Source organism: Streptomyces venezuelae, assembly GCF_008642275.1.
In the GTDB taxonomy this organism is placed as follows: Bacteria; Actinomycetota; Actinomycetes; order Streptomycetales; family Streptomycetaceae; genus Streptomyces; species Streptomyces venezuelae_E.
Window position 1 is genome coordinate 225,331 of sequence record NZ_CP029189.1, and the last position, 55,293, is coordinate 280,623.

A 55,293-nucleotide genomic window follows, 5' to 3' on the forward strand; every position below is an offset into this window, starting at 1 on the left:
GGTGGGTGGCGTCGCCGACCTCCTCCAGGTCCGTGGTGCGCAGACAGCGCTGGACGTTGACCAGCCGCCTGCCCAGCGGATGGGGTCGGCCCTCCAGGTAGGGGGTGAGCGGGTGCATGCCGGAGGTGGTGAAGAGCACGGGGTCGCCGGGCGGTGGCAGCAGTGTCGAGCCGACGATGCGGCGGTGGCCGCGCTCCTCGAAGTACTCGACGAACGTTCTGACCAGGTTCTCGGTCTGCATGGGGTGACTCCTTCGCTGACAGCGGGAGAGGCACCGGAGAACGGAACCGTTCGGTCTCCGACCGGGGCAGGAACGCCACGCCACGGCACAACCGACGGACCGTTGTCCGGTCGCCGGGGAGAGGGGGAAGGTCAGGCGGCGGCAACCGGCGAGCTGGTCGCTCGCGCGGTCGCGGTGGTGCTGGGGCCGGTGACGTTCATGTCGTCCACCCTAACGCGGGCCTGCCGCCGGTGCTCGGGGATTTCCGCGCCGGCGGCAGCGACCGGCGGCTACTGCGTCGAGGTCTCCTTCACCACCCATGCCAGGTACTCCTCCGAGGATCCGCCGGCCGGGAGCACGATCCACTGCGGTACCTCGTACGGGTGCCGCTCGTGCACCCACGCCTCCAGCTCGGCGGCCTTCTCCACGGTCGTCTTGAAGGAGAGCCGGTACTCCCGCTCGTGCTGCACGGCGTCCTTCCACCAGTAGAAGGAGGTCATCCGCGCGTCGATCTGCACACCGGCCGCCAGCCGGGCCTCCACGGCGGCCCGCGCCAGGTCGTACGCCTTCTGCTCGTCGTCCACGGTCGTCTGCGCGATCACGATGCCGGCCATCTCGGTCCTCCTGGGTTCGGGTCCAGCCACCCTACGGTCGTCACGGGCGGGCCTTGACCGGGTGCCGGAGATGGAGGCGGCGGCAACGGGAGGAGCTCGCGTGGACGATCCGTGACGCGGGCGAGCCCAAGTCCACAGATCCCTGCCGATTCATCCGAACTCAGCGCTACCGTTGCGTCCCTGAGAGGCCGTCATTCAAGGGGGGCGGCCGCGGGAACGGGGGAGCGCGATGGCGCGGCTCAATCATCTGGTCGTCGTGGTGCCCGGAATCGGCGGCAGTGTGCTGCAGACACCCAAGGGCGCGGCACGCTGGGACGAGCATCGGCGACGGTTCGTCGCCGCAGCCACCCGGCCGGGCCGGCTGCGGCTGGACAAGCACCCGGACCTCGTCCCGGTCGGGCTGTTACCGGACATCACGCTGATCGGCCCGTTCGTCGTGCCCGGCTACGACCGCCTGGTACGCCAGATCTGCAACCACTTCGACGACGTGCGGGTGGATGTCTCCCGACCCGGACGCGCACCTGACACACGGGCCGACCTGGTCCTCTTCCCCTACGACTTCCGGCAGAGCATCCAGCACGCGGCCGAACGCCTGGCCGCCGACGTCGCAGCACGCCTGGACGGTGAGCACACCGGCGCACGCCGGCGGCGGGTGATCGTCGTCGCGCACTCGATGGGTGGTCTGGTCGCCCGCTACTGGATGGGGCCCCTCGGCGGCGCCGCCGACTGCGAGGCGCTGGTCACCCTGGGCACGCCGCACCGGGGCGCCCCCAAGGCGCTGGAGGTCCTGGGCAACGGGCTGGTGGTGGGCCGCAAGCGGCTGGTCGGCCTCACCAGAGTCCTGCGCCAGTGGCCGTCCGCGTACGAGCTCCTGCCGCGTTACCCGGTGGTGGGTCGGCCCGCCGGTGACGCACCGCTCAAGCCGTCCGAGCTGCACGCCGGAGCTACGGGCGGCGCGTCCTTCGCCAAGCAGGCGAAGCTGGCGTTCGGCGTTCACGAGGACATCGAGGAGACCTGGACGAGGCTGCACCAACGCCCCGACGGCCCCGAGGTGACAGCCGTGTTCGGCCGCGGGCACTCCACCCTCCAGCACGCCCTGCTCTCGCCTTCCGGCCTGAAGGTGACGAAGGACTCCGCGGACTGGCTTCCCAATCCGGACTGGCACGGTGACGGTACGGTTCCGGCGATCTCGGCCATCCCCATCGAGCAGAACGACAGACGCGCTCGCAGGGCCGTACCGGTGCGGCACATGGCACTCGCCTCCTCGTCGGTGGTGGTCGACATCCTGGCCGAGTACACCGGTGAGCCTCTCGACTCCGTGCGGGGGGACACGCTCGACGAGCCGTGGCTCGGGCTCGACCTGGAGGAGACCGTGCTGTCCGACGACCCGGTGCCGGTCGGTGTGACCCTGCACGGGGCGTATGCCGACGAGTGGACCCAGGTACGGGTGCGGGCCCGCCCCCACGACGGCCCCAGGGAAGCCGGCGCTGGCACAGGCTGGCTTCCCTGTGCGGAAGCGAGTGACGGCCGGTGGCTGGGGCACCTCCCGCCCCTGGACGCCGGCAGCTACACCGTCGAGGTCTCGGCCACCGGCTTGCCGGTGGTGAGCCGGCTCTCGGCCGGGGACGTACTGGGCGTGCTCGACCCCGAGACCACCGACGCGGACACGGACGATGACCAGGACGGGGACGGGGACGGGGACGGGGACGCATGAGCACGGCCTGGCGCCGGTGGGCGAGCAACGATCCCAGGGCTCTGATCGAGTACGTCCAGCGCCGGCGCCAGGGCGAAAGCACGCGCGGGACGCCGGCCGACCTCCTCGGCACCAGCATGCCCGCCCCCGGAGTCGACCCGCCCCTGACGCGTGCCCGCTCTCTCTACCAGGCCTTCGCCGCCTGCGGTATCCAGTACGCCGACGAGCCGACCACCAGCGATCCCGGCCGCCAGACCATCCGGCCGCCGGACCAGGTACTCAGCCGCCCACGGCACGGCACCTGCCTGGATCTCGCGGTCGTCTTCGCCGGAGCCTGTCTGGATGCCGGACTCCACCCGTTGCTCATCGTCCTGGCCGGCGCCCGGCCCGGCGACCCGGCGCACGCGCTGGTCGCCGTCTGGCTCGACGGCAACTGGTCCAACCGCGCCCACCGCGACTACCGGTCGGACGAGGACGGACCCGACTGGACCACGCTGCCGCGCGATTTCATCGACCAGCTCATGGACGACGAGGACTCTCCCGGCGCGTTCCTCGCCCTGGACGTCACGGGTGTCGCCTCCCGTGCCGGTGCGGGCGACCCGCGGCGAAGGGAACAGCAGTCCTGGGCCCAGTCGGTCGCGTACGGCGCCGAGATCCTGAGGGAGGCCGCCGGGGACCGCTGGAAGGTGACGATCGACGTCGGGCTGGGTTACGAACACATCGAGCCCCACCCCCTGCCCTACCGGCCCGGCACCGACGTCCTCGCACCTCCCTACCTGCCGGTGCCGTCGGACAGCAACGACAGCGGGCCGCTCAAACTCCTGTGGGCCCGCCACGACTCCATCCAGTTCCACCCCCGGGACGAACTCGACTTCCTCCGGGGCTGGTTCCAGGCACCCGACCCGATCGGGCCGCGCACCCGGATCGCCCTGCTGCACGGCGTCGGGGGCGCCGGGAAGACACGTCTGGCGGCGGAACTCGCCCATCAGCTGTCCGGCGCCAACTGGTACGCCGGATTCCTCGTCCGTGATCCCGATCCCCGGGACCGGGCCTGGCTGAGCGAGGTCGCCTCCCCCCTGCTGGTGGTCGTCGACTACGTGGAGGACCGCAAGTCCGCGGACGTCATCAACGTGCTGCGCACACTGCGCGAGCGTGAGGCGCCCACCTGCCTGCTGCTGACCGCTCGAACCGTCAGCGGCTGGTGGGAGGAGGAGATCGCCGTGGCACTCAAGGAGGACGGACACCCGTACGTCCTGCACGACAGTGCGCTGGCCGCTCGCCACCCGCGCCAGACGGGCGTCTACCGGGCGGCCCTGCGCTCCTTCGGCGGTTCGCCGAGCGCGGCCATGGGCCACCAGCTTCCTTCCGACCCCCACTCGGGCAGGTGGACCACCCTGGACCTGGTGATGCTCGCCTGGCTCGCTGTCCGGTCGGGCGACACCGGCGGTGTCCCCGAGTCGGAGGAGAAGCTGTACGAGAAGATCCTCGACCACGAGCTGGGCTACTGGGTACGGACGTACAGGTCCCAGATCGGCAGGCCTTCGAACCGGACGAGGGGAATCCTGCGCGAAGCGGGCGCCTGCCTCAGTCTTCTGGCCCCACGGGAAGAGCGGCTCGACCACAGCCTCAAAGCCATCGCCGAACTGGCCGCCGACGCGGGGCGGCGCGACGAGATCGCCGCTCTGTTCGCCGACCTGCTTCCTTCCGCTCCCGAGGACGGCACGCTGGCCGTAAGGCCGGACCCGCTCGGGTCCCATCTGGCGTCCGGCGTGTTCGGCACGAACCGGGCCCTGCTCCGCGACTGCTTGACGGCAGCGGACGAGGAGGAGCAGCTGAACGCGTGCGTGAGCGTCTCCAGGTTCTCCCGAGCAGACGACGGATCCGCAGCTGCGGACATCGCGCAGACCGCCTTGAACACGGTCCCCGACCTATGGCGGCCGGCGCTCTCGGTGGCCGCCGCACAGGGGGGCGTCTTCGTACGCGCCCTGGAACAGCTCGCTGCGGCCGAGGGAACACCGCTGCCTTTGGCCGAACTGGCCGCCACCGTGCCGACAGGCCACAGCACCCTGCGCGGCCTCGCACTCATCGCCACGGAGCGCTCCGAGCCGGACAATGGTGTCGACGGGTCTGAAGAAGCACGGGCGGCCCGAGCCGTATGGCTCAACAATCTGTCCGTCCGGCAAGGCGAAACCGGGGACCACAACGCCGCCCTGGCCTCAGTCACCGAAGCCACCGATCTCTACCGCACCCTCGCCGAAGCGGACCGTGCGGCCTTCCTCTCCGACCTCGCCATGTCCCTGAACAACCTCTCCATCCAGCAGGGCAGCACGGGGGACCACAACGCCGCACTGGCTTCCATCACTGAAGCCACCGGTCTCTACCGCACCCTCGCCCAGGCCGACTCCGCCGCCTTCCTGCCTTACCTCGCCGCCTCCCTCAACAACCTTTCCATCCAGCAGAGCGAAACCGGAGACCGCAACACCGCACTGGCCTCCATCACGGAAGCCGTCCGCATCCGCCGCACGCTTGCTCAGGCCGACCCCGCAGCTTTCCTCCCCGACCTCGCCGGCTCCCTCAACAACCTCTCCAACCAACAGAGCAACACCGGCGACCGCAACGCCGCACTGGCATCAGTCACCGAAGCCACCGGTCTTCACCGCACCCTCGCCCAGGCCAACCCCGCGGCCTTCCTCCCCGACCTCGCCGGCTCCCTCAACAACCTCTCCATCCAGCAGGGTGCGGCCGGGGACCGCACCGCCGCACTGGCTTCCATCACCGAAGCCACCGGTCTTCACCGCACCCTTGCCCAGGCCAACCCCGCAGCCTTCCTCCCCGACCTCGCCGCCTCCCTCAACAACCTCTCCGTCCGGCAGAGCGAGACCGGGGACCGCACCGCCGCACTGGCTTCCGCCATCGAAGCCACCGGTCTTCACCGCACCCTCGCCCAGGCCAACCCCGCAGCCTTCCTCCCCGAACTCGCCGGCTCCCTCAGCAACCTCTCCAACCGGCAGAGCGAGAGCGGGGACCGCCACGCCGCGCTGGCTTCCATCACCGAAGCCACCGGTCTTCACCGCACCCTCGCCCAGACCAACCCCGCGGCCTTCCTCCCCGACCTCGCCGGCTCCCTCAACAACCTCTCCATCCAGCAGAGCGACACAGGAGACCGCCACGCCGCACTGGCCTCGATCATCGAAGCCACCGACCTCTACCGCACGCTCGCCCAGGCCAACCCCGGAGCCTTCCTCCCCGACCTCGCCAGGTCCCTCAACAACCTCTCCAACCGGCAGAGCGAGACCGGAGACCGCAACGCCGCACTGGCTTCGATCACCGAAGCCACCGGTCTTCACCGCACCCTTGCCCAGGCCAACCCCGCAGCCTTCCTCCCCGAACTCGCCGCCTCCCTCAACAACCTCTCCAACCAGCAGAGCGACAGCGGAGACCGCCACGCCGCACTGGCCTCCGTCACCGAAGCCACCGGCCTCTACCGCACCCTCGCCGACGCGGACCCTGCGGCCTTCCTGCCCGACCTCGCCGCCGCCCTCAACAACCTCTCCATCCAGCAGAGCGACACCGGGGACCGCAACGCCGCACTGACCTCCATCACCGAGGCCGTCCGCATCCGCCGCACCCTCGCCCAGGCCAACCCCGCAGCCTTCCTCCCCCACCTCGCCAGGTCCCTCAACAACCTCTCCAACCGGCAGAGCGACACCGGGGACCGCAACGCCGCACTGACCTCCATCACCGAAGCCACCGACCTCTACCGCACCCTCGCCGAAGCCAACCCCGGAGCCTTCCTCCCCGACCTCGCCGGCTCCCTCAACAACCTCTCCATCCAGCAGGGTGACACCGGGGACCGCAACGCCGCACTGGCCTCGATCACCGAAGCCGTCCGCATCCGCCGCACCCTCGCCCAAGCCAACCCCGCAGCCTTCCTCCCTCACCTCGCCGGCTCCCTCAACAACCTCTCCAACCAGCAGAGCGAGACCGGGCACCCCAACGCCGCACTGACCTCCATCACCGAAGCCACCGGTCTGTACCGCACCCTCGCTCAGGCCAACCCCGCAGCCTTCCTCCCCGACCTCTCCATGTCCCTCAACAACCTCTCCATCCAGCAGAGCAGCACGGGGGACCACAACGCCGCACTGGCCTCGATCACCGAAGCCGTCCGCATCCGCCGCACCCTCGCCCAGGCCAACCCCGGAGCCTTCCTCCCCCACCTCGCCGGCTCCCTCAACTTCCTGTCCATCCAGCAGAGCGAGACCGGAGACCGCAGCGCCGCACTGGCCTCGATCACCGAAGCCGTCCGCATCCGCCGCACCCTCGCCCAAGCCAACCCAGCAGCCTTCCTCCCCCACCTCGCCGCCTCGCTCAACAGTCTCCTCAACCAACAGCACGAGGAGTCGCTTGACGAAGCACTGCGCATCTCCGACCTGGCGATCTCGGAACTCCCCTCCGGTCCCCAGGCGGAACTCCTCGTCTCTCGCGCGCAGTGGCGCCACGCCCACGACGACCACGCCGGGGCGGCCGCAGATCTGCTCTCCGCCGCTCGACGTGCGGATGAAACCACCGACGCGGCCTGGGCCGGACGTTGTCGCCGGGCCGTCCGGAGTCTCGTCGAAGCACTGGGCCGGGACTCGTTCTGGGGGCTCGCGCCGGACCAAGCCCATCCCGACCTCCCTGCCTGGGCACAGGATGAACTTCCGTCGGAGACCACCGATCGGCTCAGTGGTTGGCTTTCCGCTCGAAGTTGGACCGAGCAGAGCACCTTCCTCCGGCAGAACTACCTTTCCCTCTCGGCTTCCGAAGGCCGCGATACCCTCGCCCTCGTCCGCGAGCTGTTCCCGGAAGTCACTGTCCTCCGCGATCTCTCAGAGGTGCTCGCCGCCGCGGGCGAACGCGGTCTTGACCAGGTGCTGGAGGAGCTTGGCAGCCTCCATGCCAGGGCCGACCTGGTGAGCGAGTGGCTCGCCACGCCCACCTGGCCGGAGGACTTGGAGTTTCTGATCCGCCATCCCCAGCTGACCGACGACCCGCTCGTACGCGAGCTGCTCGCCTCGCAATCGCATGACCCCGCCTCACACCAGCACCTGGCGATTCTCCAGCTCACGGACCACCTCGACGCTCCGGATGTCTACGACGTCGTCATCGACCCCTCGACAGCGAACGACACGGCGATGAAGTTCATCGGAGAGGGCCAACCGGAGTTGTTGTACCCCCTGTTAGTCGCGACCCCGGCGCTCTTGCGGATGCCCTTCGTCGCTCCGTACCTGCTCGCCGTGCATGCCCTGTTCGACACCACTGCAACGGGAGCACCACTCCCCGCGGCGGAACCCAGCACCCCCTCCCCCGTCGGCCTCATCGCGGAAGCCGCGGCGCAGGCCTCCGAAGTGCAACGAGGCGCCGGCGCCGCACGACTGCGCCGCCTGGCCGAGCGTCGGCCGGAGCACGCCCCCGCACTCCACGAGCTCGCCGCCCTGCTCACCTCGCCCGCCCCGGAGCCGGGCTCCGGTGACGACTGACGAGCCGGCCTCGCCCCTCGACCCGAGGGCACGCGTCAGGCGCGGTCCAGCATCCGCTGGCGCAGCCTGTCGTAGATGGGTTCGCTCCCCAGCCGGTCCGCGGTCACGGTCGCGGCGAAGCACGCGGTCAGCAGGGGCAGCAGGAGCGCGCCGGTACCGGTCATCTCCACGACCAGGACGGCTCCGGTGAGCGGTGCTCGTACGACGCCGGTGAACAGTGCGGCCATCCCCACCACCGCGAACGCGGCCGGGCCCGCCGAGCCGGCCGGGAGTACGGGGGCGGCGAGCGTGTGGGTGAGGGTTCCCCAGAGGGCTCCCAGAGCCAGCAGTGGTGCGAACAGGCCGCCGGGGGTCGCGGCCGCGTAGCTCAGTGGCCCGGCCACGAAGCGGACGGCCAGGCAGAGCAGCAGCGCCGCCGCGGTCAGGCTTGTGCCCGTCAGCAGGCGCTCGCTCAGCTGGTCGCCGCCGCCGGTGAGCAGCGGGTCGAAGGCCATCAGCGCGCCGACCCCGGCTCCGATGACGGCGGCGCGGGCGACGAGGGGCACCCGGGTCAGCCGGTCGCACACCTCCAGAGTCCGTACGACCAGGGCGCTGTACGCGGCGCCCAGCGCGCCGGCCGTCATTCCGGACAGCAGGAAGACCGGCAGCATCCACAGCGGCGGCGCGGGGACGGCGGACAGCGGGAGGACGAGCGCGTCACCCACGACGGTCCGGGAGCAGGCCACCGCCGTGACGGTGCCGACGAGGGTCAGGAGCACCAGGCGCGGCCGGACCGTGCGGGTCACCTCCTCGCAGACGAACAACAGCCCGCCCAGCGGAGCGGTGAACGCCACCGCCAGGCCCGCCCCGCCGAGCGCGGTGTGCAGCATGCGGGTGTCCTCGGTGTCCAGGCGGCCGTGCCGACCGGCCGTGGACCCGATCGCGGCGCCCATGTGGACGATGGGGCCCTCCCTTCCCAGGACCAGGCCCGAGCCGATCGCGATGAGACCGCCCAGGAACTTCGCCGGCAGCAGCCAGGCCGTACGGGGCTCGGCCTCCTGTCGCCATACGGCTTCCACGTGCTGGATCCCACTGCCCGCGGCGTGCGGGACCCGCCGTGCGATCGCGCACGCCGCCGCGGCGCCCGCCGCGGTGAGGACGACCGGAACGAGCCGGCCCGCGGCTCCCAGCCCGTCGGCCGCCTCCAGTACCGAACCGCGCAGCCTGTCCGCGTGCAGCAGGCACCAGCGGAATCCGCCGCCGACCAGGCCGACCAGGCAGCCCGCCACGGCCGCGATCACGAAGGTCCGGCCGGATCTCCACCGGCCTGACCGGACGCCGTGCGGGGTCGCGCTCATTCCTGGTGCTGGGGGAGGTGGGTCCTGGCGTCCTCGTACGTCCCCTCGCCGGGTGCGGTGGCCACGGTGTAGAAGAGGTTCAGTACGCCGGTCCGGAAGGTCTCGGCGGACAGCAGCTGCAGCGGGATCGCCTGGGCGTGGTCCTCGAACAGGCGCATGCCGTTGCGCACGGCGACCGGATGCAGCAGGAGGTTCAGTTCGTCCAGGATTCCGGCGGCCAGCAGTTGACGTACGACGGAGACGGAGCCGCTGATCCAGACGGGTGTGTCCGTGTCCGGTGCGTTCTTCAGTGCGGCGACGGCTGTGGTGAGGTCGCCGGCGAGGCGTTCGGAGTTCCGCCAGGTGAAGTCCAGCGGGGTGTTCGACACCACGATCTTGCGGGCGTCACCGAGCACCTTGGCGAACGGAGCGTCTTCCCCGCCGGCGGCTTCCCGGTCCGGCCACGCGCCCGCGAAGCTGTCGTAGGTCCGGCGTCCGAGCAGCAGGGTGCCGGCCCTGCCGAGGGTGGCGTCGACGGCCGCCCCCATCTCCTCGTTGAAGTAGGGGAAGTGCCACTGGTCGGGTGCTTCGACGACACCGTCGAGCGAGATGAACAGCTGCGCCTTGATCTTCCTCATACCGGTCTCCGGGAGCTGGTGGTCGGTCCGTCCGCGTACGGCCCCATCCAAGGGCACGCGACAGCCGGACGCCGTGCGACTCCCCGGGCGCCGGGCGGCCGGTCGGCGCCGTGCCGGTGCGCGCAGGAGGTGCAGGCCGGTGACAGACAGGCGGTGCAGGGTGGCCGGCGGTGCGACCACGCCGGTCGCTCCGTGACCCGTGACCGCCGCGCGAGGAGCCGCCATCGTGAACGCCGACTCCGTGCTGCCCCACCGGCACACCCCCCGCCCCGGGGCGAGGCTGAACGACGTACGGCTTCCGCGGCGGCGCGGGCGCCGGGATTCAGCCCGGCACGGTGCGGCTGCGGCCCTCCATGGCGTCGGCGCGGTCACCGTCGTCCTGCTCGTGCTCGCGGGCATCGGGGCGTTGATCGGCGAGCCGGTCCTCATACCGTCCCTTGCCGCCAGCGCCGGAGTCCTGCACAGCACGCCCGGCCTGCCCGCGGCCCAGCCCCGGAGCGTCGTCGTCGCGCACCTGCTGGGCGCCGGAGCCGGGTACGTGGCGCTCGCGCTGTGGCAGAGCAACGCGTGGAGCGCGGCCCTGGCCGGCGGGCTGACGTTCGCCGCGACCACTCTCGCCCGGACCCCGCACTCACCGGCCTGTGCCACCGCCGTCGTCGTCGTGCTGCAGGCCCCGGCGGCCGGGCGGTTCGTCCCCCTGCTGCTGGGCGCCACCGTGGTGCTCGTCCTGGTCGGTTCCGCCGCGTCCCGCATCCGCCGGGGAGCCGCCCGGTATCCCCTCCGCTGGTGGTAGCGGCCCACTCATCGGGGCAGGAAGCCGAGGACCTTCGCCAGTGCGGCGAGCAGACCGAGGTGGGTGACGGCCAGGTACACCCATTCCATGGGTCCCATCCGCCACCGGCTGCGGGCCGTGAGCCGCCATTCGTACGTCACGCAGCCGACCGCGAGCAGGAACAACGGCACCCACAGGAGGGCCCACCAGGACCGGACCTCGGTCAGGCGCAGTACGAGGGACAGCACGGCGGACAGCGTCACGGCCAGGCCCCACCCCGGCTTCTCCTCTTGTTCGACGGCGGGCGACAAGCCTGGCGAGGCGTTCACGACAGATCCTCTCGGGTCCACGGGGGGGCAGGGCCACAGGGACGGTCACCGCACGTGCGGCCGGACTCGTCCTTGCGTTCGAACACGGGCCACCCTAGCCGCCGTTGATGGGCCGCGGTCGGCCCGGACAGCGGCGCGGCACGACCTCTCCGGCTTGATCGCACCGGCTGCTTTCCGCCGGGTGCGGAGAGTTCGACGGTCCCGGACAGAGTCCCCTTCCGGTACCGGGAGCTGCGACTCTTGCACCGGTTTACGCCCAATGGTCGGGCGTGAAGCCGTCCCAACCGGCGCAACCCATAAGGCCGTTCGCACGTCTAGCTGGCCGGAAAGCCTGCCTGCGGCTCTTTCGCGAACACGAGGGGTGCGGGCGGCGGCCCGGCCGGAACCCCCTCCGGCCAGGACCAGGGCGCGGGCTCCCACCCCGGCCCCCGGCCCTTGTTCCCCCCACGCGTCGCGCAGTTCGAGAGGTCTTCACCATGTCCGTGGCCGACACCGGTTTCAGCATCCTGTCCGAGGACTTCGGCGCAGCCCCCCACCGCTACTTCGCGCATCTGCGGGAGCGGGCGCCCGTACACCACGAACCGGCGATCGACAGCTACTTCCTCTCCCGCCACGAGGACGTCAAGAGAGTGCTGACCGACCACGACGCGTTCACCACCGAGACGCTGCAGGTACGCGCCGCGCCGGTGATGCGCGGTCCGGTCCTCGCCCAGATGACCGGGGCCGAGCACGCCGTCAAACGAAGAATCGTCGTCCGGGCCTTCACCGGCCCGGCGCTCGCGGACCAGATCCGCACCGTCCAGGCCACCGCTGCCGAGCTCATGGCCCCGCTGCTCGCCCGGGGCCGGATGGACCTGGTCAACGACTTCGGCAAGCCCTTCGCCATCCAGGTGACGCTCGCGCTCCTGGGCCTGGACCGAAGAGACCGGCACAAGGTGTCCGCCTGGCACAGCGGGGTGGCCGAGTTCGTCACCAGTCTGACCCTGACCCCCGAACGCCGCCGCCACTGCATGGACTGCGCCGAGCAGTTGGAGGCCTATCTCCTCCCCGTGATCGAACAGCGTCGCCGCGATCCCGGCGACGACCTGATATCGAAGCTGTGCACCGCCGAGTTCGACGGCGTCGCCATGAGCGATCGCGACGTCACCGCGCTGATCATCAACGTCCTGGTCGCTGCCGCCGAGCCCGCGGACAAGACGCTGGCCCTGCTCTTCAAGCACCTGATCGACCACCCCGAGCAGCTGGCGCAGGTCCGCCGGGACCCGGACCTGCTGGCCGCCGCGATCGCCGAGACCCTGCGCTACACCCCGCCGGTCCAGCTCATCCCCCGCCAGGCGGAGGAGGACAGCACCTTCGCCGGCACCACCGTCCCGGCTGGCGCCACCGTCTTCTGCATGGTCGGCGCGGCCAACCGTGACCCGGACGCCTTCACCGCCCCGGACACCTTCGACATCCACCGCCCGGACCTGGGCACCGCCCGCTCCTTCACCGCGGCCGCCCAGCACCTGTCCTTCGGCGCCGGGCTCCACCAGTGCGTCGGCACGGCCTTCGCGCGCGCCGAGATCGAGACCGTCGCCGCGATGCTGCTGCCCGTACTCGACCAGGTCCGCTACAGCCCCGGCTTCCGGTACCAGGAGGCCGGGCTGTACACGCGGGGGCCGCTTTCCCTGGCGCTGGACTTCACCCCCGTCCACTGACGCGGCACCGGCCGTGACCGCCGTACCCGCCCGGGGTCCGTACCCTCCAGGGCTCCCCCGGGCTCCCCCGGGCCCCCTCCCCTCCTCGGCCCCTCCCGTACACCCCCCACTCCCACCTGGTGGAACGACCATGACATCGACCGACATCACCCGCGCCCTCCACGATCTGCTGTTCACCCCGGACCTCGGCCTCACCGAAGCCGTCGACCGGCACTTCACTCCCGACTACCGTCAGCGCACCAACGGCGTCTGGAGCGACCGGGCCGGCTTCGTCCAGCACATGACTCGTCTGCGCACCCTGATCCGCAGCGGGCACGTCCAGGTCCACGACGAACTCCGCGACGGAGCGCGTTACGCGGACCGCCACACCGTCACCCTCGTCCACGAGGACGGCCACACCTCCCGCACCGAGGTCTACCTCTTCGCCGAGCTGGCCCCCGACGGCCGCTTCCGGCGCGTCGAGGAGACGACCCTCCTCGTCACCGGCCACGCGGACGACGGGAACCTGGGTCTCGTCAGGTGACGAGAACGGGCCTTCGCGGGGCAGCACCGCTCCGTGAAGGCCACCGCGACCGCTGTCCGCTGCTGGAACAAGAGGATGGAGCCGCCATGGTGTCCGTGGGGGAAAGACTGAGCCGAGCGCGCGTACGGGCCTTCGTCGGCCGGGACGAGGAACTCGTCCGCTTCGGGGAGGCGTTGGCAGGTGATCCGCAGGCACCGTTCGCGTTCTACGTGTACGGGCCGGGCGGCATCGGGAAGTCGACGCTGCTGCGCCGGCTGGCGGACCACGCACGCGCTGCCGGCCGGCTGCTCGTCGAACTCGACGGCCGGTTCGTCAGCCGTGACCCGGCCGATTTCGAGCACGCGGCAGGCCCGTTCCTGGACGTTCCGGGAACGGTCCTGTTCGTGGACTCCTTCGAGCACTGCCAGTGGCTGGAGAGCTGGCTGTGGCACCACTTCCTGCCGCGCGCCGCGGACGACACCCTGGTCGTCCTGGGCGGCCGGCGCGCGCCGCAGCCGCAGTGGGCCGCCGATCCCGCCTGGTCCCGGCTCCTGCACGTGAGCGAGCTGGAGCCGTTCTCCGCGGAGCAGGCCCGCAGCCTGCTGGTGGCGGCGGAGATCCGGCCCGAACTACGCGACCGGGTGCTGCGCTTCGCCGGAGGCAACCCGCTGGCGCTGTCGCTGGCGGCCGCCGCCGGATCGGCGGGCTGCGGCCGGGAGGAGATCTGGGCGCCCACGGCGGACGTCCTGCGCACCCTGCTGGCGGGTCTGATCGGGGAGGTGCCCACGGCGGCCCACCGCCGCGCCCTGGAAGTGGCGGCGCAGGCCCACTCGACCTCCGAGGAACTGCTGGCCGCGGTCCTCCCCGGGGAGGACGTCCATCCGCTCTTCTCCTGGCTGCGGGACCTGCCGTTCATGGAGGCCACCCTGCGGGGGCTGCACCCGCACGACGCGGCGCGCGAGACGCTGGCCGCCGACCTGCGCTGGCGGGCGCCCAACGCCTTCGAGACGATACGCCAGCGGCTCGCGGACGAATACCTGCGCATCCTGCGCGAGGCTCCGGAGGAGCGGGTGTGGACCGTCACCGACGACCTCTTCTACCTGTTCCGGGAGGGCGCGACACTGGCCCGGCTGCGCTCCTGGTCCCGGGACGACGAGGTCCACGACCGTCCCCTGCACCCGGACGACATCGATGTCGTCCTGCGCATGGCCACCGAGACGGAAGGGGCCGCTTCCGCGGACCTGGTCCGCTACTGGGCGCAGCGCCAGCCGCAGGCCTTCAGTGTCTACCGGCTCGTGAGCACGGGACGGATCGTGGCGTTCACGGCCCGGCTGGTCCTGTCGTTCCCTCCCGACGCCCAGGACCTGGCGACCGATCCCGTCGTGGCCGCCGCGTGGCGGTACACCGAGGCCACCGCGCCGGTGAGCCCCGGTGAGCACATCGGCGTCAGCCGCTTCTCGGTCTACCCCGAGCAGTACCAGGTACCGTCGCGCGTCATCGACCTGAGCAGTTCCCGGGCCCAGGCGGAGGCGGCCCGCGCGCGTGGGCGTGCGTACGGCTTTGCCGTCTTCCAGGACGCCGAGACCTGGGCCGAGCGGGTCGAGGGCACGCTGACGGACACGGGGGCGCGGCCGCGGGTCGGTGCTCACACGTACGGGCTGTTCGGCGTCGACTGGCGCCAACTGCCGGTGGAGTCATGGCTGATGCGGTTCATATCGGCCACCGGGGCGCCCGCTGCCCCGTCGGGTCCGTCACCCGTCTCCCGCAGTGCCTTCGACCAGGCGGTACGCGAGGCGCTGACCCATTGGCGTGACGCGGACGCCTTCGCCGCCTGCGCATTGATGCGTACCCGGCTGGCGGCCGACTTCGGTGATCCTGTCGGGGAGTTGCGTGCGCTGCTGCGTCAGGCCGTCGACGACCTCGGGCTCGACCCGCGCGGGGTGCGCGCCCGTGAGGCCCTGACGGCGGGCTACTTCTCCGGTGCGCCCACCCAGGAAGCCGCGGCCCGCCGCCTCGGTCTTCCGTACGGCACCTACCGCCGCCACCTGCGCCAGGGCCTCGACCTGCTCTGCGAGGCCTTGTGGCAGCAGGAGTTGCACGACCCGCGCTGACGGCGGCCGACGCGCCCGCGGCAGGGGCGGGTGGACAGCTGCGGACAGGAGTGGACAGTGGCCGCACCCGCCAGGTCTGGATAGTGGACACCGTCCGCGCCGAGTCTGTGCGGCATGAACGTTGCACTCACGCAGACGGGCCGGGCCTCGGGCCGGGCCTCGGGCCGGGCCGGCGGCCCGGGAGCGGTGCTCGCCGCACTCGCCGCGGCCCAGTTCACCGTCATGCTCGCCACCTCGATCGTCAATGTGGCGCTGCCGCAGATCCGTGCGGGGGCCGGCCTCTCGGACAGCGGGACCACCTGGGTGGTCAACGCCTACGGTCTGGCGTTCGGGGCGCTGCTCCTGGCGGGCGGTCGGATCGCCGACCTGCTCGGCCGGCGCCGGGTGCTGACGGCGGGGCTCGCGCTCTTCGCGCTGGCTTCGGTGGCGGCCGGACTGACCACCTCCGCCGGCGTGCTGATCGCGGCCCGCGCGGTGCAGGGCGTGGGCGCCGCCGCGATCGCCCCTGCCGCGCTCGCCCTGGTGATGGACCGGTTCCCGCCCGGCCCCGGGCGCGGCAGGGCCCTGGGCGTGTGGGGCGCCGTCTCCGGTGCGGGGGCGGCGGGCGGTGTGCTGCTGGGCGGTCTGCTCACGCAGGTCTGGGGCTGGCCCTGGATCTTCCACATCGTCGCGCTCGGATCGGCGGCGGTGCTGGCGGCCGTGGTGGTGCTCGTACCCCGGGACGCCGCGGCGGGGGCGGGGGCGAACGCCGGACCCGGGGCCGAGCAGCCCGGCGGGCGGCAGCGCGGACGGTTCGATCTGCTGGGCACGGTCACCGTCACCCTGGCCCTTACCTGCCTGGTCTGGGGGCTGACCACCGCCCGCGGTGCCGGCTGGACCGGCGTCCCGGTCCTGGGCTCTCTCGGCGCGGCCGTCGTGCTGCTCGCGGCGTTCTGCGTGATCGAGCGCCGTCGGCCGGACGCCCTGGTCCCGCCGCGGCTGCTGACCGCCGGCCGGGTCGCCGCGGGCAACGTACTGATGGCGCTGCTGGGGTCCGTATGGATCGCCCTGTTCTTCTTCCTGCCGCTCTACCAGCAACAAGTCCTCGGCTCGGGTCCCTTGGCGACCGGGGTGGGACAACTCCCCCTCGCCCTGGCCCATATGATCGGCTCCGCCCTCGCCCCCCGGATCGCCCGGGTAGTCGGTGCCAGAGCGACCGTGACCGCGGCCCTGCTGACCGAGGCGGCCGGTCTGCTGTGGTTGTCGTGGATGCGGGCGGACGGAAGCTACCTCGTCGACGTCCTCGGACCGAGCATCCTGGTCGGACTGGGCCTGAGCATCGCCTTCGTCCAGCTCACCTCACTCGCCGTGGACGGCGTACCGCGCCAGGACACCGGACTCGCCGGCGGCCTCGTGAACACCACCCGACAGGTCGGCGGCGCCATCGGCCTCGCCGCCCTCGCCACCCTGGCCGGCTCCGTCACCCACCGCACACCCACCGGCACCCCACCCCTGGAAGCCCTCACCGCCGGCTACCAGGCCGCCTTCACCACCTCCGCCGCCCTCCTCGCCACCACCGCCCTCCTCGCACTCCTCCTCATGCGCCGCAGCGGGGCCTCCGGTCCGACCAGCACCGCGAGACCCGCCACGGAGCCGGGAGCCTCCCCGCTCTCTCCCACCGGTCCGGCCCGGTAGATCAGCCGGAGCCGCACCACCGACCCATCTCACCCAGACAGGAAGTACAGCCATGTTCACCATCGACGAGACCGCTCCCGTGATCGTCCGCCTGAGCACCGTGATCGACGCCCCGCTCACGACCGTGTGGGCGCTGCACACCGACGTCGCGGGCTGGCCCGCCTGGAACGCGGACATCGACCGGACGGACATCGACGGACCGCTGCTGACCGGCAGGTCCTTCAGCTGGCTCACCCACGGCCTGGACATCACCTCCACCGTGCGGGAGCTGGTCCCCGGGAAGCGGATCGTCTGGGGCGGGACCGTCGAGGGCATCGTCGGCATCCATGTGTGGGCCTTCGAGCAGTCCGACGCCGGGGTCGTCGTCCACACCGAGGAGTCCTGGAGCGGCGCCCCGGTCGACGCCGCGACCGACGAACTCGGCAAGGCGCTCCACGACTCCCTGGAGGGCTGGCTCGTCCGCCTCAAGGCCCGTGCGGAGCAAATCGCCTGACGAGGCATCACCTTCACCCTGCCGCGCGCCTGCGGTTCCACCCGCCCGCGCACCGCACATCCACGCATCCACGCATCTGCTCATCCGCTCATCCGCTCATCCACGAGAGGGATTTCCGCCATGACGACCACCCCGCCGTACCTGACCGGCCACTACACCCCCGTCGCCGAGGAGGTCTCCGCCTCCGGCCTGACCGTCGAGGGCACGCTGCCGCCCGAGCTGTCGGGCCGGCTGATCCGCAACGGCCACAACCCCAAGCCCGGTGTCACCCCCACCCACTGGTTCAAGGGCAGTGGCATGGTCCACGGCATCCGGCTGCGCGACGGTCGCGCCGAGTGGTACCGCAACCGCTGGGTCCGCACCCCCGCCCTCGACGGCGCGCCGTACATGACCGAACACGGCCCCGACCTGACCGCCAGCGTCGCCGGCACCCACGTCATCGAACACGCGGGACGCCTCCTGGCCCTGTGCGAGGCCAACCTCCCCTTCGAGCTCACCCCGGACCTCGACACCGTCGGCGCCTACGACTTCGGGGGGAAGCTGCGCACCGCCATGACCGCGCACCCCAAGGAGGACCCCTCGACCGGGGAACTCCACTTCTTCGCCTCCTCCCCCTTCCCGCCGTTCCTGACCTACTACGTCTCCGATGCCAAGGGCGCCATCACGCACAGCGCCGAGGTCCCCGGGGCGACCGCCGCACTCAAGCACGACTTCGCCGTCACCCGCGGCCACGTCGTGTTCGTCGAGGGCAACGTCACCTTCGACCACACCGAGAACTCCGGCATCCCCTACAGCTGGAACGACCACCAGCCCTCCCGAATCGGCGTCATGCCGCGCGGCGAGGACGGCGCCCGCCACACCCGCTGGTTCTCCATCGAACCGGGCAACATGCTCCACGTCGCCAACGCCTACGAGGACGGCCAGGGCCGCATCGTCCTGGAAGGACCCACCGTCGACCGCGAGGGCTTCCGGCTCTCCTGGAACTGGTGGGTCGGCGCACCCGGGCGCGGCAGCGAGCCGCTCGCCCGCTCCTACACCCGCCGCTGGGTCCTCGACCTGACCGCGGGCACCGTCGACGAGCAGATCATCGACGACCTCCCCGTCGAGTTCCCCACCCTCAACGAGGACTACCTCGGCGCCGAGAACCGGTACCAGTACGCCATCTCCTTCCCCGACGAGAAGGGCTTCGGCGGCTACGGCATCGTCAAGTACGACCGCACGACCGGTGCCCGCCGCATCCACCAGGTCGGCGACGCCCGGATGCCCAGCGAAGCGGTCTTCGTCCCCGCCGCCGGCACCGCCCGCGAGGACGACGGCTACCTCCTCACCGTCGTCTCCGACCTCAAGCAGAACGCCTCGCAGCTCCTCGTCCTGGACGCCGCCGGCCTCGACCGCATCGCCACCGTCCACCTCCCCCACCGCGTCACCGCCGGCGTCCACGGTTCCTGGATCCCCGACACCACTGAGGAGCGCTCGGCGGGCTGACCCTGGGCGGGGATGCGCCCGAGATCTGCCGCATCCACCACCGCCCACCCAGAACGGCCCTTCCCCCGGGGCCGGTTGCCGGAGCCGCGATCCGTTCGCGGCTCCGGCACACCTTCGTGTCAGCGCGCCGACGCGCAGCCGAGGAGGAAGAGCGCCTCGACGAGGGCCATGGTGCGGATCTCCGAGCCGGTGGGGCGGACCCCGCCGAGAACGGCGCGCGGGTCCGGGCGGGAACGGATCAGGACTTGTGGCGGCTCTCGGCTTCGGCGGCGGCCATGGCTTCGGCTTCGCTTTCGAGCATCGCTATGGCGACGCCGAACGCCTGGGCGATGTGGCCCGCGGCGGACATGACGCGCGCGGTGCCCACGACGGGGGCGATCGCGACGAGCACGTCCTGCAGCTGCTCGACGGTGAAGTCGGCCTTGACCGCGGGGCTGATGTGGGCCAGGTAGGAGATGGCCGGGGCGTCCATGGCGACGAGGGCGGCGATCCGGGTGGTGATGAGTGTCTTCTCGTCCATGCCGCAGTGCTCGATGGAGTCGATGGTCATCGCGGCGAGCGTGTCGAGAACGGGGGCGTCAGACCTGGTGGCCATGGCGGAACCGCCTTTCGGTGCTGAACTGGGCCGGGACGCGCCGGGCGTGACCGCGGGACCGGGAGCGTACCGGCGGGTTGCCGTTTCAGCGTAGGCGTCCCCCGGAGCCCGCGCCCGTTGGGCTGTCCGGGCGACGACCGGGTGCCCGGGCGGTGCTCCGGGGGACGCCCGTCGCGGTCCCTTCGCAGGTCCGCACGCCCCGTCGCGGGCGGCGGGAGGGACGGACAGTAGGGTGGCCGAATGGACGCTTCCTCGCTCTCCCGTCCCTTCCGGCTGCTCGTGACAGGCGGCGGGACCGGCGGTCACACCTACCCTGCCCTGACGGCGATCCGGACGTTGCGCAGCCGCCTGGCCGCCGACGGCTGCGCACTCGACGTGCTGTGGATCGGAACCGCGGACGGTCTGGAGGCGCGGGTCGCCCCGGCGGAGGGCATCGCGTTCAGGACGGTCGCCACGGGGAAGATCCGCAGGTCGGCGAATCCCCTGAAGATGCTCTCGGCGGCCAACGTCAAGGACATGGCGCGGGTGCCGCTCGGTGTGGCCCAGGCCCGTGCGATCGTCTCCGAGTTCCGGCCGGACGTGGTCCTGGCGACCGGCGGGTACGTGGCCGTCCCGGCGGGCCTGGCGGCCCGGTTGTGCAAGCGCCCCCTGGTGCTGCACGAGCAGACGGTCCGGCTGGGTCTGGCGAACCGGAAGCTGGCCGGCTCGGCGACCCGCATCGCGGTGTCCTCCGAGTCGTCGCTGCCGCTGCTGCCGGCCGAGGTGCGCGACCGGGCGGTCGTCACCGGCAACCCGGTGAGGCCCGAGATCCTGTCCGGGAACCCCGACAAGGCGTTCCAGGCACTGGACCTGTCCGGGTTCGACCGGCGCCTTCCGACGGTCTACGTCACCGGCGGGGCGCAGGGCGCCCAGCAGATCAACGGCGTCGTGCGGGAGGTGCTCCCGTGGCTGCTGGGCCACGCGAACGTGATCCACCAGTGCGGCCCGGCCAACGTCGACGGCCTCCGGTCCGCCGCCGCGGGTCTCGATCCGGCCCTCGCGGGCCGGTACCACCTGACGGGCTTCGTCGGGCCGGAGCTGCCCGACGTGCTGGCGCTCGCCGATGTGGTGGTGTCCCGGTCCGGGGCGGGGACGCTGGCGGAGCTGACCGCGCTGGGCAAGCCCGCGGTGTTCGTTCCGCTGGCCACCTCGGCCGGCAACGAGCAGGCGCACAACGCGCGCCACCTGGCCGACGCGGGCGCTGCGGTGGCCCTGCTCGGTGAGGTCACCGGGCGGACCCTCGCGGAGGCGGTCGGTCCGCTGCTGACCGACGCCGCCGGGCGCACGGCGATGGCGCAGCGCGCCCGGGCGTACGGGATGCCGGACGCCGCGGACCGGCTGGTGGACGTACTGCTGTCCGCCGCGGCGGAGGCCTCCGCCTGACCGGTGCCCCCCGTGCGCGCATCATGGGACGGGTGAGGAGGAGCAACGATGGCCGAGCAGGTGATCGAGGTGGACGGCATCGAGCTGTGCACCGAGTCCTTCGGCGATCCCGCCGATCCGCCCGTCCTGCTCGTCATGGGCCTGGGGGCTTCGATGCTCTGGTGGGAGGAGGGCTTCTGCCGGTTGCTCGCCGCGGGCGGACGTCTCGTGATCCGCTACGACCACCGCGACACCGGCCGGTCGGTCACCTACGGACCGGGCCGGCCCGGGTACACCACGGCGGACCTGGTCGCCGACGCCGTCCGCGTGCTGCGCGCCCATGAGGTCCCGGCCGCGCACGTCGTGGGCGTGTCGGCGGGAGGGGCCCTCGCGCAGCTGCTGGCGCTCGGTCACGCCGGCCGCGTGCTCTCCCTCGTGCTGATCAGCACTTCCGCCGCCGTGCCCGGGGACGCCGGACTTCCGCCGCCGACCGAGGAGTTCCTCCGGTTCGCCTCGGCCTCCCCCGCCGCAGGGGCGGATGGCGACCCGGTGATCGACCACCAGGTCGCCTATGCGCGCGTGCTCGCGGGCGGCCGGCGCCCGTTCGACGAGGCCGCCGCCCGCGACCTGGTCCGCCGCGACGTCGAGCGGGCGCGCGACTACGGGGCGGCCCGCAACCACGACCGGCTCACGGACGGCGAGGTCCCGCAGGCTCCGCTGTCCTCGATCTCCGTACCGACGCTGGTGATCCACGGGACCGCGGATCCGATGTTCCCGCTCCGGCACGGAGAGGCGCTCGCGGCAGCGGTTCCCGGGGGGCGGCTGCTGACCCTGGAGGGTGCCGGGCACGGGGTCGAGCGGGCCGACTGGGCGACCGTCGCCGCCGCGATCCTCGACCACACCGCCTGACGGGGGACTACCGGGCCGCGCCCGCCGGGGCGGGCCGGGCGGCGAGCTCCCGTACCGCGACCGTCCGGAAGTCGTGCGGCGGGCGGCCGGTGAGGCGGTGGACGGTGTCGGTCGTACGGTCCTCCGCCCCTTCGGCGATCGACCGGTCCATCGCGGCCAGCATCGTGGCGAACTCCGGGGGGACGGCGGCGGCCAGGCGCTCGCGCATGGCCTCGTAGGTGAGGTTCCGGTGGACCACCTGGCGGCCGGTGACCTCGGTGAGGAGTGCCGCGATGTCGTCGTGGCTCAGTGATTCCGGGCCGGTGAGGACCAGGTCCGTGCCGGGCGCGCGGTCGTCGGTGAGGGCGCGGGCGGCGACGGCGGCGATGTCGTCGGCGTCGACGAACCCGACGCGGCCGGCTCCGGCCGCGGTCATGATGACGCCTTCGGCACGGATGCTGTCGGCGTGGGCGTGTGTGCCGGTGAAGTTCTGCATGAACCAGGAGGGGCGCAGGACCGCCCATTCGCCGAACAGGCCGGGCAGGGCCCGGTGCACCTGTCCGACCGCCGGGCCGCCCTCGGTGATCGCCGAGGAGCTGAGCAGTACGGCGCGGCGTACGCCGGCGGCTCGGGCCTGGTCGAGGAAGGGCAGCATGACAGCGGCCGGGTCCGGGTCGCCGACGGGCGGTACGAGGTAGACGCGGTCGGCCCCGGCGAGGGCGTCGCCGAAGCTGGTGGGGTCGTACCAGTCGAAGCGGACCGGCTCGGCGCCGGGGAGCGGGGTGGCCCGGCGGCTGCCGGCCCTGACGCGCCGTCCGGCGGCGACGAGGTGCGCCGTGGTGCGGCTGCCGGTGGTGCCGGTGGCGCCGATGACGAGGGTGGTGCCGGTCGGGGCGGGCGTGCCGGCGGGGGCGGTCGGGGCGGAGGTCGCGGTCATCGGGCGCTGCTCCTCGTGGGGTCGGTCATGAAGGCCGCTCCGGGTTCGTGGACGGCAAGGGGGTTCCAGTAGTCGCGGTAGGAGGTGAACTTCCCGTCCTGGACGGTCACGACGGCGATGTAGGTCATGTCGAAGGGGCTCCCGGTCGCGACGAGCCGGCCCACTCCGCGCATCTCGGCCACGATGGTGGCCGGGTCGGTGGTCTCGTGGATCCGCAGGCCGGGGAAGTCGTGCAGGTCGATGTGTTCGGGATAGTCCCGCATGTACGCGGCGACGGCCTCCCGCCCTTCCAGCCGTCCGGGCCAGCCCGGAGGGGCGAAGGGGAACTCCATGACTCTGTGTTCGGCCCACAGGCCGACCCAGGAGGCGATGTCCTTGTCCAGGAGGTGGCGGAGGCTGCGGCGGTACAGATCCGGGGGCGACAGGGTTTCGGGCACGGCGGTTCTCCGTCCACTACGATACGGACCGACGGTCCGTTTCTCTTCGGGGAAAGATACGGACCGCCGGTCCGTTTCGCAACCGGAGGGAACCCGATGACCGTCGAACGCAAGCCGCGCAAGGACGCGGTCCGCAACCGGGCGGCCGTCTTCGCCGCCGCCGACACCCTCTTCGCCCACTGCGGCAGTCCCGAGGAGGTGACCATGGCCGACATCGCGGCGGCCGCCGGCGTCGGCAAGGCGACGCTCTTCCGCGCCTTCGGTGATCGTGACGGACTGATCCGCGCGCTCTACGGGGCACGGCTCGAACCGATCCGGGAAGCGGTCGGGCAGGGCCCGCAGCCGCTGGGGCCGTCCACGCCGGCGCCCCTGCGCGTACCGGCCCTGCTGGACGCCCTCCTGTGCTTCAAGCTCGACAACCGCCACCTCGCCCTGGCACTGGAGGGCAGCGGCGCGGACAGCCCCTACCGGACGGAGCACTACGAGCAGTGGCACACCCTGCTCCGGGACCTGCTGCGGCTCGTCCCCGGTTCGGCCGACCCGGAGTTCTCCGCCCACGCCCTGCTCGCGGCCACCAGGGCCGACCTGGTCGCGTATCTGGCCGGCGAGAAGGGCCTGCCCCGCGAGGAGCTCCGGGCCCAGCTGGCGGGCTTCACCGCCGCGGTCCTCGGCGCCCGGGCGGAACGAGGGCCGACCGACGGGCCATGACCCCCTGCCCCCGGGGGTACGCGGCGGTGCGCGGGCGGGGCCGGCGGGCGTACGGCCAGGTCCGGACGGTACGGCCCCAGCGCGAGCCGGGGGACGAGGGCCACCCCCTCGCGGCCGCACGCACCGACCCGGCCCGCGCACCACGGAGCAGGGGTACGGACCGGACGACCGGTCCGTACCCCTGCTCCGTGCGGCTCTCGCTCTCAGCCCAGCAGCCGGCGCTTCTGCTCGGCGAATTCCGTCTCGGTCAGCACACCCTGTTCCTTGAGGGTGCTGAGCTGCTTCAGCTGCTCGATCTTGGTCGTCATGTCGTCGGCCGGCGGTGCCGCAGGAGGCGGGGGCGGCGCCGCTGCCGCCTGCTGCTGGGCCAGCTGCTGTTGCTGGGCCTGCTGTTGCTGGGCTTCCTGCTGCGCCCATCGCCCGCCCTGGCGGCGGGACACACGGTTGGACACCGCGGTGGCGGTGCCCGCGATGACGGCGGTGCGGGCGACCCCGCGAAGGAGTCCGGGCATGGGGCTCATCTCCAGGCTGTGGGGGGCTTCACTCTCCGGCGGGCGGGTCCTCCAGGGCGTCCAGCGACGCCAGGAGGGCCTGCACGGGAATCCGTCCGGCGGCGACGAGCTGCGCTCCGCCGCGTCGCAGGGCGCGGGCGAAAGGTGCCGCCCAGGTGTTCTCGTACACGATGACCCCGGCCGAGCTCCCGGGTTCCAGGGCGGCGGCGGCCTCCTGGATGTCGCCGCCGTCGAGCAGGCCGGACGACGCCCCTTCGAACACGGTGAGGTCGATCTCGCCTCCGCCGAGGTCCTGGAGCTCCAGCGCGGTCACCGTGCCGTCCTCCTCCTTGCGGACGAAGGCGAAGTCGAAGATGCGGATGATGCCCCGGTCGACGAGGTCGACGAGGATCGGGAACCCCTCGCCCGTCATCCGGTTGCCCGGGAACTCGACCACGATGTAGTCGACCGGGCCGAGTTCGTCGATGTCTCCGAAATCGGCCCGCGGCTCGGTCTCGCTGCTCATGGCAGCTCCTGTCGCAGAGGCGGAAAGGTCATTTCATTCCAGCACGCCACCCGCACCCGCGCATGTCTGGCCGGTCCCGCCGACCGGTCGGGCGATCACCTGGTCAGCTGGTCAGCTGGTCAGCTGGTCAGCTCGTAGATGCTCTGCGCGGTCAGCCACAGGCCGAGCAGCAGACAGAGGAACACGATGGCCTCGTCCTTGTGCCCCTCCATCCAGGCACGCATCCGCAGCAGCCGGGCCTGGGCGGCTTCCGGTGCGAACACCATGTACAGCTCCGCGGCCAGCAGGCTGGAGCTGGCCAGGAGACAGAAGCCGAACAGGGCGATGAACGTGGTCGCGTGCGAGGTGTCGGCCTCGACCACGGTCGTCGCGCCCGCCGCGACCATGCCCCACGGCTGGATCAGCACGGCCAGGCCCGCTGCGGCCCACACCGAGCCGACGTCCACCCGTGAGGACTTCGCGGTGGTGTCGCGGGCGGCCTTCGACTTCCTCCGGCGGTAGCGGCGCACTCCGTAGACCACCAGCGACACCCCGATGGCCAGCTTGGCCGCGAGCGCGACCACACCCGGCGGGGACCGGGGAGCCGGAGGCTCACCGCCGGTCAGCGCCAGCACGATCGCGATCACGGCGACGAGGTTGGCCAGCCACGCCAGGATGAAGGCGAGCCCCTTCCACACGCCCCTGGAGGAGGACACCACGAGGATGAACGCCATCAGGGGCAGCGGGTAGAGGGCGATGGCCAACGCGATGAGCATGAGGTCGAGGACCATGGCGCCCCCAATCGTGCGACGCCTACGACACTACGCACCGGACCGGGCGCCGACACCTCGGGCCCATCGAGATGCCGCCTTCGGCCGCGTCCACCAACCTGGACCCAGACGAAGGAGGCCGCCATGACGACGACCCGGCATCCGCCGTCCGTGCCGCATGCCGCTGCGGGCCGCTGATGCGGTCGGAGCGCAGGGCACGGTGGCGCGAGCGCTCCCGGGAGCTGACCGCGGCTGCCAAACGGGCGCAGGTACGGGCCGAGACCCGGTTCCCCGTGATCACCCACGTCACGGAACGCATGATCGGCGTGAACATCTTCGACTCCGCCACCCGGTTGGCCGCCCAGTGCTTCCTGACCGCCGTGCCGCTGCTCTTCGTCGTCGCCTCGTTCGCCCCGGAGGGGGTGCGCGACCAGCTGGTCTCCTCCGTACGCACGATGTTCGGGCTCACCGGTCAGGCGAGCGACCAGCTGGACGCCGTGTTCGACGGATCCGGCGAGGAGGACATCCGCAACGCCGTGGGAGCGGTCGGCGCCGTGATCGTGCTGCTGTCGGCGACCGCGGTGAGCCGTGCCATGCAGCGGCTGTGCAAACGTGCGTGGCAGATCCCGCGGGGCGGGACGCGGGTCGCGATCTGGCGCTGGTTCGCGTGGATCCTCGCCTGGATCGTCCTGCTGACGTTCCAGGGGCCGGTCCGTGACGGATTCGGACTCGGCCTGTGGCTCGGGATCCCCCTCACGCTCCTCCTCCAGACGCTGGCGTGGTGGTGGAGCCAGCACCTCCTGCTGGGCGGCGTGATCCGCTGGCCCCCGCTGCTGCCCGGCGCGCTCATCACGGCCGCCGCGGTGACCGCACTGTCGCTGGGCGCACGGGTGTACATGCCGAACGCCCTCAACCGGTCGCTCGCCACGTACGGGTCCACCGGATCGGTGTTCGTCGTCCTGTCGTGGCTGATCGTGCTGTGCGTGGCGGTCGCCATCGGCATCACCCTGGGCGCCGCGCTGGCACAGGAGCCGTACCTGGCCAGGCGACTGGGCAGCCCGGCGCCGGGCGGGCGACAGCAGGAGAGTGACTGAGGAACCTGCGGGCGCCCGCGGGGCAGCGTCGTGGGGCGAGTGCCATGCTGGGAGACAAGGATCCTGGAGGCCGGGAGGTCCGACGATGACGATGCGCGACACGGCCGCGACCGCGGCCCCGGCCGCGGCGGACGACGGTCCCCGGCTCTCGGCGAAGGACCGGGCCGTGAACGGCCGCGCCGCCCGGGCCGCGACTCCGCGATCCGCCCACGGTGACTTCGAGCCGTCGTCCGACCGGGCGGACCCGATGGACGTGATCGAGCAGCAGTCCGCCACCCGGCTGCGGGAGCTGGTGCCGATCCGCTACGGCCGGATGGCGGAGTCGCCGTTCCGCTTCTACCGCGGAGCCGCCGCGATCATGGCCGGGGACCTGGCCGGCACACCCGACTCGGGTATCCGGGCCCAGCTGTGCGGCGACGCCCACATGCTGAACTTCCGGCTGCTCGGCTCGCCGGAACGGAACCTGCTGTTCGACATCAACGACTTCGACGAGACGCTGCCCGGGCCCTGGGAATGGGACGTCAAGCGCCTGGCAACCAGCCTGGTCATCGCCGGCCGGGAGAACGGCTACTCCGACAGCGAGCGCGCGTCGATCGTGACGTCGGCGGTGCGCGGCTACCGGGAGCAGATGCGCGCGTTCGCCGACATGCGCACCCTCGACGTCTGGTACGCGAGGGTGGACGAGACGCACCTCCAGGCGCTGGCGGAGGGTTCCCTCCACACCCGCGGCCGCAAGAACGTGTCCGAGGCGCTGAGCAAGGCGCGTGGGCGGGACAGCCTGCAGGCGTTCGAGAAGCTGACCGAGGTGGTCGACGGCCGACGCCGCTTCGCCGCCGTACCGCAGCTGATCACACCGGCTTCCGAACTGCTGCCGGGGCAGGGGCGGGATTCGGTCGAGGACCAGATCCGGGACGTCGTGGGACGGTACAAGCTCAGTCTCCAGACGGACCGCAGACACCTGCTCCAGCAGTACTCCATCGTCGACATGGCCCGCAAGGTGGTGGGCGTCGGCAGTGTCGGCACCCGCTGCTGGATCGTCCTGCTGCTGGGCCGCGACGGCGATGACCCGCTGATCCTGCAGGCCAAGGAGGCCGGTGACTCGGTGCTCGCCGCGTACGCGGGCCCCAGCGAGTACGCCACCGGGGGCGAACGGGTGGTGGCCGGCCAGCGGCTGATGCAGGCGGCGAGCGACATCTTCCTCGGCTGGCAGCAGACGCACGGGCTCGACGGCCTCGAACGGAGCTTCTACGTACGCCAGCTGCGCGACTGGAAGGGCATCGCCGAACCCGCCCGAATGGTGCCGCGCGGCATGCGGGTCTTCGCCGGCCTGTGCGGCGTGACCTTGGCGCGGGCGCACGCCCGGTCCGGTGACCGGATCGCCATCGCGGCGTACCTGGGCGGTAGCGACGTCTTCGACCGGGCGCTCGTGCGGTTCGCGGAGAGCTACGCCGACCTCAACGAGCTCGACCACCAGCGTCTGCTGGACGCCATCGCGTCCGGGCGGGTGACCGCCGTCGCGGCCTGAGCCGGACCGGGCCGTCGCTTCGGCCAGTCGGCTGACACGGCGGGCGAGGTGCCCGGCCGGCCACCACGGCCGTGGCACTGTGCGCGCATGACAGCGGCACAGGCGGGCCCTGCCGGTACGGCCGGGAACGCGGGGAACACGAAGCTCATCCTGCTGACCCTCGCGGCCGGACAGTTCCTGATGGCCCTGGACAGTTCGGTGATGAACGTGTCGATCGCCACCGTGGCGGAGGACATCGGCACCACGGTGAGCGGTATGCAGGGCGCGATCACGGCGTACACGCTGGTGATGGCCATGCTCATGATCAGCGGGGGCAAGGTCGGCGCTCTCATCGGCCGCAAACGGGCTTTCATGATCGGCTGCGTCATCTACGGACTCGGTTCCCTGACCACCTCGCTCGCACCGAACCTGACGGTCCTGCTGCTGGGCTGGTCGTTCCTGGAGGGCGTGGGAGCGGCGCTGATCCTGCCGGCGATCGTGGCGCTCGTCGCCTCGAACTTCGGCAAGGCCCAACGGCCCGCCGCCTACGGCCTGGTCGCGGCGGCGGCAGCGGTGGCGATCGCGGTCGGACCGCTCATCGGCGGCTTCGCGACCACCTTCTTCTCCTGGCGCTGGGTGTTCGCCGGCGAGGTCGTGATGGTCCTCGTCATCCTGCTGCTGGCCCGGCGGATCGCCGACGCGCCCCCGGAGCACCGGCCGCGGATCGACGTACTCGGCGCGCTCCTGTCCGCGGCGGGCATCGGGCTGTTCGTGTTCGGCATCCTGCGGACCAGCGAATGGGGCTGGTTCCGGCCCAAGGCCGGGGGGCCCTCGTGGTTCGGCGTCTCGCCCGTCGTCTGGCTGGTGCTGGCCGGGCTGATGCTGGTCTGGCTGTTCTTCCGCTGGGAGGCCCGGCTGGCGGCGCGGGGCGCCGAACCGCTGGTCGATCCGGACCTGCTCAAGAACCGGCAGCTCTCCGGCGGGCTGACGATGTTCCTCTTCCAGTACCTCGTGCAGATGGGCGTGTTCTTCGTCGTCCCGCTCTACCTGTCGGTGGCGCTCGGCCTGTCCGCCCTCCATACGGGCGCGCTGATCCTGCCGCTCTCCATCACGCTGCTGGCCGCCGCGATCGGGGTGCCCAGATTCCGCCCGAACGCTTCACCCCGGCGTGTCGTGCGGTGGGGGATCCTGGCGATGTTCGCCGGCGCCGTCATCCTCATGGCGGCCCTCACCCCGGACTCCGGCGCGGGGGTCGTCACCGTGCCCATGCTGCTCATCGGGCTCGGGATCGGGCTGCTCGCCTCACAACTCGGGGCCGTGACCGTGTCGGCCGTACCGGACGAGAAGAGCGCCGAGGTCGGTGGCATCCAGAACACCGTCACCAACCTCGGCGCCTCGATCGGCACCGCACTCGCCGGGTCGATCATGATCGCCGTGCTGACGAATTCGTTCCTCACCACCATCGACCAGAACCCGGCGGTGCCGGCCGACGTGAAGACCCGGGCGCACACCGCCCTCGCGGGCAGTGCCCCGTTCCTGTCGGACGAGCAGCTCCGCGAAGCCCTCGAAGCGGCGGGCACGGACCCGGTGGTGTCCCAGGCGGCGCTCGACGCGAACGAGGAGGCACGGATCGAAGGGCTGCGGGCCGCGCTCGCCCTCCTGGCCCTGGCGGCCCTGCTCGCCCTCTTCTTCACCCAGCGCATCCCGGTGGCCCAGCCGGGCTCGGCACGTGGCCCGGCCGACGCCCCGTCATGACGGGTGGGGACTCGGGGGACCCGGGGGGCTCGGGGCGGGGGGCGTCTCGTCCGCGGGGACGCCGGTGTCCTCGGCGAGGAAGTCCACGACCGCGAGGGCGAAGAGCAGGGCGAGGGCGAGACCCACGACCACCCAGCCGGTCGGGTAGGACCACAGGATGTAGACGATGGCGGCGATCGCGACCAGGCCCCAGGTGAACCAGGCGCGGTGGCGCCGGATGAACGGCCCCACCGGACCGGTGCGCAGGCCCAGCCGGTCGGCCGTGGCACGTGTGGCGACGATGCCGGAGTGCCAGATCTGGCGGACCGCCGTGGCGTACTTGCCCGGACCGGACAGCCAGGCGGCGAGGGCGATCACGATGCCGAGGACCACGACCATGCGGATCGTCGTGCGCAGGAGCCGGATCATCGCATCGTAGACGGAGCCGGCCGCGGCCTGGTTGACGGTGTCCGGGAGGGCGTTGAGGTAGACGGTGCGGAAGACGGTCAGGCCGAGGCCGAGGACGGCGGCGGCGAACGCGACCGCGAGGGCCGCGGTGACCAGGACGCGCCGCCGGTGAGCGGAGAGCAGGACGCCCGCGGCGACGAGCAGGATGGCGATGATCGGCAGCCACAGACCGAGGATCTCAAGGAGCTTGAAGCCCGTCTTGACCCGGCCGATGTCGTTGGACTGCACGACGGTGAAGTCGGTGTGGATCTCGGGGATCTTGGCCGCGACGCCCATCCCGGCGTCCACGAGCCGCGTCTTGACCTGTTCGATCACCGGCGCGAGGTCGATGGTCACGGCGTCGTTCTTGATCTCCACGGCGCCGTCACCGCTGCCGGTCAGGGCTTTGACGAGCGAGGCGTGGATCGTACGGTTGGCGTTGGTCCAGATCGTCTCGAACTGGGGCGACGCGATGACGTCCTGCGCCTTCTCCTTCACGAAGCTGCTGACCGCGCCCTCCAGCGAGCCGCCGAGCTTGCCCAGGGCCTTCTGGAGCAGCGGCCGCTGGTCGGGGGCCACGTCCTCCAGCAGGGTCTCCAGGTCGAGGTGCTCCATGAGGGCGGCCGTGACGCGGTTCGCGGCGGCCGCCTGGACATCCGCGTCGGAGGCCAGCGGGGCGACCGTGGAGACGTAGCGGTCCGTGTTCCCCACGATGCTGGACGTCCAGGAGGCCACGATGCCGAGCGGGGCCAGCACGCAGCCGATGATGATCAGCACTGCGGACAGCAGCGACTTCATGCGGTGCTTCGGAGGGGGCCGGCGCGCGACCTCCGCTTCCAGGGTTGCGACCCTGGCCCGCAGCGCCGCGAGTTCGCCCGCGCTCTCGTCACCCTGCATGGCTGACCTCCTAGGGGGCGGGAGCCGTGAACCCCTCGGGACTTCGGTGGACGACGCTGAAGCCGTGCCAAGGCAGGCGGTGGCGGCTCTCCTTGCCCCACAGCCTGCCCCGGCGGGCAGGGCGCGGCATCCGCAGTTCGGCCGTACGGATGAACGGGGCAGGGCGCCTGGGCCACAGGCCGGCGGGTACGCGGAAGTGGGCGCGCCACGCGCAGTCATACGGGAGGGGGAGGACGTCCGTACCGGGCGGACGATCAGGGGAAGGGAGGAGTACCCACTCCTTTCCACTCTCAAGTTATAACGCACAGGGGGGCTTGCGGCAAGGCCCCACTCGTACCGCAGAATCGCTCCTCGAAGCCAGGACCTGCGAAAACGGGAGATCCCCCTCGTGCATGCGCTGTTGTCGGTTGACGGGTCGTTCGATGAGTTCGCGGGTGTACCGCCGCAGATCGGAGCTACTGATATGACCTCCCTGACCACCAGTGCGTTCGACCTTCCCGCCCGCCTCTCCCCCAAGGCCGACCCGGCGCTGATCGGCGCCGACGAGAAGCACTTCGCGGCCGTCGCGGCGAGCCTCGGACAGACCGTCGCCGAGCTGTCCGACCGCCTCGAAGCCCTGCGCAGGGCCCCCGGCGGCCTGGGACGGGAGGCGATGGACCGGGACGTGGAGATCCACCGGCTGACGGGCCGTCTGCGGGCGCTGCGTCGCTTCGGGTTGGACCTGTGCCTCGGGCGCATGGTCCTCGACGGCGACCCCGAGCCCGTGTACATCGGGCGGCTCGGCCTCACCGACGGTGCGGGGAGCCGGCTGCTGATCGACTGGCGCTCGCCCGCGGCCGAGCCGTTCTTCGCCGCGACCCACGCCGACCCGATGGGTCTGGCGAGCCGCCGCAGGTACCGCTGGACCGGCGGCCGGGTCGGGGACTACTGGGACGAGGTGTTCACCGCCGACGGGTTCGAGGGGCACGCCGCGCTCGACGACCAGTCCGCCTTCATCGCCGGACTGGGCAGCAGCCGGTCGCCGCGGATGCGTGACGTGCTCGCCACCATCCAGTCCGACCAGGACGCCGTCATCCGCGCGGGTTCCCGTGGCGCCCTCGTCGTCGACGGCGGTCCGGGCACGGGCAAGACGGTGGTGGCCCTGCACCGCACGGCCCATCTCCTCTACTCCGACCCGCGCCTCGGCCACCGCCGCGGCGGCGTGCTGTTCGTCGGTCCGCACCAGCCCTACCTGGCCTACGTCGCCGATGTGCTGCCCAGCCTCGGCGAGGAGGGCGTACAGACGTGCACCGTGCGGGACCTCGTCGCCGAGGGGGCCGCGGCGAGCGCCGAGGCCGACCCGCGGGTGGCGTTCCTCAAGTCGTCGGCGGACATGGTCAAGGCGGTCGAGAAGGCCGTGCGGATCTACGAGGAGCCGCCCACCGAGGGGATGACGGTCACGACGCCCTGGTCCGACGTCTGGCTGAGCCCGGACGACTGGGCCGAGGCCTTCGGGGCGGCCGCCGGTACGCCGCACAACGAGGCGCGCGAGCAGATCTGGGAGGAGCTGGTGACGATCCTGCTCGACAAGTTCGACGACGAGGACCTCTCGCCCGACCTGCTGCGCAGATCCCTGCGGTACGACGAGGAGCTGGCCGGGACCCTCGACCGGGCGTGGCCGACGATCGACGCGGCCGATCTCGTCGGGGACCTGTGGTCGGTGCCGTCCTACCTGCGGATGTGCGCCCCGTGGCTCGCCCGCGAGGACGTGGCGCTGCTGCAGCGCGCGGACGCCCAGGCCTGGACGGTGTCCGACCTGCCGCTCCTGGACGCGGCGCGGCAGCGGCTCGGCGACCCGGAGTCGGCGCGGCGGCTGCGGCGGCGCAGCGCCGCGGTGGCGGCCGAGCGTGAGCGCATGGCCGGAGTCATCGACGACCTGCTCGCGGCCGACGACGACGGTGAGGGCGCCGTGACGATGCTGCGCGGCAAGGACTTGCAGGACAGCCTGGTCGACGAGGGCGCGCTGCCCGGTGCGGACCCGGACCTGCTCGCCGGACCGTTCGCGCACGTGGTCGTGGACGAGGCCCAGGAACTGACCGACGCGGAGTGGCAGATGCTGCTGCTGCGCTGCCCGTCCCGGAGCTTCACCATCGTCGGGGACCGCGCCCAGGCCCGGCAGGGGTTCACCGAGTCCTGGCGGGAGCGGCTGGAGCGGATCGGGTTCGACCGGATCGACGTGGCCTCCCTCGGCATCAACTACCGGACGCCCGAGGAGGTCATGGCGGTGGCGGAGCCGGCCATCCGGGAAGCGCTCCCGGACGCCAACGTGCCGGCCTCGGTCCGCAGCAGCGGCGTTCCCGTCGTCCACGGCTCCGCCGAGGACCTGGACGCGGTCCTCGACGGCTGGCTCGACGCGCACGCCGACGGGGTCGCCTGTGTCATCGCCGCCGAAGGCAGCGGGGCCGGTGCCCACCGGGAGGGTGCCCGGGTCCGGTCGCTCACGCCCGGTCTGTCGAAGGGGCTGGAGTTCGACCTCGTCGTCCTCGTCGACCCGCAGACCTTCGGTACGGGGATCGCGGGAGCGGTCGACCGCTATGTCGCGATGACCCGGGCGACGCAGCGGCTCGTCGTCCTCACGCGTTCCTGACCGGCTCGTGGGACCGGTCCGCCCCGGCGCCCGGCCGGCCGGACCCGCGCCGCCGCCGGAGCGCCGCGGCCACGAGGATCACCGCGACCGCGGCTCCGTACGCGGTGGCGCTCAGCGCCGGCCGGTGGCCGAGGACCGGCGCGAGGAGGTAGCAGGCCGCGCCCGCGAGGGCGATGCCGAGCCATTCCCAGCGTCCGTCCAGGGCCACGAGGGCGATCAGGAGCAACGCGTACCAGGAGTAGCCGGGGGTGAGGAGCGCGAAGGCCCAGCCGGTGACCAGGAGGGCGCCGCTCCACGGGCGCCGGGGGTCGCCGCGCCACATCACGTACAGGGACACGCCAGCCATGGCGGCGAGGAGCACCGGGAGCGCCCAGCTGTCGGGCAGGAGGAGGCGCAGCAGGGCGTAGCGGGAGCCGTCCGAGGGGTCGTCGTAGCCCTCCTCGTCCACGTAGCCGCCGAGGTAGCCGAGGACGGAGCCGTGCGAGAGGAGGACGTAGGGGAGGTAGGCCAGCAGGGTGAAGGCGGCGGCGGGGACCAGGACGGCGGCCGCGTCGCGGACCCGGCGCACCCCGGACAGCGCGCCCGGCAGGACGACCGCGGGCATGAGTTTGGTGGCGACGGCGGCGCCGAGCACCAGGCCTCCGGCGGCCCGGCGGCGCAGGCCGCGCTCCGCGACGAGACCGAGACCGGTCACGGCGAGCAGCACGCCGAGCACGTCCACGTGCGCGTTGTTCACGGCTTCGATCGGTACGGCGGGACACCAGGCCCAGTACGCGGCGTGGCGCGGGTCCCCGCCCCGGCGGCGCAGGATCAGCAGCAGCGCGCCCGTCACACCGAGGGAGAGGAGCCCGGCCCCGGTCTGGAGCGGCTTGTGCCGGGCTCCGGCCGGGGAGAGCCGGTCGACCACCAGGAAGTACGCCTCGGCCACGGGCGGGTAGATGGTGTGCACGGCGGGCCGGTTGATGCGGGTGCAGTGCGGGACGGGCCCGCCGCCGGGAATCGGGGCGCGGTCCGGTCCCGTGCAGGCGGCGCCCGTCGGGAAGAGCCAGGGGTCCCGCAGGCGGGCCGGTTCCGGGTCCTGCGGGGCGTGGTCGTACGGGGAGATGCCGGCCGACTGGACGCGGCCGTCCCAGGCGTAGCGGTAGGAGTCGGTGCTGGTACGGGGCGGTGCCACCAGCCCGGTCACGGCGACGGCGACGGCTCCGGCGAGGAGCAGGGGCACGACGCGGTCGGCCGGGACCCCGCGCAGCGCGAGCAGGGCGAGGGCGAACAGCGCCCAGCAGACCGCGTACCGGAGGAACAGCCCCACGGAGTCGGTGAAGTAGCCGTCGTGGCGGATGGCCAGGACGAGGACGGCGGTCAGGGCGGCGAGGGCCGCGAGTGCGGTCGGGACGGTGCGCGGTTTCACCCCCGCAGCGTTCCAGCAACGGCTGCGGATGGGGCGTGCGCCGTCCCGCACGTCCGCATTCCGTAAGGTGTCCAAGCCTCCCACCGGGGCGTCGGCGAGGTGTGATGGGCTCATGCGCTTCACTCCGCCCCCGGGCCCGCCGATCACCTTCAGGGCGCGGCTGCACGACGCCCGTACCGCGACGGTGATCGGCCGCCTGCTCGGGCTCGCCGTCGTCGTCTGTTTCGCCACCGGTGTGCTCAGCCACTTCCTCCAGCAGCCGCCGGTCTGGCTCGCCGACCGATTGCCGAGCCGTCCGTCCTGGGGCTACCGGCTCACCCAGGGCCTGCACGTGGCCTCGGGCACCGCCGCGATCCCGCTGCTGCTGGCCAAGCTGTGGACGGTCTACCCGCGGCTGTTCGCGTGGCCGCCGGTGCGGTCCGTGCTGCACGCGCTGGAGCGCCTCTCGGTGGCCGTACTCGTCGCCGCCGCGATCTTCCAGCTGTTCACCGGTCTGCTGAACACCTTCCAGTGGTACCCCTGGCCGTTCTCGTTCGTACCCGTGCACTACGCCGTCGCCTGGCTGCTGCTGGGAGCACTGCTGCTGCACGTCGCCGTGCAATGGCCGCGGATCCGGGACCACTTCACCCGCCGCTCCCCCGGCACCCTGGCCCTGCCCGAGGCCGACGGGCCGGACCGCCGGCAGCTGCTGGCGGCCGTCGCGGCGGGGGTGGGCGCGGTCACGCTGACCACGGTCGGGCAGTCGGTCACCGCGCTCGGGCCGCTGGAGCTGTTCGCGCCGCGCAGCCCGGCCCACGGGCCGCAGGGGCTGCCGGTGAACCGTACGGCCGCCGCGGCACGCGTCACCGAGGCCTCGCTGGACGGCTGGCGGCTGACCCTGGCCGGGCCGCGCCCGTCCACCCTCACGCTGGAGGAGCTGCGCGCCCTGCCGCAGCACGAGGTGACCCTGCCCATCGCCTGTGTGGAGGGCTGGAGCAAGTCCGCCCGGTGGACGGGGGTCCGGGTACGGGACCTGCTGGAGCGGGCCGGCGGGGGACCCGACGCCCGCTGCCGGGTGGTGTCGCTGGAGGTGGCGGGCGCGTACCGGGTGATGGAGATGGGCCGTCTGTACGCGCAGGACCCGCTCACTCTGCTGGCCCTGCGCCTGAACGGTGAGGTGCTGTCCCTGGACCACGGCTATCCGGCGCGGATCATCGCCCCGAACCGGCCGGGCGTGCTCCAGACCAAGTGGGTCGGCCGGCTGGAGGTGGCGTGATGGGGTTCCGGTACGTGTGCGGCGGTCTCGGGGTGGCCTTGATGGCCTTCGGTGGCTTCCTGCTGGTGCAGCAGCCCGAGCCGTGGCGGATCGTGCTGTGGCTCGCGGGCGGGGTCCTCGTCCACGACGGGCTGATCGCCCCTCTCGTGGTCGCGGTCGGGGCGCTCTGCGCGGCGGCGGGCCTGCGTCTGCGCGGGGTCCCGCGCGCCGCACTGATCGTCGCGGGGTCCCTGACGGTGATCGCCCTGCCGCCGCTCCTGCGCCCCGGGGGTGTGGCCAACGCGTCGGTGCTGCCGTTGGACTATCCGCGGAACTGGCTGCTGGCGATGGTCGCGATCGCCGCGTTCACGACCGGGCACGTGGGAGCGTGCGTGTGGGCGCGGCGGCGGCAGGCGGCGGCGCGGCGCTGACGAGGGGTGCGGGGTGCGGGGAAAAGGGGGAGTTGACGCCGGTGCGGCGTCGACTCCCCCCTTCTGCATGCCTGTCAGCGTCGCAGGTGTACGAAGCTGCGGCCGGCAGCCTGCCAGGTGACGGACCGGGTCCAGCCCGCGTCGGCGGCCCGGCCGTACAGGGCGCGGGCGCCGAGCCGGGCCCACCAGAAGGGCGCCCCTTGGCCGCCGCGGCCGTCGTCGACGTGTACCTCCACGCGTTCGTCCACGTCGGCGGCGGTCACCTCGACCAGCAGGGAGCCGTCAAGTGCGGCGAGCTGGGCGGCGCGGCCGAGCAGGGCGGCCGGATCGCCACCGATGCCGATGTTGCCGTCGATGAGCAGGACCGTGCCCCAGCGTCCCTCGCCGGGCAGCGGGTCGAAGACCGACCGGCACAGGGCGCTGCCGCCGGCCCGCGTCGTACGGGCCACGGCCTCGGGGGTGACGTCCACGCCCAGCGCCCGGTGCCCGCGTGCGGCCAGGGTGGCGACGAGGCGTCCGGGGCCGCAGCCGATGTCCAGGACGGGCCCCGCGCAGCGGGCGAGGACGCCCTCGTCCGCCTCGTCCGGTTCGGCGCACCACCGCTCCACGTCCAGGGGCAGCAGCCAGCCGTCCGCGCGCCGCAGGTAGAGGGGGCCCTGGCCGGCGCGCAGCGCGTCGGCGTAGGGGTCGGCCCGCCAGGCGAGGGCGGGTTCGGCGAGCTGGGCGGTCATCGTGTCACCGTGTGGAGGCCGCGGTGGAGGGCGGCGAAGCGGGTACCGGGCACGGCGGCGGCGACCCGTGCCGCGTCGGCCGGGGTGTCCACGTCGCACAGCTCGGGCAGGTCCCGTACCGCGAGCCCGGAGCCGGTCAGCCGGCCGCGCTGCAGCTCGCCCGTGGTCGGCAGGGACATCGGCACGCCGAGGAGCAGGGCCGGGTCGGGCTCGGCGAGGCCGAGCGCCCAGAACCCGCCGTCGTCGGCCGGGCCGAACCAGGCGTCCGTCTCGCCGAAGTCGAGCCCGCGGGCGAGGAGGTCCGCAGTGACCTGCGGCGTGTCCATGCCGATGAGCAGGGCCGGTCCGGCGGCCTGGGCGAAGGCCGCGGCCAGCCGGGCGTCGAGCCCGCCCGCGCCCTGCGGTACGACCTCGATGCCGTCGGGGAGCCAGGGCCCGGGCGCTCCGTCGAGTACGAGCACGCGCCGGCGGGCCGGGGTGTCGCGTACGGCGGCCAGGGTGTCCTGAAGTGCGGCGCACGCCAGCGCGGCGGCCTGCTCGGGGGTGAAGTGCGGGGTGAGGCGGGTCTTGACCCGGCCGGCGACGGGGGCCTTGGCGATGACGAGGAGCGTGCTCACGCGGAGACCCCCTCGGTGGGCGCGGACCGGGTGCCGGGCGGTTCGGCGAGCACCTTGCGCATGTCCCGTACCGCCTGCCAGGTGCCCCGCCAGGTGCCGGTGACCTTGGACTTCCCGGAGCGGGGCAGGTACGGGACGTCGGTCTCGGCGACGCGCCAGCCGGCGTCGGCGGCCCGTACGACCATCTGCAGCGGGTAGCCGCTGCGCCGGTCGGTCAGGTGCAGGCCGAGCAGCGCCTCCCGGCGCGCGACCCGCATCGGTCCGAGGTCGTGCAGCCGCAGTCCGGTGCGGCGGCGCAGCATCCGGGCCAGCGCCAGGTTGCCGGCCCGGGCGTGTACGGGCCAGGCGCCGCGGCCCTGTGGGCGGCGGCGGCCGAGCAGCAGGTCCGCCTCGCCCGCGGCGACGCTCGCCGCCATCGCGGCGAGCAGCCCGGGGTCCATGGAGGCGTCGCAGTCGCAGAAGCAGACCAGGTCGGCGCGGGCCGCGAGGAGTCCGGCGTGGCAGGCGGCACCGAATCCGCGCCGGTCCTCGTGCACGACGGTGGCGCCCAGGCTCCGGGCGATCTCCGCCGAGCCGTCGGTCGACCCGTTGTCGACGACGATGGCACGCCATCCGGCCGGGACGCGCGCCAGCACCCAGGGAAGCGCCTGCGCCTCGTCGAGGCACGGCAGTACGAGGTCCGCGCGGGGCGGAGCACAAGCTGATGAAGTCACCCTCCACACCGTAGGAATCAGGACCGGTGAAAGGGGGCTCACAGACCTTACGAAACGCGGACGCCGTCCCGTGGGAGGGGGTCCGCGCCACACCTGGGGCCGGGCAGGTGACAGCCTGGGGGCATGGCAGTGAGCGATGTGGAGCGTACGAACGAGGGACCCGGCGCCGAGGGGTCCGACCGTACCGGCGCGCAGGGCGAGGCCCAGGCCGGCGGGCAGGTCGGCGCCCCGGCGGGTGCCCAGGGCAGCGTCCTCGTGGTGGACGACGATCCGACCGTCTCGGAGGTCGTGGCCGGATACCTGGAACGGGCCGGATTCTCGGTGCGCCTGGCGGCGGACGGCCCCTCCGGCCTGCGCGCCGCCGAGGAGCAGCGGCCGGACCTGATGGTCCTCGACTTGATGCTGCCCGGGATGGACGGCCTCGAGGTCTGCCGCCGGCTGCGTGCCGGGGAGAACGGCGCCCGGCCCGTCCCCGTCATCATGCTCACCGCGCGCGGCGACGAGGACGACCGGATCCTGGGCCTGGAGGTGGGCGCGGACGACTACGTGACCAAGCCCTTCAGCCCGCGGGAGCTCGTGCTGCGGGTGCGCTCGGTACTGCGCCGGGCTCAGGCGGGGGCACCGGGCAGTGCCGCGGAGGGCGGTCCGGAGGGCGGTCCTCGGCTGGCGGTGGCGGGCCTGGTCCTGGACCCGGGGGCTCGCCGGGCGCACAAGGAGGGGCGGGAACTCGCTCTCACCCTGAGGGAGTTCGACCTCCTCGCCTATTTCCTGCGCCACCCGGGCCAGGTCTGCGACCGGGAGCGGCTGATGCGTGAGGTCTGGGGCTGGGACTTCGGCGACCTGTCGACCGTCACCGTGCACGTCCGGCGGCTCCGCGGCAAGATCGAGGACGATCCGGGGAACCCACGGCTGATCCGGACCGTCTGGGGCGCCGGCTACCGCTTCGAGCCGGCCCCGGACACCGGTGCCGAGCACGCCTTCCGGACGGAGGACGGCCATGCGTGACCTTCTGCTGATCGCCCTGTACGCGCTCCTCGGCGCGGGCGCCGCCGGGCTGCTCGGGGCCGTGGCGCTGCGGATACTGCGCCGGCGCAGCGTCGCCGTCTCCCTCGCGGTCGTGGCCGCGGTCGCGGTGTCCGCGATGCTCGCCGGAACGCTGGCCGTCGCCTGGGCGATGTTCCTGTCCTCCCACGACCTGGCCGTCGTGACGACGGTCGTCGCGACGGCCGCGGCCGTCTCGATGGCCACCGCGCTGTTGCTGGGCCGCCAGGTCGTCCGGCGCTGCCGGGAGCTCGTGGGCGCGGCCCGGGTCTTCGGCGAGGAGGGCACGTTCGCGGCGCCCACGCTGCCCGCTCCCGCCGAGTTCACGGCACTGAGCAGCGAGCTGGCCCGCACCAGCGAACGGCTGGCGGCCTCCCGGGAGCGCGAGCGGGCCCTGGAGGCCTCGCGGCGCGAGCTCGTGGCCTGGATCTCGCACGATCTGCGCACCCCGCTGGCCGGTCTGCGCGCCATGTCGGAGGCGCTGGAGGACGGTATGGCGGCTGATCCCGCCCGCTACCACCGGCAGATCCGTACCGAGGTCGACCGCCTCAACTCCATGGTCGGCGACCTCTTCGAGCTGTCGCGCATCCACGCGGGCGCGCTCTCCCTCACGCTGACCCGGATGTCGCTGCACGACCTGGTGGGCGACGCCCTGGCCGGCACCGACGCGCTCGCCCGCGAGCACGGCGTGCGGCTGGTCGGCGAGGGGGTCGCCTCGCTGCCGGTGGAGGTGGACGGCAAGGAGATGACTCGGGTGCTGTCCAACCTCCTGGTCAACGCCATCCGCCACACCCCGGCCGACGGTACGGTCGCGATCGCCGCCGAACGCCGGGCGGACTCCGTGGTGCTCTCGGTCACCGACGCCTGCGGAGGGATCCCCGAGGAGGACCTCCCGCGTGTCTTCGACACGGGCTGGCGCGGCACCCCGGCCCGTACCCCTCCTTCGGGTGCGGGCCTGGGCCTCGCGATCGTCCGGGGCATCGTCGAGGCCCACGCGGGCCACGCGGACGTCCGCAACGTGAGCGGCGGCTGCCGCTTCGAACTGACCCTGCCGGCCGCGGCCGGCTAGGCCGTCGGCGAGGTCAGTAGAACATCCAGGCCGGGGTCAGGTTGCCGTTGATGGTGAACATCACCTCCCCGGCCAGGCACGGCGGATCGACGTTCGCGACGGCGGAGGCCTGGGTGGGGTCGCCGTAGTTGCCCATCCACCGCCATTGCTTGAGCGATCTCTGTGCGGCGATGCGCTGCTTGATCTCGATCCCTTCCTCGACGGAAAGGACCCGGTCGACAGCGATTTCCCCGTTCTGCTTCTCCATGCCAGTCCTCCTGCACTCGTAGCTGAAAGTAGCGGACGATTACAGAATGTGGCTGACCGCACCGATGTGCTAGCCCCGGGGTCGGCGTGTCGGCGCCGGGCGGCGAGGTCTACCTCATCGGCCCTGCGATCGGCGCGGCAGGGCAGTGCGGAGCGGACGGCCGGTCAGCACGACGTGGATCGAACGGGGTTCGGTGCTCCCGGTGACACGCTGCATCCCGGCTCGGCCGGACGGGTGGCCAGTTCGGCCATGCCCGCGGCGAAGGGGACGGCGGGGCGCCAGCCCAGCTCGTGGCGCAGGCGCGCCGAGTCCGCGGTGATGTGCCGGACGTCGCCGAGCCGGTACTCGCCGGTGACGACCGGGGCCGGGCCACCACAGGCGGCGGCCAGCGCCGCGGCCATGTCGCCCACGGTCCGCGGGTCGCCGCTGCCGACGTTGTACGCGGTGAAGCCCGCGGGCGGCCCGGAGCCCACGCCCGCCTCCGCGCCCGTGCCCGCCGGGGCCAGGGCCTCCAGCGCCAGCGCGTTGGCCGCGGCCACGTCCCGCACGTGCACGAAGTCCCGGCGCTGACCGCCGTCCTCGAAGACCCGCGGCGCCTCGCCCCGCGCGAGCGAGGACGTGAACAGCGCGGCCACCCCCGCGTACGGGGTGTCGCGGGGCATCCCCGGCCCGTAGACGTTGTGGTAGCGCAGCGAGACGACGTGTCCGCCGGTGGCCCGGGCCCAGGAGGCCGCGAGGTGTTCCTGGGCGAGCTTGGTCGTGGCGTAGACGTTCCGGGGGTCCGCCGGGGCGTCCTCCGTGACCAGTCCCGGCGCCAGGTCGGCGCCGCAGACCGGGCAGCGCGGCTCGAACCGCCCGGCCCTCAGATCGGTCTCGGCGCGCGGGCCGGGCCGGACCGTGCCGTGGGCGGGGCATGCGTAGCGTCCCTCGCCGTAGACGACCATCGACCCGGCGAGCAGCAGCCGCGGCACCCGTGCACGCGCCATCCCGGCGAGCAGCACCGCGGTGCCCAGGTCGTTCGCCGACACATAGCCGGGCGCGTCCCCGAAGTCCTTCCCGAGCCCGACCCTGGCCGCCTGGTGACAGACCGCGTCCACGCCGGCCAGGGCCCGCTCCACGGCATCCGGGTCCCGTACGTCCCGTCCGTCCGCCGCCAGGTCGAAGACCACCGGCTCGTGGCCGCGGCCGGTCAGCTCGGCGACGACGTGCGAGCCGATGAAGCCCGCCCCTCCAGTCACAAGTACACGCATGCCCCGACGCTATGCCGCGTGCGGCCCGGCGGGACGCCCGCCGGGCCGCACGTCACGGATCCGTAAGCACCCGCGGGAGGCGGCACCGCCCCTGCGCGCGGTCAGCGCACGGGACCCGACAGCGGCCCGGGGAGCGGCGGCATGTCCTGCGGCAGGACGCGCGGCGCGGACGGGGTCCGCGCGGACGGGGCCTGGGCGGACGGGCCCTCGGCGGAGCCGTTCTTCGCGGCCGGGTCCGGGGTGCGCGGCGCCGTGGTGCCGCAGAGGGACTGGTCGCGGTAGTCCCGCATGGCCGCGTCGGCCGGGTGCGCCTCGAACTCGGTGCCGGCCTCGTTGAGGCGCTGGTACTTCATCAGGTTGTACCCGATGGCGAACTGACGGCTGCCGTCCGGGCTGGACAGGGCCCAGGTCCCGGCGCCGAAGACTCCCCCGTCATGGCCCCAGGCCGGTCCGCACGGCGTGTCCATGGAGTAGATGCCGAGTCCGTAGCGCATGACCACGGCGCCCTTGCCGTCCTTGACGTCCACGGTGGTGCGCATCTGGTCCAGCTGGCGGCGCGGGAGGACGTCACCGCCCAGCAGGGCGCGGTAGAAGCTGTTGAGGTCCTGCGGGGTGGAGACGAGGGCCCCGGCGGTACCGGCCCAGGTCATGTTGTAGTCGCTGTAGTCGCGCGGGGGGTCGATGATCCCGTAGAAGCTCTCGTACATGCGGGCGTGAGCGCCGCGGATGCGCGGGTCGGTGCCGGGGAAGTAGGTGTCGCGCAGGCCCGCCCGCCGGATCACGTCCCGCGTGATCACCTGCTCCGGGTCCTGGCCGGTCACCTTGCGGAGCACCTCGCCGAGCAGCACGTAGTTGGTGTTGGAGTAGGACCATTCGGTGCCGGGTTCGAACAGCTGCGGCCTGGCCACCCCGTAGCCGATCAGCTCGGCGGGCCGGATCGTGCGGTACCGGTGCTCGTCCAGGCTCTCCGTGGTCCCCTTCAGGAGGGAGGGGAAGGCATCGCCGACGTAGTCCTGGATGCCGCTGGTGTGGTTCAGGAGCATGCGTACGGTCACCTTGCGGCCGCGTTCGCCGGGCAGCAGCTCGGGCACGTAGTCGCCGACCGGCCGGTCCAGGTCCACCCGGCCCTTCGCGGACTGCTGGAGGACGGCCACGGCGGTGAAGGTCTTGGTGACGCTGCCGACGCGGTGCCGCAGGTCGGGGCGGACCTTGCGCCCGGTGGCGACGTCGGCGAGCCCGGCGGCGCCGTCGAAGCGCTCACGGCCGTCGCGGACCCCGGAGTAGACGCCGTACACGCCCGCCTCCTGGATCGCGTTCAGCCCCGCCTGCAGCCGGGTCCGGTCTAAGCGCCGGCCCGCGTCCTGGCCGTAGGTGCTCGGTGCTTCCTGGGCGGCGGCGCTCGCGGCCGGCGCGAGGCCGGCCAGCAGGGCTATCGCCACGGCGGTGGCCGAGGCGGCGCGGCGCAGTCGCGGTGCGGGTCGGTCGGCGGGACGGGTGTGGGGCACGGCGGCTCCTCGTCGGTGGCCCGGTGGGGCCCGGCGATCTTGGTCCCCTCCATTCTTCGCTCCGGCCCCCGGCCCCGGCCTCCTCCACCAGAACGAACGGGGCATCAGCCTCCAGAAGGAGAAGCACCTTGACAGGCCGATACATATGTCACGGCGCACTCCCGGGCGTACGGCCCCGTGCGGCGTGGCGCGGCCCCGCCCGCACACCCCTGACCTGCGGAATGTGACTCCGCCCACCCTCCCTTGACCGGGCAAGGAAGGGCTACCTAACTTCGATGTCATGGCCCCCCACGACCGCACCCCGCCGTCCGACGCCTCCGGTGCACCCGACGCGTCCGAGCTGGTCGATTTCGCCGTCGACCTCACCTCACAGGAGGTGCTCCGGCGCGCCCAGGTGATGGCGGCCCTCGGCCCCGACTGGGATCCGATGGAGGTGCTCCTCGGTGAGGAGGCCGCGTACGACCTGCTCTATTCCGGGCTCGACGCCGGGCAGCAGCGCCTCTACGACGACCTGGTGGCGGCCGGTGTGCTGCCCTCCCGCGGAGACGGCCGTGCTGCCGCTTGATCCGCAGGCCGACCCCGGGCGCCGCGCCTGGGTCGCCTGCCCGAAGTGCGCGGACGCCCGCGGCTGCGAACCCTGCGAGCAGCGGCGCACCTGCTCCACCCACTGGCGCTACCTGCTCACCAACACCGGCAGCATGCTCCACCTGCAGTGCCCCGGGTGCACCCACGTCTGGGTCCACGAGAGCGGATTCGGAGCCACCCGGTCCCTGTGGGACCGCGTCACGGACGCCCGGCCCGGCTTCTGACCTCCGCACCGGGGGTCAGGCGGCGGTCCATCCGCCGTCCAGGGGGATCGAGGCACCCGTGACGTAGCCGGTGTGCGGGCCGCAGAGCCACAGGACGGCTGCCGCGACCTCCTCCGGTTCGATCAGCCGCTTGACCGCGGAGCGGCTCAGCAGTACCTCGGACACCACCTGGGCGGCGTCGATGCCGTGGGCGGCGGCCTGGGCCTCGATCTGCCGCTCGACCAGCGGTGTGCGGACGTAGCCGGGGTTCACGCAGTTGCTGGTGACGCCGTGCGGGGCCCCTTCGAGGGCCGCGACCTTGCTCAGCCCTTCAAGGGCGTGCTTCGCGGTCACGTAGCCGGCCTTGTACGCGCTGGCGCGCAGCCCGTGCACGCTGGAGATGTTCACGATGCGGCCCCAGCCGCGTGCGCGCATGTACGGCATGGTCCGGCGGATCAGCAGGAACGGCGCGTGCACCATCACACGCTGCATGAGTGCGAAGCGGTCCGGCGGGAACTCGGTCAGTGGGGCGACGTGCTGCAGTCCGGCGTTGTTGACCAGGATGTCGACGTCGGCCGGCAGCTCCGCGACGGTCTCGGCCCGGGCCAGGTCCACCACGTGCGCCTGCCCGCCGATCGTCCCCGCGACCGCCTTCGCCGCGGCGGCGTCCATGTCCACCACGTGCACCCGGGCCCCGGCCGCGGCAAGCGCCGAGGCGCAGGCCCGCCCGATCCCGCTGCCGGCCCCGGTCACCATGGCGGTACGGCCCGCCAGGCCCAGGCCCTCGGGGGCGGCTGTCGCACGGGGCACGGGAGGAGATCCGCTCGTCATGCCCGGAATCATCAGGGACACCCGTGGACCGCTCCCATGTGCGCGGCCGCCACAGTCGGGCGGCCGGCGGTGTCGGCCACCGCCAGGCCGGGCGGCGGCCGGTCCCGGTGCTGCGTCCGGGAGGGTCCACCGGGGTGCGGCGCCCGGCCCGGCGCTACGCGGGCCCGAGCAGGTCCAGCAGGGGGGCCAGGCCCGCCGGCCGCTCGTCGACCGGGAGGTGGTCGACGAAACGCACCGGGCAGCCGAGTGCCCGTGCGCCGCCGTCCGCCTCGCGGCTGTCGCCGACCATCAGCACGTCGGCGGGGGCCAGGCCCAGCCGGTCACAGGCGGCCCGGAAGATCACCGGATCGGGCTTCTGGGTGCCCAGCTCGTAGGAGAGCACGTAGGCGTCGACCAGCTCGTCGAGGCCGTGCGCGCGGAAGACCGGCCGCAGGTCCCATCCGATGTTGCTGACCACGGCCACCGGGAGCCCCCGGCGGCGCAGTTCGCGCAGCGTGCGTTCCGTGTCCGGGTAGGGGCGCCAGGCGGCGGGGCTCATGTGGCGGTCGTAGAGCGCCTGTGCCAGTTCGGGGTCGGTGATCCCGGCCGCCCGGGTCAGACCTCCGTAGGCGGCCCGGTGCTGCTCGGCGCTGATGTCCCGCTGGTCCCACAGGGTTTCGAGGTGCGCCGGCACGTGCCGGGGCGACGCCCCGCCGGGCAGCGCGCCGTACTCGGTCAGCCTCCGCGCCGTCTCGTCGAAGTCCGCCCCGGCCAGCAGGGTGCCGGTCTCCGCGAGCGCGGCGGCGAGCCACTCCTCGGTCGACTCGACGCGCAGCAGGGTGCCGGAGAAGTCGAACATCACTCCTTTGATCATGTGGTGATCGTAGTCCGCTCCGGGGTGCCGCCGACCGGACGCGGGCGCACCGGCCGGACGGCCGGTGCGCTCCCGGAGGCGGGGTCAGGTGGTCGGGTGCAGCCGGGACGCCGCGGACGCCGAGGGCGGTGGGCCCTGCGGGTTCCCCTCGACGGCGGCCAGGGCGCTGCCCGCCAGCCAGGTCCGCCAGTCCACGTTCCAGTCGCCGAATCCGTTGTCGAAGGGGGCCATCTTCGCGCCGCCGCTGTTGACCACCTCCACGATGTCCCCTTCACGGACGGTCTCGAAGAACCAGGCGGCGTCCTCGGTGCTCATGCCCGTGCAGCCGTGGCTCACGTTCTCCTCACCCTGCGCCTCGACCGACCAGGGCGCGGCGTGGATGTACTCGCCGCTCCAGGTCACCCGGGTCGCGTAGGAGACGGGCAGGTCGTAGAACTCGCTGGTGCCGCGCTTGATGCCGACCGTGTCGCCGCGCATCCGGACCTTGGGCTCCTTGCGCAGCACGACCTTGATGCCGCTGCGGGTCCTGAAGCCCGCCTTGCCGGTGGTGACCGGGATCGTCCTGATGACCCGTCCGTTGCGGCGTACGGTCATCCGGTGGGTGGCGGAGTCGGTGACGGCCTCGATCCGGTCCGCGATGGTGAACTGCACCGCGTCGGAGGGGCCGCCGTAGTCGTGCTCGCCGACCTCGACCCCGTCGAGACCGCTGCGGACCCGGACGACGGTGTGGGCCGGCCAGTACGTGCGCGGCCGGTAGTGCAGGGTCGATTCGTCGACCCAGTGCCACGCGCCCTCGACGTGCGGCTCGGAGGTCACCTGCAGGGCCCGCTCCAGGCGGGCGCGGGCGGGGAGGTCGCCGGCGGGCACCGGGCGGCTGAGGCTCGCCGTCACGATCTCCCCCGCGCCGTACGTGCCGGGGCCCGGTCCGAACTCGGCCGTCAGCCGGCCCCCGTCGGAGGGCGGCGCGGTCCGGAACGCCATGGTCGCGCCGACCGCGGTCCCGTCCCCGTCCAGGGCGCCGACCTGCACGGTGTAGGTCTCCCCCGCCCGCAGCGGCTCGCTGTTCAGCCAGCGCTCGCCGTGCGGGGCGAGCTCACCGGCGAGATGACGGCCGTGCCCGTCGCGTACGGTCACGTCCGTGAGGCGGCCCTGTTCGGCGAGGGCGATCTGGAGCGGCCCGCCGGAGTCCGTGGGGAGCAACTCGGTCCGGGCGGTCCGGGCCGCGCCGCCGATGGAGGGTTCCTTGACGAGGGATCCCACCCCGCGCGCGGTGGCCCGTACGCGTTGCTCCTGCCAGCCGCTGCACAGCCCGGGCCGGAACATCCGCACCGCGCAGGGACCGGCGCCGGATCCGCCGCCCTCGTCCAGCACCCTGCCGACGAGCAGGGTGACCGCGGCTTCTCGCGGCGGGCCCGCGAGGGCTTCCGCCGCGGTGTCCGCATCGGGCGCCCGCCCCGGCGCTGCGGCGACGACCAGCATGGCCCCCGTCACCGCAGCCACGGCGCCCCACGCCTTGGTCGGTTGTCTCCGTCGCATTCGTGGCATAGCCGTATCAAAGCGATGCGACGCCAAAATGATGATCATTCCCTCGCTGCTGCGGCCGAACAGGCGCCCAAGAGAACTCGGACGGAGCACAGGGCCCGCCCCCGGCGAGCGGGATCCGGGCGGAGGCCCGATACTCGGATGCCCTCGGACGGGCCCGCCCGCGACAATGCGGCCATGGCCATACGCACAGCACGGCTGGACGAGCTGCCCCGGCTCCAGGACATCGAGAGGGCCGCGGGGCTCTGCTTCCGGGACATCGGCATGCCGCAGATCGCCGACGACGAACCGCCGACGCTCGACGAGCTCGCCGCCTTCCAACGGGCCGGGCTGGCCTGGGTATCGGTCGACGGGGCCGGCACTCCGGGCGCCTATCTGATCGCCGGGCGCGTCGACGGCACTCTGCACGTCGAGCAGGTGTCCGTCCATCCGGACCGCGCCCGTCGCGGGCTCGGCCGGGGCCTGCTGGAGCACCTGGCGGGGTTCGCCGGGCGCGAGGGCGCGTCGGCGCTGACCCTCACCACCTTCACCGAAGTGCCGTGGAACGCCCCGTACTACGCGCGCTGCGGCTTCCGGCCCCTGGAGGACGCGGCGCTCTCTCCGGGCCTGCGGGAGATCCGCGCGCGCGAGGCGGCCCACGGCCTGGACCGGTGGCCCCGCGTCTGCATGCGGCGGGACCTGTGACGGCCGGCCGACGCGGAGGGGCCGGGGAGATGCGCGAGGGGACCGCCCGGCTCGGGGCGGAACGCGCCCGCCGGAGCCTGCCCGGTCGAAGTGGACACCCCGCGCCGGCGGCGCCGGGCAGGGGCCGTAGCCTCCGGGCATGAGCGAACGCATCGGAGAGGGCAGGTGGACCGGCATGGGACGGCGCCGGGAGGCCGAGCTCGACCGGGACGTGGCCGCGTTCCTGGCGGCCAGGGCATTCACCGAGATCCGGCACGTGGCCGGGGGGCTCACGGTACGGGACACCTCCCCTGAGGAGGTTCTGGACCGCATCCGGTTCCTGGCCGACCTGAGCCACAACCTTCCGGGGGTCGCACGGCCGCGGCCCAGGACGCCGTCCCGCCTGGGCAAGCCCCTCGGGAGCTTCGATCAGGCGATGGCCGAACGGCCGCTGAGCTGGGTCTGGAGCACTGCCGGCCCGGAAGCCCGGGCATGGATGCTGCGCCACATCGAGCAGATGACGCACCACTGGACGCCGCCCCCGCCCCTGCCGCGGTCCCGCACGGGACCGGCACCGGTGACGCTGCGCCGGCAGACGGGAATCCTGCTGGGACGCTGGCCGGTCAGGACGCCGGCCGGGCGTCGGCCGCTGCCCGCGCAGGCGCGCGTTCTCAAGGCTCTCGACACGGAAGGGGTCTGCGCGTTGAACGACGAGGCGCACCGGCTCCGGCTCGGCCTCGGCGGAAGCGGATCATGGCTGCGGGCCCATCTCGCCCCCGACGGCGTGCACTACCTGCTCCCGGATCCGGCGGACTACTACTGGCCCGGCAACCCGGACAGCAGCGGCGGCGGTATCCGCTGGTGGCAGTGCACCATGCTGCTGCGGATGCGCGACGGGGAGCAGGTCGCCAGCATGGTCGCCGTACTCCCGGGGACCTTCGCGGCGTTGCCCTCGACCGTGCCCCGGAGGCGGCAGCTGCGACTGGCCCACGTGGTGCGTTCCGTCGAGCGGGACACCTCCCAGTGGGGCCGGGACCACGAGAGCGCCTGCGGACCCGGCCTGTGCGGATACGTCCGCGAAGCGGCCGGCGACGCTCCGACGGCCACATGACCGGCGCCGGGGTTCCTTCGCCGAGCGCGAACCGTCGTCGCGGGCGTGCCCCCGATGTGCTGAGGTGGCCCGATGGATCTTCTTGTACTGGGCGGGACCGCATGGCTGGGACGTGAGATCACTCGGCAGGCGCTGGAGCGGGGGCACCAGGTGACCTGCCTGGCGCGCGGCGAGAGCGGGGCCGTGGCGCCCGGCGCCCGGCTGGTGGCGGCGGACCGGAACCAGGAGTCCGCCTACGCGGAACTCCTCGACCGCGACTGGGACGCCGCGATCGAGGTGTCCTGGCAGCCGGCCTTCGTCCGCGGGGCGCTCGCGGCCCTCGCGGGGCGGGCCCGGCACTGGACCTACGTCTCCTCCATCAGCGCCTACGCCGACCACGGCACGGTCGGCGCCGACGAGTCGGCCGCGCTGCTGGCACCGGCCGATGGCGCACAGGTGGGTCGGGAGGAGTACGGGGAGGCCAAGGTCGCCTGCGAGGAGGCCTCGCGCAGTGCGGTGGGAGACCGGCTCGTGATCGCCCGGGCCGGCCTGATCGGCGGCCCGGGGGACGCCAGCGGACGGACCGGGTACTGGGCGGCACGCTTCGCCCGGGACGTGGACCAGCCCGTGCTCCTCCCCCGGTCCCCCGATCTGCCGACGCAGGCCATCGACGTACGTGACCTGGCGTGCTGGCTGCTGGACCTGGCCCAGGAGGGGACCACCGGCACCTTCGACGCCGTCGGTCCCGTCGTCCCCTTCGACAGCTGGGTCGGGCTCTCGGCACGCGTGGCCGGATACACCGGGCCCGTGGCGGTGGCGGACCCCCAGTGGCTCCTCGACCAGGGCGTCGGGGTGTTCATGGGCCCGGAGTCGATGGCCATGTGGATGCCGGATCCGAAGTGGGCCGGCTTCTGCGCACGCAGCGGAGCGGCGGCACACGCGGCCGGGCTGCGGGACCGCCCGCGCGCCGAGATGCTGGAGGACCTCCTGCGCTGGGAGCGCGCCGAGGGGCCGGAGCGCCCGCGCCGGGCCGGTCTGAGCACCGCCCGCGAGCAGGAGCTGCTCACCGCGCTCGCCGAAGCGCCGCCCGCGGGCCCGTTCCCGTGCCTGGTCTGTGCGAACCTGACCGTCTCGGTGCCGGGGCACCACGAGATCTGCCCCGTCTGCGGCTGGCAGGACGACGGCGGGGACCACCGGGACCCGGATCACCACGTGGGCGGGCCCAACCACGTGTCGCTGAGCGGGGCCCGGGAGAACTACCGGGCCTTCGGAGCGAGCGAGCGGCGCCGCGTCGACCGGGTCCGCCCGCCGCTTCCCGCGGAGATCCCGCCCGCGGACGCGACCCCGGACGGAACCCTGGCCCCCTGACCCACCGCTGCGGCGCACCGGCGGCGGCTCACTGCAGTCCGTACCGGCGGGCCGCCTCCTCCTCCTGGGCCAGCCGGTGCAATGCCTTCAGCACCGGCTGGAACAGGATGGTCGCCGCCACGGCGGTCTCGACCTTCTCCGCCTCCGAGGGGAAGGTCTCGACGAAGTCGAGGTCCCGCACGGCCACTTGGTGCATCAGCTGTGCGTACGGGGCCATGAGCTCGGCGTCCCACGGATAGCCGAGCCGCGCCAGCGTGGCCACCGCCTCCACGAGCGAACGGTGCACCGGCGAGAGCTCCCCCAACTCCCTTGCGGTGGACCAGCCCAGCGTCCGCAGCAGCTGGTCGACCTCGGCGCGCGCGGCGGTCGTGGCCTCGTCCTCGCCGCCGTCATCGCCACCCTCACCTCCACCGTCGCCGAGTCCCTTGTCGTCGGACGGTCGCGGCTGGTGGGGAAGGGCCCACAGCGCCGCGCCCAGGCGCATCGTCCGGCCCAGGGACTCGTCGTCGACGTGCTCCAGCACCTTCCGGACCCTCGCGACCGGCACCTGGCCGACCTGGATCATCGCGCGCACCAGCCGCAGCCTGCGCAGATGGCCCTCGTCGTAGTCGGCGGTCGTCGCACTGACGCGGCGACCCGGCGGCAACAGCCCTTCGCGCAGGTAGTACTTGATCGTGGCGATGGACACGCCGCTCCGCTCACTCAGTTCCGCGAGCCGCAATCTCTTGAACCTTCCCTTGGCGAGTGCCACTATCCAATCATGTGACGGTTGGACAGCAGCGCTATCCAACAAGGCGATCGGGAGGCCGGCATGTTCGCGAAACCCTTACCGGGCCGTACCACCGCAGCCGCCGAGGGGGACGTCGTCGTCCTGCTCATCGGAATGCGCATCAACCACTTCTGGGCCGTGCACCACTGGGTCCCGGTGGTCCTGGCCATGCCGCGCATGCTGCGGGAGCTCGCCCGGCACCCCGCCCGGGGTCTGCTCGGCCACGTCCTGCTCACCGCCTCGCCCCGCACGTACTACGTGGTCCAGTACTGGGAGTCCAAGGAGAAGCTCTACGCGTACGCCGCGGCTCCGGACATGCTCCACCACAAGGCCTGGTCGGTCGTCAACCGCAAGGATCGCGCGGGGCAGTTGCGCGGCCATGTGGGGCTCTGGCACGAGTCCTACGTCGTGCCAGAGGGCTCGTACGAGTCGATCTACTTCGACATGCCGCCCTTCGGGCTGGCGGCGGCCAGCGGGGTGCTCCCCCTGGAGAGCCGGGGCCGGCGCGCGGCCGACCGGTTCGCGCACCGCTCGCCCGGGTCCGGGCCGGAGCAGTGAGCGGGGACCCCGCTCACCTCACCGCCGCGGGCGGGTCGCGACGGTGGCCGCGACCGTGACGGTCCGGGTGCAGGTGCCGTCGGCGCAGTGGTCCAGCAGGGCCTGGCGCAGCTCGGCCGCGAAGGCGTCCTTCCGGTCGCCGAACAGAGCCGGGCTGGAGCAGGTACGGGAGAACTGCAGGCCGACCACCTGGTCCACGGTGTACCGCACGGACCGCTCCCACGTGGTGGTCTCCACGCGGGAGAACGCCGACTTCGCGAGATGGTCCTCCGTGTCCCGCAGTTCGTCCGTGTCCGCGGCTCCGTCCACGTCCGCGGCTCCGTCCACGTCCGCGGCTCCGTCCGCCAGTCCGCCGGCCGGTCCGCCCGCCAGGCCGTCCGCCCGCCCGCCCGCCGGTCCCGGGACCGCGCCCGGCGCCGCCGGGTGGCCGGGCCCGAGGAAGCGCGCACGCACCTCGTCGACGACGGCCGGCCAGGCCGCCGCCGCCGAGGTCACGACGGCGATCCCGCCCCGGGGTGCGAGTACGGCGTCCAGGTCGGCCGGCACCCGCACCCGGTCCATGTGGTGGAACGCCCCGCCGATGACGCACAGGTCGATCCGGGGCAGGCACAGCCGGCCGATGCCGGCGGCGTCGCCACGCAGCCAGGAGATGTTCCCGTGGCCGCCCTCCTCGGCGAGCCCGCACCCTTCGGCGAGCATGGCAGGCTCCGGGTCGACGGCGTAGACGTGCTCGGCGAGCGGAGCCAGCGGCAGGCTGAGCGTGCCCGGCCCGGCGCCGAGGTCCAGTACGGTCTGGGAGCCGTCGAGCGCGAACCGGTCCACGAGGAGTGCGTAGAGCTCCGCCGGGTACGGCGGCCGGTAGCGGGCGTAGTACGGGGCGGCGGACGCGTACGGGGTGCTCATGAGGTCCTCCCGGGCCGGGGTCGCATCCGCCGATGGTGGAGCACAACCCGGCCCTCGGCAGCACCTGGCCCCGCAAATCCCCCGTACGGATGCCTGCCGTTCACCTTCGGCCCGGTCTCCGGGTCACTTCTGCGGGGTCAGCCGCTCCCACAGGAAGGTGTGGACGAGGGCCTCGTTGAAGGCCGTCTGCCGGTGGTCGGTGGCGCCCGCGTGGCCGCCCCCGAGGTGCTCGTGGAAGAGCACGGGATGCCCGTGCTCACGCAGTCGCGCCGCCATCTTGCGGGCGTGGCCGGGGTGTACCCGGTCGTCGCGGGTCGAGGTGAGCAGCAGCAGCGGCGGGTACGCGGGCCCGTCCGTCCGGATCCGGTGGTACGGGGAGATCCTCTCCAGGTGCGGCCGGTCGGCCGGACTGTCGGGATCCCCGTACTCGGCGATCCAGCTGGCCCCGGCCAGCAGCTTGTGGAAGCGCAGCATGTCCAGCAGCGGCACGTGCGCGACGACCGCGCCGAACAGCTCCGGGTCGCGGGTGAGCATGGCGCCCATGAGCAGGCCGCCGTTGCTGCCGCCCTCGATGCCCAGCTGGGCGGGGGTGGTGATGTCCCGGGCGGTCAGGTCGCGGGCGACCGCTGCGAAGTCCTCGTAGGCCCGGACCCGGTTCGCGCCGAGGGCCGCCTGGTGCCAGGCGGGCCCGTACTCGTGGCCGCCCCGGATGCCCGCGACGACGTACGTGCCGCCGCGCGCGAGCCAGGCCCGTCCGGTGAGCGCGCTGTACTGCGGGACCATGGAGATCTCGAAGCCGCCGTACCCGTAGAGCAGGGTGGGGCCGGGTCCCGGGCGGTCCTCGGGCCCGACGACGAAGTACGGCACCCGGGTGCCGTCGGCGGAGGTCGCGAAGTACTGGCGCACGGCGAGACCTGCGGTGTCGAAGAGCGCAGGGCTCTGCTTGAGGCTCTCGCCCTCGCTGCCGTCGCCGGCCGTGCCCCGGTAGAGGGTGGAGGGCTGGAGGAAGCCGGAGACCTGGTGGAAGTACTCGTCGCCGACGTCCGGGTCCGTGTCGGTGACCGACGCGGTGGACAGCGGCGGCAGGCCGGGCAGCGGTGCGCGGCGCCAGCCGCCCGTACCCCGGCCCGGCCCGGTGGGCGGGGTGAGGAGCTCCATCCGGGAGGAGACGTCGGCACGGGTGCTGAGGATGAGGTGGTTGCGGGTCCAGCTGTACCCGGCGAGCGCGGTGCGCTCGTCCGGTGCGAACAGCACCTCGGCCTCGCGCTCCCCCGCCAGGAAGGCGCCCAGGCCGAAGGCGAGCAGCGTGCCCGGGCCGTGGCCGAGCCACGGCGACTTGGTGGTGACGGTCAGCCAGTCGCGGTGGACGGAGGCGCTCGCGTCGTCCGGGACGTCGATCTTCAGCGGCGGGCCGGCGGGGTCCTCCTGGAGCAGGAAGAGCTCCTGGTTCCAGAAGTCGATCTGCCGGTGTACGAAGTCCCGTTCGAAGCCCGGGGTGTCGTCGTGCCATCCGGAGGCGGACAGGTCGGCCGGCCGGCCCTCGTAGACCAGCTCGGCGTCCGCGAGCGGCGTGCCGCGCCGCCAG

General features: G+C 73.0%; 51 protein-coding genes and 1 pseudogene (2 of these 52 cut by a window edge). 27 read left to right on the forward strand and 25 right to left on the reverse strand.

Going from position 1 to position 55,293, the window contains the following annotated elements; all coding sequences use genetic code 11:
- Positions 1 to 241, reverse strand: the start of a protein-coding gene (locus DEJ51_RS00920) for an alanine--tRNA ligase-related protein (RefSeq protein ID WP_150255396.1). The gene continues 926 nt to the left of window position 1, outside the view; 241 of the gene's 1,167 nt are visible here — the first part of the coding sequence; the start codon lies at positions 239 to 241; the stop codon falls past the left edge of the window.
- 269 nt (positions 242 to 510) lie between these two features.
- Positions 511 to 834, reverse strand: a complete 324-nt coding sequence (cutA, locus tag DEJ51_RS00925; protein ID WP_150255398.1) for a divalent-cation tolerance protein CutA — start codon at positions 832 to 834, stop codon at positions 511 to 513.
- 229 nt (positions 835 to 1,063) lie between these two features.
- Here cutA and DEJ51_RS00930 point away from each other — a divergent pair, with 229 nt between their 5' ends.
- On the forward strand, positions 1,064 to 2,548 hold the full coding sequence (locus DEJ51_RS00930) for a lipase/acyltransferase domain-containing protein (protein WP_150255399.1): 1,485 nt from the start codon (positions 1,064 to 1,066) through the stop codon (positions 2,546 to 2,548).
- Positions 2,545 to 8,046: a tetratricopeptide repeat protein gene (locus tag DEJ51_RS00935; RefSeq protein ID WP_150255401.1), complete on the forward strand. Its 5,502-nt coding sequence runs from the start codon at positions 2,545 to 2,547 to the stop codon at positions 8,044 to 8,046. The genes DEJ51_RS00930 and DEJ51_RS00935 overlap by 4 nt, the downstream gene beginning before the upstream one ends.
- A gap of 35 nt (positions 8,047 to 8,081) precedes the next feature.
- Here DEJ51_RS00935 and DEJ51_RS00940 read toward each other — a convergent pair whose 3' ends face one another.
- Together DEJ51_RS00940 and DEJ51_RS00945 are read right to left on the reverse strand one after the other, a co-directional pair.
- A complete protein-coding gene (locus tag DEJ51_RS00940; RefSeq protein WP_150255403.1) occupies positions 8,082 to 9,383 on the reverse strand; it encodes a ClC family H(+)/Cl(-) exchange transporter in 1,302 nt (433 codons plus the stop codon).
- Positions 9,380 to 10,000 carry a dihydrofolate reductase family protein gene (locus DEJ51_RS00945; RefSeq protein ID WP_150255404.1) on the reverse strand — a complete coding sequence of 207 codons (621 nt, stop codon included), beginning with the start codon at positions 9,998 to 10,000 and terminating at the stop codon, positions 9,380 to 9,382. Before DEJ51_RS00945 ends, DEJ51_RS00940 begins: the two co-directional genes overlap by 4 nt.
- A 226-nt stretch (positions 10,001 to 10,226) precedes the next feature.
- Here DEJ51_RS00945 and DEJ51_RS00950 point away from each other — a divergent pair, with 226 nt between their 5' ends.
- The gene (locus tag DEJ51_RS00950; RefSeq protein ID WP_223835605.1) at positions 10,227 to 10,793 is read left to right on the forward strand and encodes an HPP family protein; all 567 of its coding nucleotides are present in this window, start codon (positions 10,227 to 10,229) and stop codon (positions 10,791 to 10,793) included.
- An 8-nt stretch (positions 10,794 to 10,801) separates the two neighbouring features.
- Here the strand turns inward: DEJ51_RS00950 and DEJ51_RS00955 are convergent, their stop codons facing one another.
- Positions 10,802 to 11,101: a hypothetical protein gene (locus tag DEJ51_RS00955; protein ID WP_150255406.1), complete on the reverse strand. Its 300-nt coding sequence runs from the start codon at positions 11,099 to 11,101 to the stop codon at positions 10,802 to 10,804.
- A gap of 476 nt (positions 11,102 to 11,577) precedes the next feature.
- Between DEJ51_RS00955 and DEJ51_RS00960 the strand changes: the two genes are divergently transcribed.
- The 6 genes from DEJ51_RS00960 (at position 11,578) to DEJ51_RS00985 (ending at position 19,063) form a co-directional block, all read left to right on the forward strand.
- Positions 11,578 to 12,798: a cytochrome P450, cyclodipeptide synthase-associated gene (locus tag DEJ51_RS00960; RefSeq protein ID WP_150255408.1), complete on the forward strand. Its 1,221-nt coding sequence runs from the start codon at positions 11,578 to 11,580 to the stop codon at positions 12,796 to 12,798.
- A 130-nt stretch (positions 12,799 to 12,928) separates the two neighbouring features.
- A complete protein-coding gene (locus DEJ51_RS00965; RefSeq protein WP_150255410.1) occupies positions 12,929 to 13,321 on the forward strand; it encodes a nuclear transport factor 2 family protein in 393 nt (130 codons plus the stop codon).
- A gap of 95 nt (positions 13,322 to 13,416) precedes the next feature.
- Positions 13,417 to 15,411: an AAA family ATPase gene (locus tag DEJ51_RS00970; RefSeq protein ID WP_223835606.1), complete on the forward strand. Its 1,995-nt coding sequence runs from the start codon at positions 13,417 to 13,419 to the stop codon at positions 15,409 to 15,411.
- 114 nt (positions 15,412 to 15,525) lie between these two features.
- A complete protein-coding gene (locus DEJ51_RS00975) occupies positions 15,526 to 17,085 on the forward strand; it encodes an MFS transporter (protein ID WP_150255414.1) in 1,560 nt (519 codons plus the stop codon).
- 52 nt (positions 17,086 to 17,137) lie between these two features.
- The gene (locus DEJ51_RS00980; RefSeq protein ID WP_150255417.1) at positions 17,138 to 17,578 is read left to right on the forward strand and encodes an SRPBCC family protein; all 441 of its coding nucleotides are present in this window, start codon (positions 17,138 to 17,140) and stop codon (positions 17,576 to 17,578) included.
- Between the two features lie 120 nt (positions 17,579 to 17,698).
- Entirely contained in the window at positions 17,699 to 19,063 is a 1,365-nt protein-coding gene (locus DEJ51_RS00985) for a carotenoid oxygenase family protein (protein ID WP_150255419.1), read from the forward strand.
- Between the two features lie 238 nt (positions 19,064 to 19,301).
- Here DEJ51_RS00985 and DEJ51_RS00990 read toward each other — a convergent pair whose 3' ends face one another.
- Positions 19,302 to 19,658 carry a carboxymuconolactone decarboxylase gene (locus tag DEJ51_RS00990; protein WP_150255420.1) on the reverse strand — a complete coding sequence of 119 codons (357 nt, stop codon included), beginning with the start codon at positions 19,656 to 19,658 and terminating at the stop codon, positions 19,302 to 19,304.
- Positions 19,659 to 19,898: 240 nt separating this feature from the next.
- Between DEJ51_RS00990 and DEJ51_RS00995 the strand changes: the two genes are divergently transcribed.
- Both DEJ51_RS00995 and DEJ51_RS01000 read left to right on the forward strand, forming a co-directional pair.
- On the forward strand, positions 19,899 to 21,080 hold the full coding sequence (locus DEJ51_RS00995; RefSeq protein WP_150255422.1) for a UDP-N-acetylglucosamine--N-acetylmuramyl-(pentapeptide) pyrophosphoryl-undecaprenol N-acetylglucosamine transferase: 1,182 nt from the start codon (positions 19,899 to 19,901) through the stop codon (positions 21,078 to 21,080).
- A gap of 48 nt (positions 21,081 to 21,128) precedes the next feature.
- Positions 21,129 to 21,968 carry an alpha/beta fold hydrolase gene (locus tag DEJ51_RS01000; RefSeq protein ID WP_150255424.1) on the forward strand — a complete coding sequence of 280 codons (840 nt, stop codon included), beginning with the start codon at positions 21,129 to 21,131 and terminating at the stop codon, positions 21,966 to 21,968.
- A 7-nt stretch (positions 21,969 to 21,975) separates the two neighbouring features.
- On the opposite strand, the gene DEJ51_RS01005 is transcribed toward DEJ51_RS01000, so the two are convergent.
- The gene (locus DEJ51_RS01005) at positions 21,976 to 22,884 is read right to left on the reverse strand and encodes an NAD(P)H-binding protein (protein WP_150255426.1); all 909 of its coding nucleotides are present in this window, start codon (positions 22,882 to 22,884) and stop codon (positions 21,976 to 21,978) included.
- A complete protein-coding gene (locus tag DEJ51_RS01010; RefSeq protein WP_150255427.1) occupies positions 22,881 to 23,321 on the reverse strand; it encodes a nuclear transport factor 2 family protein in 441 nt (146 codons plus the stop codon). The genes DEJ51_RS01005 and DEJ51_RS01010 overlap by 4 nt, the downstream gene beginning before the upstream one ends.
- Positions 23,322 to 23,417: 96 nt before the next feature.
- On the opposite strand from DEJ51_RS01010, the gene DEJ51_RS01015 reads away from it, so the two are divergent.
- Positions 23,418 to 24,029, forward strand: coding sequence for a TetR/AcrR family transcriptional regulator (locus tag DEJ51_RS01015; protein WP_150255429.1), 612 nt, complete (start codon positions 23,418 to 23,420; stop codon positions 24,027 to 24,029).
- A gap of 203 nt (positions 24,030 to 24,232) precedes the next feature.
- On the opposite strand, the gene DEJ51_RS01020 is transcribed toward DEJ51_RS01015, so the two are convergent.
- The 3 genes from DEJ51_RS01020 to DEJ51_RS01030 form a co-directional block, all read right to left on the reverse strand.
- Positions 24,233 to 24,541 carry an SHOCT domain-containing protein gene (locus DEJ51_RS01020; RefSeq protein ID WP_150255431.1) on the reverse strand — a complete coding sequence of 103 codons (309 nt, stop codon included), beginning with the start codon at positions 24,539 to 24,541 and terminating at the stop codon, positions 24,233 to 24,235.
- Between the two features lie 28 nt (positions 24,542 to 24,569).
- On the reverse strand, positions 24,570 to 25,046 hold the full coding sequence (locus DEJ51_RS01025) for a DUF6325 family protein (protein WP_150255433.1): 477 nt from the start codon (positions 25,044 to 25,046) through the stop codon (positions 24,570 to 24,572).
- 119 nt (positions 25,047 to 25,165) lie between these two features.
- Positions 25,166 to 25,816: a GAP family protein gene (locus DEJ51_RS01030; protein WP_150255435.1), complete on the reverse strand. Its 651-nt coding sequence runs from the start codon at positions 25,814 to 25,816 to the stop codon at positions 25,166 to 25,168.
- Between the two features lie 176 nt (positions 25,817 to 25,992).
- Between DEJ51_RS01030 and DEJ51_RS01035 the strand changes: the two genes are divergently transcribed.
- The 3 genes from DEJ51_RS01035 (at position 25,993) to DEJ51_RS01045 (ending at position 30,148) form a co-directional block, all read left to right on the forward strand.
- A complete protein-coding gene (locus DEJ51_RS01035; RefSeq protein ID WP_150255437.1) occupies positions 25,993 to 26,889 on the forward strand; it encodes a YhjD/YihY/BrkB family envelope integrity protein in 897 nt (298 codons plus the stop codon).
- A 91-nt stretch (positions 26,890 to 26,980) separates the two neighbouring features.
- Positions 26,981 to 28,414, forward strand: coding sequence for a DUF2252 domain-containing protein (locus tag DEJ51_RS01040; RefSeq protein WP_150261613.1), 1,434 nt, complete (start codon positions 26,981 to 26,983; stop codon positions 28,412 to 28,414).
- A gap of 87 nt (positions 28,415 to 28,501) precedes the next feature.
- Positions 28,502 to 30,148: an MFS transporter gene (locus tag DEJ51_RS01045; RefSeq protein ID WP_150255439.1), complete on the forward strand. Its 1,647-nt coding sequence runs from the start codon at positions 28,502 to 28,504 to the stop codon at positions 30,146 to 30,148.
- Here DEJ51_RS01045 and DEJ51_RS01050 read toward each other — a convergent pair.
- A complete protein-coding gene (locus DEJ51_RS01050; RefSeq protein WP_223835607.1) occupies positions 30,143 to 31,471 on the reverse strand; it encodes a hypothetical protein in 1,329 nt (442 codons plus the stop codon). The two genes, DEJ51_RS01045 and DEJ51_RS01050, sit on opposite strands and share 6 nt — an antisense overlap.
- Before the next feature lie 463 nt (positions 31,472 to 31,934).
- Between DEJ51_RS01050 and helR the strand changes: the two genes are divergently transcribed.
- On the forward strand, positions 31,935 to 34,097 hold the full coding sequence (gene helR / locus DEJ51_RS01055) for an RNA polymerase recycling motor ATPase HelR (protein ID WP_150255441.1): 2,163 nt from the start codon (positions 31,935 to 31,937) through the stop codon (positions 34,095 to 34,097).
- Here the strand turns inward: helR and DEJ51_RS01060 are convergent.
- A complete protein-coding gene (locus DEJ51_RS01060; protein ID WP_223835608.1) occupies positions 34,084 to 35,505 on the reverse strand; it encodes a glycosyltransferase 87 family protein in 1,422 nt (473 codons plus the stop codon). The two genes, helR and DEJ51_RS01060, sit on opposite strands and share 14 nt — an antisense overlap.
- 112 nt (positions 35,506 to 35,617) lie before the next feature.
- On the opposite strand from DEJ51_RS01060, the gene DEJ51_RS01065 reads away from it, so the two are divergent.
- Together DEJ51_RS01065 and DEJ51_RS01070 are read left to right on the forward strand one after the other, a co-directional pair.
- Positions 35,618 to 36,760 carry a molybdopterin-dependent oxidoreductase gene (locus DEJ51_RS01065; RefSeq protein WP_150255445.1) on the forward strand — a complete coding sequence of 381 codons (1,143 nt, stop codon included), beginning with the start codon at positions 35,618 to 35,620 and terminating at the stop codon, positions 36,758 to 36,760.
- The gene (locus DEJ51_RS01070) at positions 36,760 to 37,170 is read left to right on the forward strand and encodes a hypothetical protein (RefSeq protein WP_150255447.1); all 411 of its coding nucleotides are present in this window, start codon (positions 36,760 to 36,762) and stop codon (positions 37,168 to 37,170) included. The genes DEJ51_RS01065 and DEJ51_RS01070 overlap by 1 nt, the downstream gene beginning before the upstream one ends.
- Positions 37,171 to 37,244: 74 nt before the next feature.
- Here the strand turns inward: DEJ51_RS01070 and DEJ51_RS01075 are convergent, their stop codons facing one another.
- From DEJ51_RS01075 to DEJ51_RS01085, 3 genes are read right to left on the reverse strand one after another with little or no spacing between them, the layout of a single operon-like run.
- Entirely contained in the window at positions 37,245 to 37,901 is a 657-nt protein-coding gene (locus DEJ51_RS01075; protein ID WP_150255449.1) for a class I SAM-dependent methyltransferase, read from the reverse strand.
- Positions 37,898 to 38,518: a DUF2064 domain-containing protein gene (locus DEJ51_RS01080; protein WP_150255451.1), complete on the reverse strand. Its 621-nt coding sequence runs from the start codon at positions 38,516 to 38,518 to the stop codon at positions 37,898 to 37,900. The genes DEJ51_RS01075 and DEJ51_RS01080 overlap by 4 nt, the downstream gene beginning before the upstream one ends.
- On the reverse strand, positions 38,515 to 39,231 hold the full coding sequence (locus DEJ51_RS01085; protein ID WP_150255453.1) for a glycosyltransferase family 2 protein: 717 nt from the start codon (positions 39,229 to 39,231) through the stop codon (positions 38,515 to 38,517). The genes DEJ51_RS01080 and DEJ51_RS01085 overlap by 4 nt, the downstream gene beginning before the upstream one ends.
- Before the next feature lie 123 nt (positions 39,232 to 39,354).
- Between DEJ51_RS01085 and DEJ51_RS01090 the strand changes: the two genes are divergently transcribed.
- Together DEJ51_RS01090 and DEJ51_RS01095 are read left to right on the forward strand one after the other, a co-directional pair.
- Entirely contained in the window at positions 39,355 to 40,236 is an 882-nt protein-coding gene (locus DEJ51_RS01090) for a response regulator transcription factor (protein ID WP_150255455.1), read from the forward strand.
- Positions 40,229 to 41,341, forward strand: coding sequence for a sensor histidine kinase (locus tag DEJ51_RS01095; RefSeq protein WP_150255457.1), 1,113 nt, complete (start codon positions 40,229 to 40,231; stop codon positions 41,339 to 41,341). Before DEJ51_RS01090 ends, DEJ51_RS01095 begins: the two co-directional genes overlap by 8 nt.
- A gap of 13 nt (positions 41,342 to 41,354) precedes the next feature.
- Here DEJ51_RS01095 and DEJ51_RS01100 read toward each other — a convergent pair whose 3' ends face one another.
- The 3 genes from DEJ51_RS01100 to DEJ51_RS01110 form a co-directional block, all read right to left on the reverse strand.
- Positions 41,355 to 41,588, reverse strand: coding sequence for a hypothetical protein (locus tag DEJ51_RS01100; protein WP_150255459.1), 234 nt, complete (start codon positions 41,586 to 41,588; stop codon positions 41,355 to 41,357).
- A gap of 164 nt (positions 41,589 to 41,752) precedes the next feature.
- Positions 41,753 to 42,838, reverse strand: a complete 1,086-nt coding sequence (locus DEJ51_RS01105; protein WP_150255461.1) for an NAD-dependent epimerase/dehydratase family protein — start codon at positions 42,836 to 42,838, stop codon at positions 41,753 to 41,755.
- A gap of 101 nt (positions 42,839 to 42,939) precedes the next feature.
- Entirely contained in the window at positions 42,940 to 44,343 is a 1,404-nt protein-coding gene (locus tag DEJ51_RS01110) for a serine hydrolase domain-containing protein (RefSeq protein ID WP_223835609.1), read from the reverse strand.
- A gap of 280 nt (positions 44,344 to 44,623) precedes the next feature.
- On the opposite strand from DEJ51_RS01110, the gene DEJ51_RS01115 reads away from it, so the two are divergent.
- Entirely contained in the window at positions 44,624 to 44,908 is a 285-nt protein-coding gene (locus DEJ51_RS01115) for a DUF6400 family protein (RefSeq protein ID WP_150255463.1), read from the forward strand.
- Positions 44,895 to 45,152, forward strand: coding sequence for a hypothetical protein (locus DEJ51_RS01120; protein ID WP_150255465.1), 258 nt, complete (start codon positions 44,895 to 44,897; stop codon positions 45,150 to 45,152). Before DEJ51_RS01115 ends, DEJ51_RS01120 begins: the two co-directional genes overlap by 14 nt.
- Before the next feature lie 15 nt (positions 45,153 to 45,167).
- Here the strand turns inward: DEJ51_RS01120 and DEJ51_RS01125 are convergent, their stop codons facing one another.
- The 3 genes from DEJ51_RS01125 to DEJ51_RS01135 all read right to left on the reverse strand — a co-directional run bounded on the left by DEJ51_RS01125 (position 45,168) and on the right by DEJ51_RS01135 (position 48,315).
- Positions 45,168 to 45,962, reverse strand: coding sequence for a 3-hydroxybutyrate dehydrogenase (locus DEJ51_RS01125; RefSeq protein ID WP_150255467.1), 795 nt, complete (start codon positions 45,960 to 45,962; stop codon positions 45,168 to 45,170).
- Between the two features lie 154 nt (positions 45,963 to 46,116).
- Positions 46,117 to 46,815 carry an HAD family hydrolase gene (locus DEJ51_RS01130; protein ID WP_150255468.1) on the reverse strand — a complete coding sequence of 233 codons (699 nt, stop codon included), beginning with the start codon at positions 46,813 to 46,815 and terminating at the stop codon, positions 46,117 to 46,119.
- Between the two features lie 84 nt (positions 46,816 to 46,899).
- On the reverse strand, positions 46,900 to 48,315 hold the full coding sequence (locus DEJ51_RS01135; protein WP_223835610.1) for an Ig-like domain-containing protein: 1,416 nt from the start codon (positions 48,313 to 48,315) through the stop codon (positions 46,900 to 46,902).
- 219 nt (positions 48,316 to 48,534) lie between these two features.
- On the opposite strand from DEJ51_RS01135, the gene DEJ51_RS01140 reads away from it, so the two are divergent.
- The 4 genes and pseudogenes from DEJ51_RS01140 (at position 48,535) to DEJ51_RS34825 (ending at position 51,478) form a co-directional block, all read left to right on the forward strand.
- Positions 48,535 to 49,041: a GNAT family N-acetyltransferase gene (locus tag DEJ51_RS01140; RefSeq protein WP_150255470.1), complete on the forward strand. Its 507-nt coding sequence runs from the start codon at positions 48,535 to 48,537 to the stop codon at positions 49,039 to 49,041.
- 139 nt (positions 49,042 to 49,180) lie between these two features.
- On the forward strand, positions 49,181 to 50,131 hold the full coding sequence (locus DEJ51_RS01145) for a hypothetical protein (protein ID WP_150255472.1): 951 nt from the start codon (positions 49,181 to 49,183) through the stop codon (positions 50,129 to 50,131).
- A 72-nt stretch (positions 50,132 to 50,203) separates the two neighbouring features.
- A pseudogene (locus tag DEJ51_RS01150) lies at positions 50,204 to 51,184 on the forward strand (oxidoreductase); the annotation flags it as partial.
- 33 nt (positions 51,185 to 51,217) lie between these two features.
- Positions 51,218 to 51,478 carry a CPCC family cysteine-rich protein gene (locus tag DEJ51_RS34825; RefSeq protein ID WP_223836121.1) on the forward strand — a complete coding sequence of 87 codons (261 nt, stop codon included), beginning with the start codon at positions 51,218 to 51,220 and terminating at the stop codon, positions 51,476 to 51,478.
- 28 nt (positions 51,479 to 51,506) lie between these two features.
- Here DEJ51_RS34825 and DEJ51_RS01155 read toward each other — a convergent pair whose 3' ends face one another.
- Positions 51,507 to 52,199 carry a MerR family transcriptional regulator gene (locus tag DEJ51_RS01155; RefSeq protein WP_150261616.1) on the reverse strand — a complete coding sequence of 231 codons (693 nt, stop codon included), beginning with the start codon at positions 52,197 to 52,199 and terminating at the stop codon, positions 51,507 to 51,509.
- A gap of 90 nt (positions 52,200 to 52,289) precedes the next feature.
- On the opposite strand from DEJ51_RS01155, the gene DEJ51_RS01160 reads away from it, so the two are divergent.
- Positions 52,290 to 52,805 carry a DUF4188 domain-containing protein gene (locus DEJ51_RS01160; protein ID WP_150255474.1) on the forward strand — a complete coding sequence of 172 codons (516 nt, stop codon included), beginning with the start codon at positions 52,290 to 52,292 and terminating at the stop codon, positions 52,803 to 52,805.
- A gap of 18 nt (positions 52,806 to 52,823) precedes the next feature.
- Here the strand turns inward: DEJ51_RS01160 and DEJ51_RS01165 are convergent, their stop codons facing one another.
- Both DEJ51_RS01165 and DEJ51_RS01170 read right to left on the reverse strand, forming a co-directional pair.
- Positions 52,824 to 53,708 carry a class I SAM-dependent methyltransferase gene (locus tag DEJ51_RS01165; RefSeq protein ID WP_150255475.1) on the reverse strand — a complete coding sequence of 295 codons (885 nt, stop codon included), beginning with the start codon at positions 53,706 to 53,708 and terminating at the stop codon, positions 52,824 to 52,826.
- 123 nt (positions 53,709 to 53,831) lie between these two features.
- Positions 53,832 to 55,293: the 3' portion of a prolyl oligopeptidase family serine peptidase gene (locus DEJ51_RS01170; RefSeq protein WP_150255477.1), read on the reverse strand. The gene runs 584 nt beyond the window's last position; the window shows 1,462 of its 2,046 coding nt (coding positions 585-2,046); its start codon lies off the right edge, out of view — the gene reads right to left on this strand; its stop codon occupies positions 53,832 to 53,834.

Excerpts from the sequence above, each read along its gene's own strand:
- cutA (WP_150255398.1), bottom strand. The coding sequence starts at position 834 with ATGGCCGGCATCGTGATCGCGCAGACGACCGTGGACGACGAGCAGAAG.
- DEJ51_RS00930 (WP_150255399.1), top strand. The coding sequence starts at position 1,064 with ATGGCGCGGCTCAATCATCTGGTCGTCGTGGTGCCCGGAATCGGCGGC.
- DEJ51_RS00935 (WP_150255401.1), top strand. The coding sequence starts at position 2,545 with ATGAGCACGGCCTGGCGCCGGTGGGCGAGCAACGATCCCAGGGCTCTG.
- DEJ51_RS00940 (WP_150255403.1), bottom strand. The coding sequence starts at position 9,383 with ATGAGCGCGACCCCGCACGGCGTCCGGTCAGGCCGGTGGAGATCCGGC.
- DEJ51_RS00945 (WP_150255404.1), bottom strand. The coding sequence starts at position 10,000 with ATGAGGAAGATCAAGGCGCAGCTGTTCATCTCGCTCGACGGTGTCGTC.
- DEJ51_RS00960 (WP_150255408.1), top strand. The coding sequence starts at position 11,578 with ATGTCCGTGGCCGACACCGGTTTCAGCATCCTGTCCGAGGACTTCGGC.
- DEJ51_RS00965 (WP_150255410.1), top strand. The coding sequence starts at position 12,929 with ATGACATCGACCGACATCACCCGCGCCCTCCACGATCTGCTGTTCACC.
- DEJ51_RS00975 (WP_150255414.1), top strand. The coding sequence starts at position 15,526 with ATGAACGTTGCACTCACGCAGACGGGCCGGGCCTCGGGCCGGGCCTCG.
- DEJ51_RS00980 (WP_150255417.1), top strand. The coding sequence starts at position 17,138 with ATGTTCACCATCGACGAGACCGCTCCCGTGATCGTCCGCCTGAGCACC.
- DEJ51_RS00985 (WP_150255419.1), top strand. The coding sequence starts at position 17,699 with ATGACGACCACCCCGCCGTACCTGACCGGCCACTACACCCCCGTCGCC.
- DEJ51_RS00990 (WP_150255420.1), bottom strand. The coding sequence starts at position 19,658 with ATGGCCACCAGGTCTGACGCCCCCGTTCTCGACACGCTCGCCGCGATG.
- DEJ51_RS00995 (WP_150255422.1), top strand. The coding sequence starts at position 19,899 with ATGGACGCTTCCTCGCTCTCCCGTCCCTTCCGGCTGCTCGTGACAGGC.
- DEJ51_RS01000 (WP_150255424.1), top strand. The coding sequence starts at position 21,129 with ATGGCCGAGCAGGTGATCGAGGTGGACGGCATCGAGCTGTGCACCGAG.
- DEJ51_RS01005 (WP_150255426.1), bottom strand. The coding sequence starts at position 22,884 with ATGACCGCGACCTCCGCCCCGACCGCCCCCGCCGGCACGCCCGCCCCG.
- DEJ51_RS01015 (WP_150255429.1), top strand. The coding sequence starts at position 23,418 with ATGACCGTCGAACGCAAGCCGCGCAAGGACGCGGTCCGCAACCGGGCG.
- DEJ51_RS01020 (WP_150255431.1), bottom strand. The coding sequence starts at position 24,541 with ATGCCCGGACTCCTTCGCGGGGTCGCCCGCACCGCCGTCATCGCGGGC.
- DEJ51_RS01025 (WP_150255433.1), bottom strand. The coding sequence starts at position 25,046 with ATGAGCAGCGAGACCGAGCCGCGGGCCGATTTCGGAGACATCGACGAA.
- DEJ51_RS01030 (WP_150255435.1), bottom strand. The coding sequence starts at position 25,816 with ATGGTCCTCGACCTCATGCTCATCGCGTTGGCCATCGCCCTCTACCCG.
- DEJ51_RS01035 (WP_150255437.1), top strand. The coding sequence starts at position 25,993 with ATGCGGTCGGAGCGCAGGGCACGGTGGCGCGAGCGCTCCCGGGAGCTG.
- DEJ51_RS01040 (WP_150261613.1), top strand. The coding sequence starts at position 26,981 with ATGCGCGACACGGCCGCGACCGCGGCCCCGGCCGCGGCGGACGACGGT.
- DEJ51_RS01045 (WP_150255439.1), top strand. The coding sequence starts at position 28,502 with ATGACAGCGGCACAGGCGGGCCCTGCCGGTACGGCCGGGAACGCGGGG.
- DEJ51_RS01050 (WP_223835607.1), bottom strand. The coding sequence starts at position 31,471 with ATGCAGGGTGACGAGAGCGCGGGCGAACTCGCGGCGCTGCGGGCCAGG.
- helR (WP_150255441.1), top strand. The coding sequence starts at position 31,935 with ATGACCTCCCTGACCACCAGTGCGTTCGACCTTCCCGCCCGCCTCTCC.
- DEJ51_RS01065 (WP_150255445.1), top strand. The coding sequence starts at position 35,618 with ATGCGCTTCACTCCGCCCCCGGGCCCGCCGATCACCTTCAGGGCGCGG.
- DEJ51_RS01070 (WP_150255447.1), top strand. The coding sequence starts at position 36,760 with ATGGGGTTCCGGTACGTGTGCGGCGGTCTCGGGGTGGCCTTGATGGCC.
- DEJ51_RS01075 (WP_150255449.1), bottom strand. The coding sequence starts at position 37,901 with ATGACCGCCCAGCTCGCCGAACCCGCCCTCGCCTGGCGGGCCGACCCC.
- DEJ51_RS01090 (WP_150255455.1), top strand. The coding sequence starts at position 39,355 with ATGGCAGTGAGCGATGTGGAGCGTACGAACGAGGGACCCGGCGCCGAG.
- DEJ51_RS01095 (WP_150255457.1), top strand. The coding sequence starts at position 40,229 with ATGCGTGACCTTCTGCTGATCGCCCTGTACGCGCTCCTCGGCGCGGGC.
- DEJ51_RS01100 (WP_150255459.1), bottom strand. The coding sequence starts at position 41,588 with ATGGAGAAGCAGAACGGGGAAATCGCTGTCGACCGGGTCCTTTCCGTC.
- DEJ51_RS01105 (WP_150255461.1), bottom strand. The coding sequence starts at position 42,838 with ATGCGTGTACTTGTGACTGGAGGGGCGGGCTTCATCGGCTCGCACGTC.
- DEJ51_RS01115 (WP_150255463.1), top strand. The coding sequence starts at position 44,624 with ATGGCCCCCCACGACCGCACCCCGCCGTCCGACGCCTCCGGTGCACCC.
- DEJ51_RS01125 (WP_150255467.1), bottom strand. The coding sequence starts at position 45,962 with ATGACGAGCGGATCTCCTCCCGTGCCCCGTGCGACAGCCGCCCCCGAG.
- DEJ51_RS01130 (WP_150255468.1), bottom strand. The coding sequence starts at position 46,815 with ATGATCAAAGGAGTGATGTTCGACTTCTCCGGCACCCTGCTGCGCGTC.
- DEJ51_RS01140 (WP_150255470.1), top strand. The coding sequence starts at position 48,535 with ATGGCCATACGCACAGCACGGCTGGACGAGCTGCCCCGGCTCCAGGAC.
- DEJ51_RS01145 (WP_150255472.1), top strand. The coding sequence starts at position 49,181 with ATGAGCGAACGCATCGGAGAGGGCAGGTGGACCGGCATGGGACGGCGC.
- DEJ51_RS01160 (WP_150255474.1), top strand. The coding sequence starts at position 52,290 with ATGTTCGCGAAACCCTTACCGGGCCGTACCACCGCAGCCGCCGAGGGG.
- DEJ51_RS01165 (WP_150255475.1), bottom strand. The coding sequence starts at position 53,708 with ATGAGCACCCCGTACGCGTCCGCCGCCCCGTACTACGCCCGCTACCGG.